The 57,671-nt window shown below is 43.0% G+C and carries 49 protein-coding genes (1 of these 49 running past the window's edge); 14 read left to right on the top strand and 35 right to left on the bottom strand.

What is annotated here, in order from left to right; translation table 11 throughout:
* The 3 genes in view from RM556_RS07470 to RM556_RS07460 are tightly spaced (at most 20 nt apart) and all read right to left on the bottom strand, a layout consistent with a single transcriptional unit that may run on beyond the window.
* A protein-coding gene (locus RM556_RS07470) for a DUF1302 family protein (protein ID WP_311361545.1) crosses the window boundary here: on the bottom strand, window positions 1–1,013 show its 5' portion. It extends 364 nt beyond the left edge of the window; only the first 1,013 of its 1,377 coding nucleotides appear in the window; the start codon lies at window positions 1,011–1,013; its stop codon lies off the left edge, out of view.
* A 1-nt stretch (window position 1,014) separates the two neighbouring features.
* On the bottom strand, window positions 1,015–1,824 hold the full coding sequence (locus RM556_RS07465; RefSeq protein WP_311361544.1) for an outer membrane lipoprotein-sorting protein: 810 nt from the start codon (window positions 1,822–1,824) through the stop codon (window positions 1,015–1,017).
* Window positions 1,825–1,844: 20 nt separating this feature from the next.
* Window positions 1,845–4,379 (bottom strand): MMPL family transporter, encoded by a 2,535-nt coding sequence (locus RM556_RS07460; RefSeq protein WP_311374301.1) that lies wholly within the window; start codon window positions 4,377–4,379, stop codon window positions 1,845–1,847.
* 142 nt (window positions 4,380–4,521) lie between these two features.
* Here RM556_RS07460 and RM556_RS07455 point away from each other — a divergent pair, with 142 nt between their 5' ends.
* Entirely contained in the window at window positions 4,522–5,535 is a 1,014-nt protein-coding gene (locus RM556_RS07455) for a hypothetical protein (protein ID WP_311374300.1), read from the top strand.
* Window position 5,536: 1 nt separating this feature from the next.
* Here the strand turns inward: RM556_RS07455 and RM556_RS07450 are convergent, their stop codons facing one another.
* The 5 genes from RM556_RS07450 to RM556_RS07430 all read right to left on the bottom strand — a co-directional run bounded on the left by RM556_RS07450 (window position 5,537) and on the right by RM556_RS07430 (window position 10,593).
* Window positions 5,537–5,971: a hypothetical protein gene (locus RM556_RS07450; RefSeq protein WP_311361541.1), complete on the bottom strand. Its 435-nt coding sequence runs from the start codon at window positions 5,969–5,971 to the stop codon at window positions 5,537–5,539.
* A 65-nt stretch (window positions 5,972–6,036) separates the two neighbouring features.
* On the bottom strand, window positions 6,037–6,285 hold the full coding sequence (locus tag RM556_RS07445) for a hypothetical protein (protein WP_311361540.1): 249 nt from the start codon (window positions 6,283–6,285) through the stop codon (window positions 6,037–6,039).
* A gap of 12 nt (window positions 6,286–6,297) precedes the next feature.
* A complete protein-coding gene (locus RM556_RS07440) occupies window positions 6,298–6,510 on the bottom strand; it encodes a hypothetical protein (protein WP_311361539.1) in 213 nt (70 codons plus the stop codon).
* Between the two features lie 223 nt (window positions 6,511–6,733).
* On the bottom strand, window positions 6,734–9,778 hold the full coding sequence (locus RM556_RS07435) for a TonB-dependent receptor (RefSeq protein ID WP_311374299.1): 3,045 nt from the start codon (window positions 9,776–9,778) through the stop codon (window positions 6,734–6,736).
* Window positions 9,779–9,951: 173 nt separating this feature from the next.
* The gene (locus tag RM556_RS07430; RefSeq protein ID WP_311361537.1) at window positions 9,952–10,593 is read right to left on the bottom strand and encodes a 2-dehydro-3-deoxy-6-phosphogalactonate aldolase; all 642 of its coding nucleotides are present in this window, start codon (window positions 10,591–10,593) and stop codon (window positions 9,952–9,954) included.
* A gap of 118 nt (window positions 10,594–10,711) precedes the next feature.
* Between RM556_RS07430 and smrA the strand changes: the two genes are divergently transcribed.
* On the top strand, window positions 10,712–11,296 hold the full coding sequence (gene smrA / locus RM556_RS07425; RefSeq protein ID WP_311361536.1) for a DNA endonuclease SmrA: 585 nt from the start codon (window positions 10,712–10,714) through the stop codon (window positions 11,294–11,296).
* 2 nt (window positions 11,297–11,298) lie between these two features.
* Here the strand turns inward: smrA and purL are convergent, their stop codons facing one another.
* Window positions 11,299–15,180 (bottom strand): phosphoribosylformylglycinamidine synthase, encoded by a 3,882-nt coding sequence (gene purL / locus RM556_RS07420; RefSeq protein WP_311374298.1) that lies wholly within the window; start codon window positions 15,178–15,180, stop codon window positions 11,299–11,301.
* A gap of 240 nt (window positions 15,181–15,420) precedes the next feature.
* Between purL and mltF the strand changes: the two genes are divergently transcribed.
* Both mltF and RM556_RS07410 read left to right on the top strand, forming a co-directional pair.
* Window positions 15,421–16,923 carry a membrane-bound lytic murein transglycosylase MltF gene (gene mltF / locus RM556_RS07415; RefSeq protein WP_409220069.1) on the top strand — a complete coding sequence of 501 codons (1,503 nt, stop codon included), beginning with the start codon at window positions 15,421–15,423 and terminating at the stop codon, window positions 16,921–16,923.
* Between the two features lie 360 nt (window positions 16,924–17,283).
* Window positions 17,284–17,436, top strand: a complete 153-nt coding sequence (locus tag RM556_RS07410; protein ID WP_311361534.1) for a hypothetical protein — start codon at window positions 17,284–17,286, stop codon at window positions 17,434–17,436.
* A 137-nt stretch (window positions 17,437–17,573) separates the two neighbouring features.
* On the opposite strand, the gene tadA is transcribed toward RM556_RS07410, so the two are convergent.
* Window positions 17,574–18,074, bottom strand: coding sequence for a tRNA adenosine(34) deaminase TadA (gene tadA, locus RM556_RS07405; RefSeq protein WP_311374297.1), 501 nt, complete (start codon window positions 18,072–18,074; stop codon window positions 17,574–17,576).
* A gap of 459 nt (window positions 18,075–18,533) precedes the next feature.
* Here tadA and RM556_RS07400 point away from each other — a divergent pair, with 459 nt between their 5' ends.
* Together RM556_RS07400 and RM556_RS07395 are read left to right on the top strand one after the other, a co-directional pair.
* Window positions 18,534–18,776 carry a hypothetical protein gene (locus RM556_RS07400; protein WP_311361532.1) on the top strand — a complete coding sequence of 81 codons (243 nt, stop codon included), beginning with the start codon at window positions 18,534–18,536 and terminating at the stop codon, window positions 18,774–18,776.
* Window positions 18,777–19,751, top strand: a complete 975-nt coding sequence (locus tag RM556_RS07395) for a M14 family metallocarboxypeptidase (protein WP_311374296.1) — start codon at window positions 18,777–18,779, stop codon at window positions 19,749–19,751.
* 58 nt (window positions 19,752–19,809) lie between these two features.
* On the opposite strand, the gene ylqF is transcribed toward RM556_RS07395, so the two are convergent.
* Window positions 19,810–20,805, bottom strand: a complete 996-nt coding sequence (gene ylqF / locus RM556_RS07390) for a ribosome biogenesis GTPase YlqF (protein WP_311374295.1) — start codon at window positions 20,803–20,805, stop codon at window positions 19,810–19,812.
* A 101-nt stretch (window positions 20,806–20,906) separates the two neighbouring features.
* The gene (locus RM556_RS07385; protein WP_311374294.1) at window positions 20,907–22,880 is read right to left on the bottom strand and encodes a cation:proton antiporter; all 1,974 of its coding nucleotides are present in this window, start codon (window positions 22,878–22,880) and stop codon (window positions 20,907–20,909) included.
* Window positions 22,881–23,170: 290 nt separating this feature from the next.
* Here RM556_RS07385 and RM556_RS07380 point away from each other — a divergent pair, with 290 nt between their 5' ends.
* On the top strand, window positions 23,171–24,106 hold the full coding sequence (locus RM556_RS07380; protein WP_311361528.1) for a GGDEF domain-containing protein: 936 nt from the start codon (window positions 23,171–23,173) through the stop codon (window positions 24,104–24,106).
* Window positions 24,107–24,147: 41 nt separating this feature from the next.
* On the opposite strand, the gene RM556_RS07375 is transcribed toward RM556_RS07380, so the two are convergent.
* The 21 genes from RM556_RS07375 to rpsB all read right to left on the bottom strand — a co-directional run bounded on the left by RM556_RS07375 (window position 24,148) and on the right by rpsB (window position 45,630).
* Entirely contained in the window at window positions 24,148–24,918 is a 771-nt protein-coding gene (locus RM556_RS07375; protein ID WP_311374293.1) for a M48 family metallopeptidase, read from the bottom strand.
* Window positions 24,896–25,294, bottom strand: coding sequence for a TM2 domain-containing protein (locus RM556_RS07370; RefSeq protein WP_311361526.1), 399 nt, complete (start codon window positions 25,292–25,294; stop codon window positions 24,896–24,898). The genes RM556_RS07375 and RM556_RS07370 overlap by 23 nt, the downstream gene beginning before the upstream one ends.
* Window positions 25,295–25,314: 20 nt before the next feature.
* The gene (yidD, locus tag RM556_RS07365; protein ID WP_311361525.1) at window positions 25,315–25,539 is read right to left on the bottom strand and encodes a membrane protein insertion efficiency factor YidD; all 225 of its coding nucleotides are present in this window, start codon (window positions 25,537–25,539) and stop codon (window positions 25,315–25,317) included.
* Complete coding sequence (locus tag RM556_RS07360) at window positions 25,532–25,756, bottom strand: DUF4177 domain-containing protein (RefSeq protein WP_311361524.1); 225 nt, start codon at window positions 25,754–25,756, stop codon at window positions 25,532–25,534. Before RM556_RS07360 ends, yidD begins: the two co-directional genes overlap by 8 nt.
* Before the next feature lie 132 nt (window positions 25,757–25,888).
* Window positions 25,889–27,271 (bottom strand): tRNA lysidine(34) synthetase TilS, encoded by a 1,383-nt coding sequence (tilS, locus tag RM556_RS07355; RefSeq protein WP_311374292.1) that lies wholly within the window; start codon window positions 27,269–27,271, stop codon window positions 25,889–25,891.
* Window positions 27,272–27,325: 54 nt separating this feature from the next.
* On the bottom strand, window positions 27,326–28,282 hold the full coding sequence (gene accA, locus RM556_RS07350) for an acetyl-CoA carboxylase carboxyl transferase subunit alpha (protein ID WP_311361522.1): 957 nt from the start codon (window positions 28,280–28,282) through the stop codon (window positions 27,326–27,328).
* Window positions 28,283–28,330: 48 nt separating this feature from the next.
* Complete coding sequence (gene dnaE / locus RM556_RS07345; protein WP_409220068.1) at window positions 28,331–31,750, bottom strand: DNA polymerase III subunit alpha; 3,420 nt, start codon at window positions 31,748–31,750, stop codon at window positions 28,331–28,333.
* A gap of 45 nt (window positions 31,751–31,795) precedes the next feature.
* Window positions 31,796–32,440: a ribonuclease HII gene (gene rnhB, locus RM556_RS07340; protein WP_311361520.1), complete on the bottom strand. Its 645-nt coding sequence runs from the start codon at window positions 32,438–32,440 to the stop codon at window positions 31,796–31,798.
* Window positions 32,437–33,582 (bottom strand): lipid-A-disaccharide synthase, encoded by a 1,146-nt coding sequence (lpxB, locus tag RM556_RS07335; protein ID WP_311361519.1) that lies wholly within the window; start codon window positions 33,580–33,582, stop codon window positions 32,437–32,439. Before lpxB ends, rnhB begins: the two co-directional genes overlap by 4 nt.
* A gap of 30 nt (window positions 33,583–33,612) precedes the next feature.
* Window positions 33,613–34,383: an acyl-ACP--UDP-N-acetylglucosamine O-acyltransferase gene (gene lpxA, locus RM556_RS07330; protein WP_311361518.1), complete on the bottom strand. Its 771-nt coding sequence runs from the start codon at window positions 34,381–34,383 to the stop codon at window positions 33,613–33,615.
* A 1-nt stretch (window position 34,384) separates the two neighbouring features.
* The gene (fabZ, locus tag RM556_RS07325) at window positions 34,385–34,831 is read right to left on the bottom strand and encodes a 3-hydroxyacyl-ACP dehydratase FabZ (RefSeq protein ID WP_311361517.1); all 447 of its coding nucleotides are present in this window, start codon (window positions 34,829–34,831) and stop codon (window positions 34,385–34,387) included.
* A 187-nt stretch (window positions 34,832–35,018) separates the two neighbouring features.
* Window positions 35,019–35,537, bottom strand: a complete 519-nt coding sequence (locus RM556_RS07320; protein ID WP_311361516.1) for an OmpH family outer membrane protein — start codon at window positions 35,535–35,537, stop codon at window positions 35,019–35,021.
* A gap of 107 nt (window positions 35,538–35,644) precedes the next feature.
* Window positions 35,645–38,131, bottom strand: a complete 2,487-nt coding sequence (bamA, locus tag RM556_RS07315; RefSeq protein ID WP_311361515.1) for an outer membrane protein assembly factor BamA — start codon at window positions 38,129–38,131, stop codon at window positions 35,645–35,647.
* A 42-nt stretch (window positions 38,132–38,173) separates the two neighbouring features.
* Window positions 38,174–39,526 carry a sigma E protease regulator RseP gene (gene rseP / locus RM556_RS07310; protein ID WP_311361514.1) on the bottom strand — a complete coding sequence of 451 codons (1,353 nt, stop codon included), beginning with the start codon at window positions 39,524–39,526 and terminating at the stop codon, window positions 38,174–38,176.
* Entirely contained in the window at window positions 39,526–40,707 is a 1,182-nt protein-coding gene (gene ispC, locus RM556_RS07305) for a 1-deoxy-D-xylulose-5-phosphate reductoisomerase (RefSeq protein WP_311361513.1), read from the bottom strand. The genes rseP and ispC overlap by 1 nt, the downstream gene beginning before the upstream one ends.
* A gap of 51 nt (window positions 40,708–40,758) precedes the next feature.
* Window positions 40,759–41,622: a phosphatidate cytidylyltransferase gene (locus RM556_RS07300; protein ID WP_311361512.1), complete on the bottom strand. Its 864-nt coding sequence runs from the start codon at window positions 41,620–41,622 to the stop codon at window positions 40,759–40,761.
* Window positions 41,622–42,350, bottom strand: coding sequence for a polyprenyl diphosphate synthase (uppS, locus tag RM556_RS07295; protein ID WP_409220067.1), 729 nt, complete (start codon window positions 42,348–42,350; stop codon window positions 41,622–41,624). Before uppS ends, RM556_RS07300 begins: the two co-directional genes overlap by 1 nt.
* 51 nt (window positions 42,351–42,401) lie before the next feature.
* Window positions 42,402–42,959 carry a ribosome recycling factor gene (gene frr, locus RM556_RS07290; protein WP_311361510.1) on the bottom strand — a complete coding sequence of 186 codons (558 nt, stop codon included), beginning with the start codon at window positions 42,957–42,959 and terminating at the stop codon, window positions 42,402–42,404.
* A 10-nt stretch (window positions 42,960–42,969) separates the two neighbouring features.
* On the bottom strand, window positions 42,970–43,713 hold the full coding sequence (gene pyrH / locus RM556_RS07285; protein ID WP_311361509.1) for a UMP kinase: 744 nt from the start codon (window positions 43,711–43,713) through the stop codon (window positions 42,970–42,972).
* 239 nt (window positions 43,714–43,952) lie between these two features.
* The gene (tsf, locus tag RM556_RS07280; protein WP_311361508.1) at window positions 43,953–44,825 is read right to left on the bottom strand and encodes a translation elongation factor Ts; all 873 of its coding nucleotides are present in this window, start codon (window positions 44,823–44,825) and stop codon (window positions 43,953–43,955) included.
* A 73-nt stretch (window positions 44,826–44,898) separates the two neighbouring features.
* Window positions 44,899–45,630, bottom strand: a complete 732-nt coding sequence (rpsB, locus tag RM556_RS07275; RefSeq protein ID WP_311361507.1) for a 30S ribosomal protein S2 — start codon at window positions 45,628–45,630, stop codon at window positions 44,899–44,901.
* A gap of 454 nt (window positions 45,631–46,084) precedes the next feature.
* Here rpsB and map point away from each other — a divergent pair, with 454 nt between their 5' ends.
* From map to dapD, 3 genes are all read left to right on the top strand, one after another.
* Window positions 46,085–46,876: a type I methionyl aminopeptidase gene (gene map, locus RM556_RS07270; protein WP_311361506.1), complete on the top strand. Its 792-nt coding sequence runs from the start codon at window positions 46,085–46,087 to the stop codon at window positions 46,874–46,876.
* A gap of 73 nt (window positions 46,877–46,949) precedes the next feature.
* The gene (gene glnD / locus RM556_RS07265; RefSeq protein WP_311361505.1) at window positions 46,950–49,583 is read left to right on the top strand and encodes a [protein-PII] uridylyltransferase; all 2,634 of its coding nucleotides are present in this window, start codon (window positions 46,950–46,952) and stop codon (window positions 49,581–49,583) included.
* A complete protein-coding gene (dapD, locus tag RM556_RS07260) occupies window positions 49,580–50,404 on the top strand; it encodes a 2,3,4,5-tetrahydropyridine-2,6-dicarboxylate N-succinyltransferase (protein ID WP_311361504.1) in 825 nt (274 codons plus the stop codon). Before glnD ends, dapD begins: the two co-directional genes overlap by 4 nt.
* A 198-nt stretch (window positions 50,405–50,602) precedes the next feature.
* Here dapD and RM556_RS07255 read toward each other — a convergent pair whose 3' ends face one another.
* On the bottom strand, window positions 50,603–51,052 hold the full coding sequence (locus RM556_RS07255; protein WP_311361503.1) for a flavodoxin domain-containing protein: 450 nt from the start codon (window positions 51,050–51,052) through the stop codon (window positions 50,603–50,605).
* A gap of 150 nt (window positions 51,053–51,202) precedes the next feature.
* The gene (truC, locus tag RM556_RS07250) at window positions 51,203–51,913 is read right to left on the bottom strand and encodes a tRNA pseudouridine(65) synthase TruC (protein WP_311361502.1); all 711 of its coding nucleotides are present in this window, start codon (window positions 51,911–51,913) and stop codon (window positions 51,203–51,205) included.
* A gap of 119 nt (window positions 51,914–52,032) precedes the next feature.
* Here truC and RM556_RS07245 point away from each other — a divergent pair, with 119 nt between their 5' ends.
* The 4 genes from RM556_RS07245 to RM556_RS07230 all read left to right on the top strand — a co-directional run.
* On the top strand, window positions 52,033–53,079 hold the full coding sequence (locus RM556_RS07245) for a DUF3549 family protein (RefSeq protein ID WP_311374290.1): 1,047 nt from the start codon (window positions 52,033–52,035) through the stop codon (window positions 53,077–53,079).
* Window positions 53,079–53,384: a DUF3301 domain-containing protein gene (locus RM556_RS07240; RefSeq protein WP_311361500.1), complete on the top strand. Its 306-nt coding sequence runs from the start codon at window positions 53,079–53,081 to the stop codon at window positions 53,382–53,384. Before RM556_RS07245 ends, RM556_RS07240 begins: the two co-directional genes overlap by 1 nt.
* Before the next feature lie 190 nt (window positions 53,385–53,574).
* Entirely contained in the window at window positions 53,575–55,434 is a 1,860-nt protein-coding gene (locus RM556_RS07235) for a hypothetical protein (protein ID WP_311361499.1), read from the top strand.
* Between the two features lie 26 nt (window positions 55,435–55,460).
* A partial coding sequence (locus RM556_RS07230; RefSeq protein ID WP_311374289.1) for a hypothetical protein occupies window positions 55,461–57,671 on the top strand: 2,211 nt, incomplete at its 3' end.

The raw sequence follows: 57,671 nt of genomic DNA, 5'->3' as shown, positions 1-57,671 counted from the left end.
TATGACAATAAATACCGAGTCTGACTGTTAGGTATCAGTGGATTGCTGCCGTCAGCATCATGCTTTGAATCATAATAAGCAAACTCAGCATTCACTAAACCAGGCCCTAAGGTCGTTATTGCGCTCGCTCCATATACATTTAACGCTGAGAAGCTTGGTAAAAAAGCGTCGTTGAAGCTATTTGGCGACTTATGAAAGCCTTTATAGGCATAAAACGCGAACTCTGTTGCATCGATGCTCTTGTATAAGCGCAATGCGTATTCAGGTGAACTGGGTTGAAGCGCCGATTCGACATCAAAAGCAGGTGCAACTTGTTGACCCGCAAGCGGTGAAAAAAACGAGAAATAATCACCATTGATAAAATTATCTGGCGTAAATTCTGGTGTGACAACAAAATCTACATTGAAGGCGTCGAAGAAACCAGATAGTTTCGCTGAGAGTGATGGTGCTTTTAAATATTCGTCATCGCGACCGGCAAAAAATGATTGAAAGTCTTTAGCAAATAAGTCATTGAGAAACACATAGTCTCCGGTCCCCCAAGTCAGTACTTGTTGTCCAAGCTTGAGATCAAAGCGCTTTCCCCACTCGCCAAGACTAGACAAGTTACCTTGCCACGCTGCTTCCCTCACCTGCAGTCTAAATTCATCCTTAACACCATCATAATAGGCATCGGTGGTGATGGATAGACGAGATTGACTGAGGTCGTAGTCAAACGAAAACTGGACACGAGCATCGGATAAAGTTGTGTCAGTCCCCAATAGACTATCACTTGATACTCGCCTTCCCGCAGCAAGCTCAGCAAAGCCTGTAAATTGATAGGGTTTATCTTCTTCTACTTCCCATTCACCCATATCCCATTCGTCTTCTTGTGCCATCGTATCCTGCTGGTAAGATCTATCCTCCAGCGCTGTGGCATTGGCACTCATCGCCACGAATATCAGACCGAAACTAGGAAGGAGCCTGATATTGGGCCTTCTTTTTTCACTCGAATGAGTCACTTTGAGTCGAATCATATCAGTCTAGCCATTGCCGAGGTGGTGTGCGCAAACTTCTTTCAGTAAACACCTCATCATCTAATCCAATGTTGTACTGAATATTGCGAAATTCCATTAAAGTATAAGCGCCACCGACCAAGTCACTGACTTTTGAGCGCACTACTGTTGGATGACCTTGGATAGTATCTATTTTTACCGCTTCAACCCGACGATAGTTTTGATCATTGTTATCGTAGAAATTAATTAAGATTGGTAATTTCGTTGCTTTATCAATGGTCACTTCGTAATACGCAAATTCCACTGAATCGGCTGCCTTAGGCCGTGCTAACAAAATATAGTGTTCCTCACTTTGTGACTTAAGCTCAAAGTTATCCTCTGAAATTGCACGCCCTGACACGTCTTCATAAAAAAAGTGAGAACCAACAAACGAGGTTCGCTTGTCGCCAGAAGAAATTCGTTTCACCAAGTCAAGCGCCGGCAAGTACAACCACCTGTCGTCTTCTACACTCAAATCTGCCCGTTTCTCTACGCGAAACACGGTGTCTTTTACATCAGATGGTCGGGAAAAAAATACCATCATTTGTTGATCGCCATTGTCTGCTATGTCTCTACGCAAAATAGTAAACTGGCGCATTTGTTTGCGACCTTGTTTATCTACAATCATCATTCGAGCATCTGAACGGCCATCATCGCCAGCGTAATAAGCTGCCTTTTCAGATTCCTTCACGATCGCTGCAATGTCAAGCTCCTGTGCGAAAGAATTGCTGACGCTAGTAGCACCGAGTAACAACAATCCAATAAAACTAACAAAACTTGTTTTCTGCTTCATTTATATTCTCCTCGAATCTACTATTTAAAAACTATTTTCTTTGCCATGGTCATGACTGAAGGCAATATCAATAGCGTGACTAAGGCTGATATCGCCATAATACTGGCTAAAAATACGCCCACGGTAATGTAAGGAACAAGCGGGGCAAACAATAAAGGGGTGAAACCTAAGGCGATGACTAGCGCGTTGCGAGTGATTGCCGTTGCAGGCTCATCAAACATAATTGAAAAAGTGCCTGAAATACTCTGTGTCTGCTTATACGTTTCACGAGCTCGCTCTAAAAAGTGGATTGCAAAGTCGACTGACAGCCCCAAAGTTAGCGCTGATAGTACCGCAATTGGCATATCATAATCTTTACCAATGATGCCAATAAGCCCATAAATAAAGGTGATAGTGATAGTGAGTGGAAGCATTGCTAGCACACCAAAGACGAAAGAACGGAACAAAATAACCATCATAATAAAGACAATAACAAAGGCACTAATCAAGCTATCAAGCATGCCAGCTACCATGTTATCTTGCCAAACTACGTTTATATAAGCCTTGCCTGCCCAACCTAATTCGATGTTTTGTGGTAATGGATTATCCGCCACGTAGTTGTCTACTAAGTCGATAACCTTCGTCATGTCTTGATTATCTCCCGACGTCAATTGCAGCCAAACAAGCGTTTGCTGAAAATCGGGAGTGACAAAGTGCCATAAATCGTTTGGACGATGGCTAGACTGATATTGCAAGAGCGTTTGTGCAACAGCTTGCGATGAATTAGGGATTTGATAGTCTTCTGCCGAGCCAGAACGCAATTCACGATTGACGACTTTTGTTACGTCAGCCAAGGAGTTCGATTTACCCACTAAACCCGATTCTTGCATGTGTGTTTGCAGAGAGCTGATATAAGCAAGTTGTTCTGGTGACTGAAAAGTTTTCGAGCTACTAAGGTTTTTTTCTAAAATAGTGATTAACCCTGAAAGATAGGCATCTTCTTCCTCACTGACATCAGCAAACAACTTATCTTCGCTATCGATAATAAGTTGCTGATACTGCTCACTTGGCGCTTGGTCGCCAAACGCTGTGACTCTTTCCTTGGCCCATGGCAATAGAGATTCAGGTAAATCATTGAATATGATGTCTGAGACAGGCGGTAAAGTATCGCTGGTACTTAGCACGATATAAGCGTCGTAAGTCCCGGCAAAGTTTTCGTTTAGGACTTTATCTGCCACTCTAATTTCATGATTTTGCTTGAACCAACGGACAGGATTGTCATTAATCTGTATTTGATTGATCCCCCAAATCGAGACTGCGAATACCACGGCAAAGCTTGCCACTAAGACAAGCCGATTGTTCAATGCAAAACTGCCGAGAGATTTTGCAAACGATGCTATTTTGCTACCGCCTTGCTGTGAATGCATAACTTCTTGTAACTTATTGAGTGAAGTCTCATTCATCCTTGATAAGTACGCAGGCATGAAGACGATAGTAATAATGAAAGCAAGTAATATCCCGCTGCCTACAAATGCTCCGAAAATTTGTACTGGAGGGATTGGGGTCAACATCAATGAATAAAAGCCTACCGATGAGGTCACAGAGGTATATAACATTGGTGTGAATAAATGCCCGACTACCTCTTCAATAGTGTCGTTTAAACTTTTACCCGGTTTATAACGGTCGCTGAATTCAGATAAAATATGTACAGAATCAACCACTGCGATAGGCATCAAGAATATCGCAATCATTGACGACATAATGTGCACGGTAAAGCCTAAACCAATCAACGCACCCATCGTAATCAAAACAGTTGCCATCGCAACAATCATAGGTGCAATAATTAATGGAATATTGCGAAAGAATAAAAACAGTAGGATAAAAATCGTTAAGCCTGCAAGCGGTGCTGATATCCCCATTTGAATAAACATCTCAAAGCCAAATTGATCTTCAGCCACAGGCAAACCGGTTATATACCAATCGGCGGTGCCATTTAATTGCGAAATTTCACTACGAATTTTTTCAGCAATATTATAACTTTCATTTTTATCGAGTATTGGTACATATATCGCTGCAGCTTTGCCATTTTGCGACGCCAATGTGTCTTGCAGTAACGGCAGGCGAGCAAGATTTTCTTGGATTTTAAGCGCTTCAGCTGTGCTCGCAGGAGGTGATGGCATCATCCATTCGAAACGAATCGTACCAGTCGATGTTTGGCTAATATTATCGACAGTCGATATGGACATTAAATCAGCAGAAACTACACCATCTATTGACATTATTGACTCTGTTATGACAGAAATGTCAGTCAATGATGATTGGGTGAATACCCCATTTGGGTCACTACTATCGACGACGCCAACGACGATAGCATCGTACATTGCAAAGGTGGTTTTAACTTGATTATGAAATACTCTAGCAGGATGCTCTGCATCCAGCATATTCTCTGGATCTGTATCAATTTGTATGCGTGGAATTTGGGCCATAAAACCGAGTGTTAATAGCAGTAAAACAACATACACAATTTTCGGTTTTTGAGTACAAAAATGTACTAGTTTCTTAGCGATAGAATCCATTAATACTAGGTCTCTTTTAACAAGTCTTATAGTGTACATACAAAAACAATGCCAAACAGAAAAATAATACCAACTGAATCAACTTGTGATTCAAACTATATTAGTTATTATGCATCTGCACCAAAGGAAAAGGGTGAAAAGGATGACCAAAGCCAATATTCACAGTATTTTGCCAATGCTCATAATAGTGAGCCTAATTATTATATTCTCAAGTATTGCGATTTGGCTTGTACAATTTGAGCCTAACATTCGCCAACAATCTCATTCGACAAGCCCAAACTCTGAGCTTGAGAATCTAGTCACCATTCCAGAGTCAGATCAATATGAGCCGGTCATGGCAGTCAAAGAGCAAAGTGATGCTAAGCCGCATAATCCTCCCGAGCTCGTTTGGCTCAACCGGCCTTTTTGGCAACTAGACGGCCTGCTTACAGATAAATTACCTGCACTGCAATTGGCTTATCAGAACGGAGATAAGGCAGCAGGCTTCGTTATCGCCGCGTACTTATCAAGGTGTAACAAGGCACCATCGAGCAAAGCAGATCTCGAAGAGAAAGTTGAATTCGCTATTGAAACCGGTGAAGCCGATTTAGCAGAGCGATTAACTCAACGTTACAACTTTTGCCAAGGAGTGCCTGAGGAGATGCGAGAACAGCATCTAACACGCTTTATAACACTCTCGAAAGATGGCTTCACACCGGCGTTGGAGGTGATAGGAAGTATCCCATCAAAGCAATATATGGAGTATATGAAACTAAAAGAGCTACCAAGAGATGAATATATTAGTGCCAGAGATGCGTTTGAAAAATCCAAGTATCAATACCTAACACAAGCAGCAAATCAGGGAAGTATACTGGCCTTACTAAAGTTAAGTGATATGAACGCACATTCTCCCAAACACATTGAAGAAAGCCGAAATAAGGGACATACATCACTATCATTAGCATTAGCTAATGCTTCGGTTGCCAAGCATTTTACCACCAACGATCTCGTTTATGGCAGAGCCGAGTTTATTCAGAGTCGTTTGTATCAGAAAGCCAGTGCTAAAGAGATCTTTTTAGCTGAAAGCCTGTCTGCCAATATGGTCTCCAAAATACAAAAGATTGGTCATGCTTACCCTGCCAGAGAAAAAGACCGTTGGGTGTTTACATTTTATTGATCTAGCGAGCATTAACTTTACGTTGATGTGTTAGTTTCAAGCTAAAATGACGCCTCATCAATAGAGCGAATAGGACTGAAAAAGCTGAACAAGCAAGTCCAATCATCCAAAGAGATAAGTTGTCTCTCGCAAATAAAATACAAACCGCGCATGAAAGCGACATTGCATTAATTGTCATGACGACAAACAATGAGCTATCACTTTGCTGTGTTTTCACCTTTCGGTCATTAATCAGGCGACTAAGAACGTTCAATATAGGCAAGCGCTCTGCTTCAAGCACTATGTTAGCTCCTTTGAAGTACTTGTAAGCATGCGCTGACACATAGCTTGGGACGAGCAACAAACAAAGGCTCAACACAATGTAGGCGTTATTGGCTGCGACAAAAGCGAAATTATAAAATGAGAATACCGCAATATAAATGTATGTTTTCTTCACTTTTCTTCCTTGAATTAGTTTTAATTGAATCGGCCTACAGTGTAGGCCGATAAATTTTAGCAGTGTTAAGAAACACTCCCACCATCGTTTTGAATCTGATCCACGATGCTATCTACACCAAATGCCAAAGCGCCAACCAAGCCGCCGACAACAGCACCAAAGCCAGCTCCAATTGGCCCGCCTACCGCTGCGCCAACAACGGCCCCTGTTCCGGCTCCAGCAGCAGCGCCGGCACCAGCGGCTTCTGCTACATCACCACCAGAAACACCTGCGCCAGATACCTGCGCTAACTCGTATGTCGTTAATTCTTTCATTTTTAGTTCCCTCTAATCTGTGAAAAATTCATAAGCGGCACCAGCAATAGCAGCAACCGCGATAACACCAATGGTGACCGGTGCTGTCACAGTTGCGCCAACAGCTACAGCGACACCAATCGCGCCTGCTGCGTACGACCCACCAGCAACAGCGCCTTGAGCCGCATCTGCTGCATCGCCAGCACCACTAATCAAACCAATTTCAACGTCGTTAATTTCTCTCATTTTTACATCCTTGTTATCTATAGTGACTTAGTTTCGAAGCACCAAGTCCAATAAAGTGATGAACAAAATACTATGTATGTTCACCCTCCCATCTCAAGCTTGAGAGCTCAGTGTGCTATGAATCAATAGATGAAACTACTGGTGTAAAGGATGGTTTTAATGAAAACCATAGGCATAAAAAAAGGCTGCAAGCAGCCTTCATAAATATATGTAACAGAGCCAGTTAGAACCTATAGCTTGCACCAACAAGGATTCTGCGGTCAGTTAGACCTTGGAAGCATAATAAACCTCCTTCATTGACACATGATTGTTCCGCATCACTTTGTGTAATATTAATTCCCTCAAGACCGAAGCTCAGGTTCTCATTTACATCATAGTTAATACTTGCGTTAAGTTGGCCACGAGCTTCATTCACGCGTGGTAAACCAAATTGAAAGGCATCTGTAGCAATGTAGGCAGAGCGCCAGGTATATCGAGCACGTGCTGATATGCCATACTTTTCATAGAACAATGTAAAGTTATAGGCGTTTTTCGATAAGTTCTGCAACTCAACACGGTCTTGAGCGTCTTCCTCTGCAATACCCAGAGCCTCTAAAATGGCGATACCACGACTGTTGAAGCTTCGGAAATCATCACCACTGCTAGCATCTTGATATGTGTAGTTAGCGATTACACCAAAACCAGAAGCCCAACCAAGGTCATCTTCGAAGCCCGCAAGGTCGTATTGAAATGCTAGCTCGATACCTTTTTGTGTGGTGTCTCCATTGCCGTTAAAGGTTGACTGGAAAGGAACACAAATACCTTCACCAGGGCTTGGGTTGTTGATGTTTCTATCGGCGACAGGGTTAAAAATGCCGCCGTCTTCACACGGCGCAGTAATATCGATGTTTAAGACGCCGTCGACCACGTTACCCGGAGGATCTTCAGTAAATGGAATAAATAGGTCTTTACGCTTCTTATAGAAAACGCCTGCACTCAACACACTTGATGGAGCAAAATAGTACTCAACAGCTAAGTCCACAGACCAAATATCTTCTGGCACTAGATTGGGATTTCCCGCTACTACAGGCGCGTTGGCATTGACAGTAAACTGAGTAGAAGTCGACAGATTATCGAAATCAGGGCGGTTAATATCTCGACCTAATGATGCTCTAAGCACGACATCTGAATTGATGTCTGCGACAAGGTTTAAACGTGGAAGTACAAAGTCGTAGTCACCCGTTTCAACTAACTGTTCAAACGAGCCATTGTTTTCAACCAAGCCTATGGACGTGAGTTCAGTAGTGACATAACGCAAACCCACGCTACCACGCAGAATATCGCTTTCAAAGTTTGCTTGGGCATAAAGTGCATGGGTTTCTTCTGATATGTCAAAGAAAGCCGACTCATCTTGCACCAATGCACCTAAGGTTTCACCTGGGTTATTTGGATCGTCTGAGGCCGAAATAATCGCGCTATTTATTGCTTGAGCAACTGCATCTGGATCTGAATAGGATAATCCTGGATTAATAATCAGAAAATCTCGTACAAATAAACGTCTTCCGTCTGCAGCGTTAAAGTTAGGTGAGCCAGGCACCACTATGTTTGAAAATAGACTCGCTCTAGGTCGGTCAAACTCAGAGGATGAGCTTGTTAGGTTTACACGAGAATTATTGAAATCGTTATTAAGCGTTGAAGACTCATTGTAGCGATAGCCAACATCTATCGAGCTTACGAAAGGAATTGCTCCATCAAGAAAATAGGTAAAGTCTGATCTAAAAGCAGTTTCTTCATTTTCAGATAGGTCGCGTACCTGCTGAGCCTGACTCAAAGCATAATTTGCAGGGTCAAGCAATTGCGCTGTCGTTGGAGATGTTGCTAAGCCTTGCGCAATACCAAATTGCAAGGTGCCGCCTCGTAGATCAAACTCTACAGGCGTACCATTATCCACGCTTCCACCTAATACTGGCTGTGCAGAGTTAGGGTTAATAAAATCCAAACGAGTTGCAAAGTTTGGTGTGACTGTATCGGATTGCGAAACTGCATATTCAGCACTGAGTACATATTTGTCATCGGTCCATTCACCACCGATTCGTATCACCGAACTGTCGGTAAGTCTCGCGCCGGTATTTGTCGTCGTCCTGATATTCGGATTCAACCCACTTGCCAAAATAGCATCTGGTAATAAAACACCGGAGGTGACGGCTTGAATCGACGGTATATTGATTATACCGCTAGGCGTATCAATAGAACCGAAGTTTACAGTCTCGAATGAGGTGTTTGTCGTAATATCTACAACGTCAATGTCTGACACACCTGAAAATTGAATCTCTGTGCTCTCTTGTGTACGTTGCTGATCATTCACTAGGGCATCGACATACAGACGCAGCTTGTCGTTTGGCTGCCATTCAAAAGAAGCAGAAAAGTTCGTGGTTTCATAATCAAGAATATCGTAGTCCTGATTGAAGAACTGGATCCTCAAAAAATCAAAATCTTCAGCACTACCAATGATGCGATCACTTGACTCACCGGCTCGACCATCGGCATCGTAGTTTTGATCTGTTGTGACTAAACCGTCTCGGTCAGCTCGCGGCCTAAAAGCGGAAACGTTTTGTTCGGCATAACTCGCGCTGATGACAATACCAAACTCACCATTATCAGTTGACCAATTATCGCCGAAAGTACCCGAGAGTATTGGGGAATAATTATCGTCAACATCCAAGTCACTATTTTGCACCTTGCCACGCACAGCAAAGACGGTGTCGGTTAATTCAAGTGGCCTCAAAGTGCGTAAGTTGATAGTGCCACCAACCGATCCCTCTATAGTTTTCGCTTCGGGTGCTTTGGTAACTTCAACTGAGGAAATGAGCGCTGCCGGCAAGTCTTCAAAACTGATGCCTCCGCGCCCCGAACCTGAGCCAACGGTGGAAACGCCATTAATTTCCACTCGGTTTTCATCTGTACCGCGAATTTGCACCGCCGTACCTACACCCGCTGTTCGGGTGATCTGGATCCCTGTGACATTTTCTAATACTTCAGCCAGATTTTGGTCAGGTAGCTTGCCAATATCATCTGATTGAATAACTTCAACAAGTTTGCTAGAAGCTCTCTTTTCTGCAAGTGCTTTAGTCAACGACGAGCGAATTCCTTTTATCTCGATAACCTCGACATTATTGTCATTGCTTGCCTCTTCCTCTTGTGCCAACGCAAAGCCAGATGCTGACGCCCCGCCAAGCGCAGCAAGCGCTATAGCTAAAGTGGAGAGTTTAAAGTTTTTAGTTGTAGTCACAGTGTCTTCCTTTATTGTTGTGTAGATAAGACGGGCTGGCTGCTCCGATTAAGTGACTAATAAAGCCAAATCTTCACAAACACCACGTTTATTTAACAATAAATTAACACCATCGGACATATTGTCAAGCGGTAAGGCCAATTAATTTATAATAAAATAACTCAATGGGCTAACTAGTTTGATAAACCTCTCCAAACACTAGCAAAGTCCCTCGCCTTTCGCCGAATATCATCATCACTCATACTGGGATGAAATAGTGCTGAGCCTACGCCAAAGCCATTGGCTCCGGCTTCATAGAAAGGCATCATTGACTGCTCCGTGGCCTCAATGCCTCCCACCGGGAAACACTGTGTTTGAGCTGGCAATACAGAACGTAAAGCCTTTAGGCCGCCAGGCTTAAGTACATTGGCAGGGAATAGTTTTAAGCAGTCTGCGCCAGCTTCTATCGCATTAAATGCTTCAGTTGGGGTGAATACACCGCAACACATATAGGCTTGAGCTTGCTTCGCAATGTTGATCACCTGACTATTAAAATTCGGTGATACCACAAGATTTGCCCCGCTATCTACAACAGCCTCAGCTTGCTTGTGCGTAGCTACGGTACCAGCACCTAGCAACAAAAGTTGTTCACTTGGCTCAGCTTGATTCGGCTCTTGCAAATACTTATCGGCAAGCATCTGAATACTGTTCAACGCGTCAGGGCTATTCAAAGGGACTTCAAGCATGTGAAACCCTTCTGATAACAGAATGTCTGCAACAGATAAAATACGCTCTGGTGTTACACCTCGAAGAATTGCGATAAGTGGCAGGGTCATGATAATTTCCGTAAATAAATTCTGGACTAAGCTTGAGATTCTGGCGTATAACCCACAGATACTCAAATCGATTTAGAGTATATCGGCATTAAAGCTAGTCGCAACCAAGGAGTCACTTATGTCACATTCTGTACCTGATGACCTTTCATTCTTCGACGAAATGAGTGATGTAAAACCACTAGCAAGTAGCAATACAATTGCCCTGAATAACAAAAGCCAGGAAACACTTGCTCAAAAGCTAAAGCGTGAGGCATTGATCGCTGAAGTCGAAAAAGACGACAATGGTTTATCGGTAGAGCAAGTCACACCGATTGATCCTCATGACTTTATTGAATACAAACAAGATGGTGTACAGGACGGCGTATATAAAAACTTGCGACTAGGGAAATACCAAATAGATACCTCGCTAAACATCACTCATATGAAGTTAGACGAGGCCAGAATAGCACTCTATAAAACCATTAAAGAGTGTCATGAAAAAGGGGTTCGCACTCTACTATTACAACATGGACTCGGGTTGAAAAGTAAACCCTTCCCTGGTTTCATGAAGAGCTATGTAAACCAATGGCTGCGTCAAATTGACATGGTAATAGCGTTTCACACAGCACAGAAACATCACGGTGGCTTAGCTTCAGTATATGTGCTGCTGAAAAAACATCCCAATCAAAAACTGATTAACCGCGAGCGAAACCGCCGCGGTTAGTTTTAGCCAACAAATACACGCGCGTTTCTAAACATGCGCATCCATGGGCTATCTTCTTTCCAGTCATCTGGTCGCCAGGAATTACTAACCGCCCTAAACACACGTTCAGGGTGAGGCATCATGATCGTACTTCGTCCATCAACCGACGTTAAACCTGTAATGCCCTGTGGGGAACCATTTGGGTTTGCCGGATAGTCGCTGGTCACTCTGCCGTAGTTATTAACATAGCGCAGTGCTATTTGACTGGCATTTTTCAGCGCGGCTATTTGATTGTCAGCTTTAAACTCAGCACGACCCTCGCCATGAGAGACGGCAATGGGCATTCTTGACCCTTGCATACCTGATAAAAGAACCGAAGGCGAATCAGCCACTTCGACCATCGCTACGCGTGCCTCAAATCGTTCAGACTGATTAGTCACGAAATGTGGCCAATGTTCTGTACCAGGAATGAGTGATTTCAGATTGGATAGCATCTGGCAACCGTTACACACACCCAACGAGAAAGTATTATTTCGCTCAAAGAAAGCTTTGAAACTTGCTTTCACTTCTGGATTGAACAAAATTGATTTCGCCCAACCTTCTCCCGCTCCTAAGACGTCACCATAACTAAAGCCACCACAGGCAACCAAGCCAGCAAAGTTATCCAATGAGCGCCCATTTAACATGTCGCTCATATGCACATCGATTGGCGTAAAACCTGCCCGGTGAAAAGCCGCAGCCATTTCAACATGGGAGTTCACACCTTGCTCACGCAAGATAGCGACCTCAGGCTTAGCGCCTGTGTTGATATAGGGGGCGCTCACATCTCGATTGATATCAAAATGTAATAGGCTGTGTAAACCTGGGTCTTCAGAATCGCCTTTGGCTTCGTGCTCTTGGTCAGCACAATCAGGATTATCACGCAGCTTTTGCATTGCATGAGTAGTGCTTGCCCACAATTGACGGTAAGCAGTACGCGTGTTTTTAACTAACAACTCACCATCTTTGCTGACACATATATTGTCAACATCGTTTATTTCACCGACTTTGTGAATACAGCCCTCAAGACCAAACTGCTGGGCTACTGAATGGAATGCTTCGTAATCAGTTTCTCGAACCTGCACTACACCGCCAAGCTCTTCGTTAAATAAAATAGACGCAGCATCGTTACCTAAACCGCTAATATCTAACTCAATCCCTTTTTTACCCGCAAAGGCCATTTCAGCTGCCGTCACAAATAACCCGCCATCAGAACGGTCATGATAAGCAGCAATTAAGCCCTTACTCACAAGCTCTTGCATGAATAAGAAATAGGCTTTTAGTTTGGCAGGATCATCTACGTCTGGCACGTCTTTACCTAATTTTCCGTAAACTTGAGCTAAACACGAACCGCCCATACGATTCTGTTTATTACCCAAATCAATGAGGTACAAGCTAGACTCAGAAGCGGTCTCTCGCAATTCTGGCGTCACCGTTTTGCGTACGTCTTTTACTGCACCGAAAGCGGTAATGACCAGCGATAATGGAGACGTAACCGCCTTATCTTGACCATTGTCTTGCCATGCCGTTTTCATCGACATCGAATCTTTTCCAACAGGAATAGTCAAACCAAGCTCTGGACATAGCTCTTCACCGACCGCCTTCACTGCAGCATATAAACCAGCGTCCTCACCAGGGTGAGTTGAAGCGGACATCCAGTTAGCAGATAATTTAATTCGCTTCATATCACCAATATCAGTACCTGCAATATTGGTTAATGACTCGGCAACCGCGAGTCTGGCCGACGCAGCATGATTAAGCAATGCCACCGGTGTGCGCTCCCCCATACTCATCGCTTCGCCTGAGTAGGTATCGAATGCAGACGTTGTGACAGCGACATCAGACACTGGAACCTGCCATGGACCAACCATTTGGTCTCTGGATACCATACCCGTAACAGAACGGTCACCAATGGTGATCAAAAACGTTTTATCAGCAACCGTTGGTAGTTGAAGCACGCGCTCTATCGCTTCTCTTAAATCAATATTCTGTGTATCGAAAGTGTCGCCATTTGCTGTAGAACTCTCCACATCTTTGCTCATTTTTGGTGGCTTACCTAAAAGCACGTCAAGCGGCATATCAATCGGTTTGTTGCCAAACTTTGCATCACTGAGAGTCAAGTGCTGCTCTCTTGTCGCTTCACCTACAACCGCAAATGGTGCTCTCTCTCTCTTACAAATCGCTTCGAATGTTGCTAGGTTTTCAGGCGCTACAGACATTACATAACGTTCTTGTGATTCATTGCACCATATTTCTAATGGCGACATACCTGGTTCATCATTTGGTACTTCACGCAGTTCGAACACACCGCCGCGCTCACCATCGTTAACGAGTTCAGGGAATGCATTGGATAATCCACCCGCACCAACGTCATGGATGAATTGAATTGGATTCTCGTCACCTAGTTGCCAGCATTTATCAATCACTTCTTGACAGCGTCTTTCCATTTCAGGGTTTTCACGTTGCACAGATGCAAAGTCTAAATCGGCGTTACTTTGTCCAGATGCAACTGAGGATGCTGCGCCGCCGCCCAAACCAATATTCATTGCTGGGCCGCCTAAGGCGATAAGTTTTGCGCCAACCGTTATTTCACCTTTTTGGATGTGGTCCTTTTTAATATTACCTAGTCCGCCTGCGAGCATGATCGGCTTGTGATAACCACGTACTTCTTTCCCATTAAAACTATCAACTGTTTGTTCGAATGTGCGGAAATAACCTAGAATATTTGGGCGTCCAAATTCATTATTGAAAGCGGCACCACCTAGCGGCCCCTCGAGCATAATATCCAGAGCAGTCACTATCCGCTCAGGTTTACCGTAAGCGACTTCCCAAGGTTGTGAGAGACCGGGCAAATTCAAGTTTGAAACAGAGAAACCAACCAAACCTGCTTTTGGTTTTGAACCTCGCCCCGTTGCGCCCTCATCACGAATTTCACCACCCGAGCCAGTCGCTGCGCCTGGAAATGGCGAAATCGCAGTTGGGTGGTTATGCGTTTCAACCTTCATGAGAATATCGATATCTTGTTGATGATAGTTATATTCACCGGTGTTCGCGTTTGGATAAAAACGACCGGCATGCCAACCTTCCATCACAGCAGCGTTGTCTTTATAAGCTGAGTGGACAAAGTCTGTTGACACTTCATAAGTGTTTTTAATCATTTTAAATAATGACTTTTCTTGCTTCTGGCCATCAATCGTCCAATCTGCATTAAAGATTTTATGGCGACAATGTTCGCTATTTGCTTGTGCGAACATATAAAGCTCAATGTCGTTCGGGTTGCGACCCAATTGAGTAAAGCTATCAAACAAATAATCTACTTCGTCTTCCGCTAGTGCTAAGCCTAAAGAGATATTGGCATCAATTAAGGCTTGTTTACCCTGTTCTAGAATGGGAACTGATGTGAAAGGTTTCGCTTCAGTCTGAGCAAACAGGACACTAGCGCTCTCCAAATCATTAAATACAGACTGCGTCATACGGTCATATAATGGTGAAGCTAATGTCGTTATTTCCAATTCGCTTTGCGTCGATACGTAAAATGCAATACCACGCTCTAATCGTTTTATTTTGGTCAAGCCGGCATTTTTGGCAATATCTGTTGCTTTTGAAGCCCAAGGGGAAATGGTACCCGGACGAGGCGTCACAATAACTAAACGACCAGCAAGGTCTAACTTTTCGGAGCTTGGTCCGTAAGTAAGTAATTGTTCCAGAACGCCTAATTCCTCAGCGTCTAATTCACCTTCAACGTCAGCAAAATGAACGTATTGTGCGCTTACATTCTGCACTGGCAGACCAAGATTAGCGTATTGCGCTAATAACTTTTCTTGTTTAAACGATGAAAGAGCAGAAGAACCGCGAAGAATTAACATAGTAGATACCAATTATTAGGGTTGCACGTGTGGTAATGCAACCAAAGGCTAAGGACAGCAATTGGCGCAGAATTATAGAGGAAAATGCGGCACTTGATAAGTGATTAACAGAGGAGAATTTTGCTTTTTTGCAATAACTTACTGGATGCCGCAGTAAAATTTAGTCACAATGGCCTTATGAAGAAATTTAGCTCACCCAGAATACCCTCTAAACCACACCTAAAGTGGTCTTCATATTCTGTGCCTGAATTTCGTAAGATAAATGCGTTCGGCAAATATTGCCTGAGATTATGTATCACTTTTTCAACGCTTCTTTTTATGAGCAGTTGCTCTCAACCGCAGCATGCGTCCTCGCTCAGCAGTATTTTACAGTCTGGCGTACTAAAAGTGGGCTCAGTGTATGGCAGAACAACTTATTATAATGGTTCCACTTCTCCCGAAGGCTTTGAGTATGAACTCGCCCAAGGTTTTGCTGATTACCTTGGTGTACGATTAGAAGTTTACCCTTACTATTCTTATCGTGAACTTCTACCCCAGTTAGAAAACAAACAAGTCGATTTGATTGCTGCCAACGTTACCATGACAGAACAACGCAAAGAGCGTTATCGTTTTGGCCCAGCTTATCAGTCGGTGAATTTCGAACTGGTTTATCGAAAAGGGCGAAACCGCCCTCGTGACATTCAGCAATTAGAGGGTGACCTGACCATTGTGGCAAATGATTTTTATCGCGAACCCTTAAGCGTCTTTACACAAAGCGACGAACTTCCGTTCTGGCAGGAAACCGACGAAAAAGATATTGAAGAACTTTTAGAAATGGTGTCTGAAGACGAGTTAGATTACACCATCTCAGATTCGAATATTTTAGCCGTAGCTAGACGACGGTACCCCAATTTAGGGATCGGTTTTTCAGTAACAGATACCCTGCAAATAGGTTGGCTGTTAAATAAAGATACCGATGACTCATTGCGTGCTGCGCTAATCGAATACTTTGGCTCGCTTCAAGCAAACGGTCAGTTAAGTGCTTTAGAAGACAAATACTTTGGTCACGTAAAGTCCTTTGACTACGTCGATACCCGTGCGTTTATGCGTGCAGTCGATAAAACGCTGCCAACCTACAAAGAACTATTTGAAGCTTATGCTGGTGACAATGACTGGCGTTTATTAGCCGCAATGAGTTACCAAGAAAGTCATTGGGATCCGAAAGCAAAATCACCCACCGGTGTTCGCGGCCTAATGATGTTGACCTTAGCGACAGCGAAAGACATGAAAGTAAAATCGAGACTGGATCCTGAGCAAAGTATCAGTGGCGGAGCTCGCTATTTAAGCAGTCTACTCCGACGCATACCCGCTAGGATTCAATCACCTGATCGCATATGGATGGCACTTGCTGCTTATAACGTCGGATTGGGGCATTTAGAAGACGCTCGAAAAATCACAGAAAGACAGGGCTATAACCCTGACCTCTGGGTAGATGTGAAGAAGCACTTACCCTTACTTCGCCAGAAAAAATTCTATAAATCTACACGCTATGGTTATGCTCGCGGTGATGAGGCAGTTAACTATGTTGACAACATCCGTCGTTACTATGATACTCTAGTGTGGTTAGAGGATCAGACGCAATTGCCAGAGATCGCACCAGAATTGCCACCTGAAATCAATTCACCACCGTCAAGCCAGAAAACTGAGAGTGAAAGCGACGCTCAATCTCAAACAGATTCAGATAGTTCAACTTCGTCCAATTGATAAACGTCAAAAGAGATTCTTTGGCGCTCTGTTGAAAATCGCGAGCGCATCCTCATTCATATAAGCTTAATTATATGGTCACAAAATTGTCACCAACTTGGACTATAACTTGCTTATATCTTTCGAGTATTCGTCGCAACAACCAAGTCACAACGACCAATATGAGAGACGAGCTATTTGTGGCAAGAAACAAATAGTCTGGAAATAGAATTGAACAGGCAAATGACATTATTTGGAAATAAATGAAACTTATTAACGCCTAGTGCGTTCTAATAGCACGAATTTAAAAGAATTTTTAAAACATAAAAGAAAACTACTGAAGTCGTCGGAACTTCAGACAAGACAGAAAAGAGGTACAATATGAAAAGAAACAAAAGCTTTAGCTCAGGTAGAAGATTAAGAGCAAGTAACCAACGTAGAATGCTATTAAAGAGAATGCATCAGAAAGTCATGCAACGTCGTAAACAATTTGCCATCACCGAGCTTGCTGAACAATGGAGTGAAGCCTGCTAACCCTAGCGCCCACTTACTCTCATTCAAAGTACTCTCATTCAAAGATATTCGGCACTGCTAACATTAGTGCCCTTGCCGCCAGTAAACTCAATGCCAATGGCTACCTGAAACGTAGTCAAGTTGGCACATAGGCCACCTCACTCACCTAGATGTTTTTGCTGCTTTTTTTGGGCTCTTCTACGCTTGAAGAAAGCAGATATCTGCGCACTACACTCGGCTTGTAAACAACCACCTTCGACCAACACTTGATGATTTAAACCTGCATGATTAGTGATATCCATAACACTACCGCTTGCTCCTGTTTTCATATCATAAGTGCCAAAAACAAGGCGCTTAATCCTGCCATGCACTAAAGCCCCGGCACACATCGGACACGGCTCCAGCGTTACATACAAGGTAGCATCAAGCACACGATAGTTATTCACATTTACTGCGGCTTCGCGTAGGGCTATCATTTCAGCATGCGCACTTGGATCATTTAATGAAATGGACTGGTTATAACCCTCACCGATAATGATACCGTCCAAGACAATCACCGCCCCTACTGGGACTTCGTCGATAGCTTCTGCTTTTTCGGCAAGCTCAATTGCTCTAGCCATAAACACTTCGTCTTGTTTTAATGCTTGAATTTCGCTCATAAGCCCTTGATATAAATATAATAATGTTAGTTTTGTGAGATGAATTTGAAGCTCAGCGCTGATTATAGCGAATTACTCGGTGTTGTAATAATAAAACGTATAATAAGAGCTATTACGAAACGCACAATATATCGTTTAACATCCTATGCCTTAGTTTGTACATCTAACTCCTTTTTGGTCAATTTAACCAATAAACCCAATAGAAACGAACCACTGAAAATATAAGCCATTGTTATTACTTAACTTTTCTTTTGGCAAAACTTTTGCTTGCTAAGATTTGAAAACACACAAAAGACGAAATTGAGACAAAGAATAAAAAGATATGCGAGCTATTACTGCTTTCGCTTGTCAGCCATATTTTGGAATGTTAGTTTTGCTAAACATTCTTGTTGGTACAATTTCGCGTGGCGCGCTTTTTAGCTAGCGCGGTATACTTTGACTATTTTAAGGAGAAACAAGATGAACTTAACGGCTATTATTATTGTTGCCATTTGTGTCGGTGGTATAACGAGTATTATCTCAACCCTATCCGACAGAAAGAAAAAAGAAGCCAGCGCGCTCAGCAAGAAAGAAAAAAATGAATTGCTCAGTCAAATTGAGGTGATGAGCGAGCGAATCGCTACCCTAGAGCGTATTGTGACTGACGAAAAATACTCATTGAACAAAGAATTTGAAAACTTAAGAAAGGATCCTGCCGCTTAAATGACTGATGCATACCCTGAATACTCGATTGGCACGCCTGGTAAACCTTGGACAGAGAAAGATAAGCAAGCTTGGTTAGATCAACAATACCAAAAGCGTTCTTACTTTGATGAGGTCGCTGACCCCTTAAACCAACTGAGAAGTGAAGGCTTAATTTATGAGTTAATAAACTACGGTACTCTTCACTATCAATCGTTGAGCTTAAGTGACGGAGCAAACCAAGGAAGTGCCTATGCTGATTATCCATTGTATTGCGCTGTTATCGGTGAGCATCAAGCTGGACTACCCAATATTTTAGTCACCGGCGGTGTTCATGGTTATGAAACCAGTGGGGTGCAAGGTGCAATTGCTTTTATTCGCGATGCTGCCTCAGCGTACAAAGGAAAAGCAAATATCATTGTCTTGCCATGCCTAAGCCCTTGGGGATATGAAACGATTAATCGTTGGAACCCTTTTGCACTAGATCCTAATCGCTCCTTTATTGAAAATAGTCCAAGCCAGGAAGCAAAACTGGCTATGGCGTGCGTTGCAGCTTTAGAACTTCCACTCAGTATGCACATTGACTTGCACGAAACTACCGACTCTGACAATACAGAATTTCGTCCGGCGTTAGCAGCACGTGATGCCATTGAACAAAAGGTGTGGGACATTCCTGATGGTTTTTACACTGTCGGAGATACAAGTCGACCCAAGCCTGACTTTCAACGCGCTATCATAAAGGCTGTTGAGTCAGTTACCCACATTGCTTTAGCAGATAAAGACAATAAAATTATTGGGGCTGATGTAGAACAGCATGGTGTGATTAATTATGACAAAAAGTCATTACACTTATGTGGTGGTTTTACAGATGCGCCTTACGTTAGCACAACTGAAGTTTATCCTGACAGTCCAAACGCTAACGACGAAATATGTGCGAAAGCGCAGGTCGCAGCCATTACTGGGGCAATCGAGCACGTGTTGAGCCAGTTGTCTTAGTATCTATCAACAACCACGCCCTGCTCTAACACACCATTGCGCGACTGATTAACTGTCATTACGTTTTTCGTCGCGCTCTATTTTCCATTCGTTTTTCTTCACGCTTTTCTTTTTTATCTTTTTTATCTGGCGTCAGCGAGCCATCCTTGAAACGCTGCTTTCGTTTTTCTTTGTCTGCGAGCTTTTTGGCGGCTACCTCTGCCATCTCTCGTTTTTCTTCAATCAGCATCTCAGGCGTTTCTAGGGTAATACGGCCCAGTTTTCCCGACCTCAACTCATTGATAAGTACTTCACAAATCTTATGCAAATTAACACGACCACCTGCCATCAACGCGCCGCGCTTCGATGCCGCCATCTCTAAGAACGCTAGTTCGGTGTCTGGCACAAAATCGAGGCGGTAGCGGTCTTGCATCAAATCAGGATAAGCTTTTATCAAATAGTCTGCCGCATAAAAGCCTACGTCATCGTATTCCATTGCAGTGTCTTTGACGGCACCCGATGCTGCTAAGCGATAACCGGTATTCGGATTTTCGAGCTTCGGCCAAAGTACACCCGGTGTATCAAATAAAACGATGCCGCTCCCAAGATTGATACGTTGTTGATTTTTGGTTACCGCAGGCTCGTTGCCGGTTTTCGCGATAACACGATCAGCCAAGATATTGATCAGCGTCGACTTTCCTACATTTGGTATGCCCATAATCATGGCATTGATCGTTTTTACCGATGCATCTTTTTGAGCACAGGTTTTGCGGATTAACTCGATTATTTGCTTGGTTTTAGCTGTATTATCTGTAGAGGTTGTAAATGTTTTGACGCCTCTTTCAGACTCCAAATGAGCCTGCCACCTAGCGGTGATCTCGGGATCAGCAAGGTCTGACTTATTGAGTATTTTCAGAACGGGCTTATCTCCCCTAATCTTTGCAACTTCAGGGTTTTCGCTAGAATATGGAATTCGTGCATCTAACACTTCAATGAGAATATCAACCTGGCTTAAGGCCTCTTTAATCTCTTTAAGCGCCTTGTGCATGTGCCCTGGGAACCAATGAACCGCCACGGAAAATCTCCTCACTAATGAATAATGGGCGTAGTTTACTTTATTTGAATAGGATTATTGGAAAATTTTGCATCATATGGCCGATTTATAAAACATCGCGCTTATTTGCCATATAACAAATAATGCTCAATTCGCTCAACCCGTCTTGGCTTCCCAGAAATAACCAATACGTCATTCGCTACGATCAGCGTGTCGGCTTCCGGTGATTCAATCTCGTTATTATTGCGCCGAAGTCCTGTCACTTTGACGCGTCGACGCTCAATATCTAGTTCACTGAGTGTTTTATTCACCGCATAAGCATCGCTGCCAATCGCGACCGCATGCATGAATTCAAGTTTGTCTTTTGTACCGTAAGTGATTTCGGTAGTTTCACCTGGAAAAAAGCCATGCATATGCTGATAGCCTTTCTTCCGTTCATTGCGCACACGCTTTAGAATGCGTGACATCGGGACTCCTGCGCTATGCAAGACTTGAGACACAAGCATTAAGCTACCTTCTTGTATTTCAGGAACGACCTGAAGTACGCCTGCGGCATAAAAATCTTCAGACTGATAATCTTTTCGCGTTCTAACGACTATGGGTAGGCCCGCTTTCAAATCGGTAATAACATTCACGACTTTCAGCGCTTTGTCGTGTTGATCGAAAGTAATTAACGCAAGTTGCGCCTTAGCTATACCCGCAGATTTTAGTAAGTCTCGTTGGCAAGCATCACCAAACATGACACTTTCGCCCGCAGAACGGCTTTCATGCACTCTAACAGGGTCAAAGTCGATAGCAATGTACTTAATACCTTCTAACTTCAGCATTCTAGCGACAGACTGCCCCACCCGACCAAAGCCCAAAATTAAGACATGATTTGATAAACTCTCAGAACTGATGTTCGGTTGTACTTGTTGAGCATGAACAAGTGCATCGTTAGGGGCAATCCAGTTCGCGAACCTACCACTTTGAGTAATCAGCCAAGGCGTAATAGCCATACTTAGCAGTCCAATACTGATGACCATAGAAGACTGTTCACTGGTAATCACGCCGTTTTGTGCCGCTAAAGCCGCAATAACAAAGCTAAACTCCCCAAGTTGCGCTAGCTTCATACCTGCTGCCCAAGCATCTTGTTTGTTACTCTTGAATAGAATAGCGCTAAACCATACAACCACCGTCTTTAATACAACGAGTACAACCAAGCCAACAATGACCCAATGAAATTGACTAATGAAAACATTCAGCTCTAACTTCATCCCGACAGTAATGAAAAATAGACCCATTAGAATATCTCTGAATGGTCTTATATCTGCTTCGAGTTGATGACGGTATTGCGACTCACTGAGCATCATGCCAGCAAGGAAAGCACCTAGCGCCATTGACAAACCAAACGCATAGGTCGTCCCAGCAGCTAACAATGCAACTAATATCGTCGTTAACACAAATAACTCGTCCGTGCGGGTCCGAGCAACTTCATTAAACAGTTTTGGTAATAACCAACGCCCCATCGACAGCAGCAATACAACGACGACAACACCTTTAAATAAAGCCAGAAGCATGGCCGCGCCGATACTTTGTTCAGCGCTTTCAGCCAGTAGAGGAATGACGATTAAAAAAGGGACAACGGCTAAGTCCTGAAATAGCAATATACTGACTGCCATTTGCGAGCGTGGCGTATTTAATCGTCCCGCATCATCAATTTGTTTAATGACAATTGCGGTAGAAGAAAGAGCAACCATGCCACCGATAATGATCGCAGTGCTGAGTGTTTGCCCAAAGAGGAGTGCGATAGCAGCAAACAGCACTGTCGTGATCAACATCTGTCCTGCTCCCACCCCAAATACAAGATTGCGCATGGCGACAAGCTTAGGTAGTGAAAACTCCAGCCCCAAGGAAAATAGCAAGAATACAATACCAACCTCAGCCAAGAGATGCATTTGTTCAGGATCTGAATACATTGAAAGGACCTGAGGGCCAGCCACTACCCCAACGGCTAGATAGGCCAAGATAGCGGGCAAATTGATGCGCTTAAAGCTCCATACCAAAAGTACTGACAAAGCCAACAGCGCAATGACATTAATAAACGTCGAATCCAAATGAGTTTCCTTTAACAATCAAACTGTACTGTGGCTTTTCAGCTGAAAAAAAACAGCACATTTAAAAATAGGCACAAAGTTTGCTTTACTCTACTTAAGTATGATTAGCACAGTAGTTAAAACGGCATATCGCGGCTTACAGAGCAAGCATCATAGATATTGGCACAAAAAACATACCCAATATAGCGATTAAATCAATCTATCCGTCAATAAGCTGACGAAAGTTTGAAAAAACACTGTGTATTGATCATGAAGTATTCATATTTAAAGAGATCTATTTGGAGTAAACAATGGATATCCTTGCAGTAAAAGACACTAATGGAACTAAGGATAGTCCAGCGATAGAAACGCGCGCCGTAAAGACCTTCGAGTTTGATGGCGAAAGAGAAAGTCCTATGTTATCTACCATTGAATCGTCGAATATAATGCGCACTATGTTGCAGTCAATTGACTTGAATGAGTTAGTTGATAGCTATTTTGATTTATTAAAAACAAAATTACCGTGCACAGCGATAAAAATTAGCTTTGCCAATCAAGTATTGTCTTTTGGCAAAAGCACGAATACCGCTCGTAGTATGAAGATATCTCTCGACTACGGCCATCCTTTCGGTGCTCCTCAGCATGCACAACTCGCATATGTATTTTCCAAGGTTTTGTCGCCCGTTCAGCGCAAACTTTTGTCTGAAGTACACGCAATCTATGCAATGGGTTTAAAGCATGCTTTGGAGTACTACCGAATTAAACAGTTAGCAACGAAAGACATGTTGACGGGCTTATATAATCGCTCTCACTTCAATGATTCTATTCAAAAGCTAATGAGTATGAGCTTGCGAAGCGAGCAAGGCTTCGGTTTATTAATTCTGGATTTGGATAACTTTAAACAAGTAAATGACAAATATGGCCACCAACGTGGTGACGATGTCCTTATTGAGTTTGCAGACTTATTACAATCTTGCTTACGTGAATCTGATCATGCCTTCCGCTTTGGTGGTGACGAGTTTTGTTGCTTGCTGCTAGATAGCGATGGTGCCGCGAACAAACGTGTTGCGAAACGAATTCAACAAGCCATTAAAAAGAACCCAATGTTATCTCATCTTGATGTGTCTAGTAGTGTGGGGGCAACAACCTTCCGCCCAGACGATACGCAAGACAGTTTATTTAAACGTGCAGATATGGCTCTGATTGATGCGAAAGGCTTGGGTAAAAACTTGTTTAAAGCAGCCTAAGGCTGCTATTGCGGAGCAGCAAGTGCGTGGCAAATACTTGCCTACATAGCGAGTTTGATTTGCCGTATTTGCTCAATACGTTGAGGTAAATCAGGGTGACTGCTTAGCCATGTAATGCTCATTTGGTCATTGTCCGCATCGCCACTGATGCTGCTTAGGATTTCTTCCAATGACATTGGGTCCTTCGCCCCTTGCAATAAGGCATTGACGGCAAATGCGTCAGCTTCTAGTTCCGCATCTCTACTATATTTCAGGTCAGTGCCGAACACTGCGCCTTGAACTAAAATCTCCCCCATTGCGCCTACATCGCCGAACAGTACACTCAACGATACACTTAGCAACGATGACTTGATAAGACCTTCCAAGCCATGGTTTTCCTCTACATGTGCTATCTCATGCAATAACACAGCTGCGATTTGTTCGTCATTAGCAGCAAGTTCAATGAGTCTATCTGTCAGCACGATTGTGCCATTTGGCAGGGCCATTGCATTTGCAATACCGTCCCATGCTCGAAACACGAGTTGGTAGGCGCGTCCGGATTGAGCATTCTCCGCGACTAAGCTTGAAAATAAATGCCTTAATCTATCTTGCGTTTCTTTCGGAATGTCGGAAGGTGAAAACCCCTCCTCGTCCAAACCTTCTAGGGTCATCTCATCCAAAAACTCAACAATGCTTGGTGGCACTTTCTTCGCGAGCTCAGTAGATACATAAGGAACAATCACAAATACCGTTTGATAAGCCAATACTGCAATGACTACAACGATACTGAGGCTAATGTATAGCCAGTTCTTAGCGTCTTGGTTCGAATTCAATATGGCTACTCTGATCGTAAACTTCTGCCAAAGCTTGTTTCATTACATTGTTATTATATTCATAAACAATTTGCTGGCTTCTAAATAGCTGGGGAAGCTCAATCAACACAACGAGTATAATGATGAAAATACCGATTGTTGATATGGTCGCTAGACCAATAAGCATGACGACAAGGTTAAGTAGGCCACGTCCAGTTTTACCTAAATAAAAGTGATGAATACCTGCTGGTAAAAACCAATTTAGTACTGCATAGGTATCTGGATCTTTCACTAATTTTTGTTCAATTTGGTAGTAAAGCTTCTTATCTTCAGGATGCAACTCTGCCACATTGTTGCGTAGACTATTTTCTTCTGCTTTGAGTTCTTCCATGTTCATGAGTAGTGGCCTAATAGTAATTATTTTAAAGGATCTGGCTTGATACAAATACAGTCTGGATCTGAGCACCGTCTAATGCGTTGCCAACCTAATTTGGTGCCCTTCATCACCCCATATTTCGATATTGCTTGATGCGTATATTCGGAACAAGTGGGGGTGAAGTTGCATTCAATACGAAACAATTGCTTCGAGCCCCCCATTCGCTGATACCAGCGAATGGCACTCAAAGCAGCTTGCTTAAGCATTCGAACGACCTAAAGTTAAGATCACTGCCTCTCTACTCCAGAAAAGCATGAAACGCTTGTTTTCAACAACTTGGAAAACCAACTGCCAACCGTCAGCGGCTTCAGCATTTAAAGTTGATTCAAGTTTTTTTAAGGGTAAGCCACTTGAGCCTAAGAAAATTGTACCGCAACCGCCTTCAACAACGTGAATCACTTTATATTCATCGTACTTTATCATTTACATCTTCCTTTTTGATTGTCGTTTTGTTTAGTGTAAACAAACTGAGACAGTCTATGTTACCCATATATGGCAAGATTATTCAATCGAAAATTATGTTCTAATTTTCAATGATGTAGCGACAGGAGAGCTTTATAAAAGGATAGCCGCTATATCTCCGTCAAATTCGACAATCGGCACACCTAGTCGCTGCCATTCTGGCACTTTGGCTTCTTTCATCCATGCTTTCAGCGTTTTACTCGGACGTTGAGCATTTGGTTTAAAGCGGCGAGATAAGTCGCCATAACTCACTGTTAATTTGGTACTTGTCACAGGTAACTCAAGGTGCCAGGTTTGTGAATCACTGCCAGTTCGTGCAAAGGAAAGGTAAGCAATCATCAAGGTGTTTTCCTGAATCGAAAAGCGTAGATCCCCCACTTGTTTATCTTCTTTTTTTAAGTCTATAACGGACAAATGCAGTGTGGGTAGCGCTTGCTCAATGATCTCATGATTAGCAATCATGAGTAGTATCATGCGATCACGTCTGCATTGATGCGTTTTTAACAGCACTTTTCCATTTTTATCTTCATTGGCTTGTGCTAATTTCAGGATCTCTGTCACTTGCATTGCGCTAGGGCTTTGACTCAAAAAACGAGATAACCAAAGGCGCAGCACTTCTCTTTGCATCGCAATAGGTAAGACCAATAGGGCTCGACATTGCAGTCCTCCCTCTTCACTCAACACATTTGAAAGAGCCTCAGCTGCCATTGCTTCGACTAGTTCAGTTTGACTCGCACAGTGCTGAGCGCTGCGCGCAATCGTATGAGTAATTTGAGGCCACTTCTCTGTTAGTAAAGGCATCAGCTTTTGGCGCAAAAAATTACGGTCGTATGAGATATCCTGATTTGATTCATCCTCTACCCATTCTAAACCTGCAGCCTGTGCATAATCTAAAATATGGGATTTCGACACACCATTGTTTAGCCAAGGACGAGCGTACTGTACTGAGTTAAGTGAATTCTGAGCGGTCTCCGAGGTATTTACAGTAAGTCCATCACCTGACAGAGTGAAGGTCTCAGCCATTGCGCTGAGCCCCTTTGGTCCTGCCCCGCGCTTCAGTTGAAGCAATACCGTTTCAGCCTGATCATCTTCATGTTGCGCAAGGAGCACTGTCGTTCCAGGCTTCGCGAGTTGATTAATTGCCGCGTAACGTGCGTCACGAGCAAGTGACTCTAAACTTTTTCGAGGCTGCTTCTGAACGTTCACATGCGCAGTTTGCAATGAAACCGATAAGTCATTACAAAGCTTTGTACAGAAATCTAACCAATCATCGGCATTGGCACTGATACCATGATGAATATGAATTGCGGCTATGTTTATCTGCGGGTTTGTTTGTTTTAATTTGCAGCAGGCGTATAGCAAGACGACAGAATCAACACCACCACTTAGGGCGACAGTGATATCTTGTGGTTTATGGTGAAGTTTGCCGAATAGAAAGTCAGCAAGGACGCTTTCGATATGACTCAAAGAAGACATGGCGTTTAGCTCCCTAGCCTACTTGAGTCATATTCGATGTCATAGAAGGATCGTTTAACAATACCCGAACGACATTAATCGTTCGTAGCGTTCTTCTAAAAGCGTTTCTGTTGGCAAAGTCTGAAGTTGTGCCAATTGTTGCTTGAGCACTGCTTTCAAATTAGCCGCCATACCATCATGATCGCGATGCGCTGCACCTAGAGGCTCTTCGACAATGGTATTGATTAGACCCAACTCTTTAATTTGTGGTGCGGTTACACCCATTGCTTCAGCAGCAACAGACGCTTTGTCGGCACTCTTCCATAAAATCGAAGCGCAGCCTTCTGGCGAGATAACCGAGTAAGTACTGTATTGCAACATATTTACTCTATCACCAACACCAATAGCCAAAGCACCTCCAGAACCACCTTCACCAATAACAGTACAGATAATCGGTACAGTCAACTCGGCCATCACTTTTAGGTTCATCGCAATTGCTTCGCTTTGTCCACGCTCTTCAGCGCCGACACCAGGATAGGCACCTGGGGTGTCAATGAAAGTAATAATGGGTAATTTAAAGCGCTCGGCCATGCGCATAAGACGCAAGGCTTTACGGTAGCCTTCTGGCTTTGGCATACCAAAATTTCGTTTGATCTTTTCTTGTGTATCTCGGCCTTTTTGATGACCAATAACCATGACAGGTACATCATCAAGCTTCGCCAAGCCGCCAATAATTGCTTTGTCGTCTGCATAAGCTCGGTCACCCGCTAGCTCGTCAAACTCATTCAACATTTTATTGATATAATCTTGGGTATAAGGGCGCATTGGATGACGAGCAATTTGAGAAATTTGCCAAGCCCCTAGGTTAGAAAAGATTTTCTTTGTCTGTTCTGCACATTTTTCTTTCAGTTTTCCAATCGCCTCTTCAATGCTCACATCGAATTCGCCGCCTTGGTTAACAATGCGCAACTCTTCTATTTTGGCTTCTAGCTCTGCAATCGGCTTTTCGAAATCCAAAAAATGTCCTGTCATGTTTTATCCTAACACCTTATAAAGCATTGCCTAATGGCTACAATACTTTTAATTAAATTCTAAGTTAACGCGTTCACTGCCCAGTACATGGCGCAGTTCAACTAGTAATTGTTCATCTGGTTCAATGTACCATTGCGCATTTGCTGCAATGGTTACCTCTGCATCTTCATGTTCTACATGAATGTGCAAAGGACACGTCCCATTTTTGTAATCTTGCATAATACCTTGCACTTTAGCGACTGTTGACAAAGTACACAACTTTTCTGGGATACTAATTTTCAATTGTTTGACGTATTTTGCTCGCGCTTGAACAATCGTTAACACTTCTTTAGCGTTTATTGTATTGCCACCGGAAAATTCATCAAAGCTGACCTGTCCTTTAACCCACAATAAATTGTCTGAAACAAGCACCGATTCGTACTGCTCATACATATCGGGGTAAAACCTGACATCCATTCTGGCTGATTTATCGTCTAATGTCACAATTCCCCATCGGCGACCTTTTTTATTAGTCATGACTCTCACGCCTAATACAAGGCCTACCGTGCTAACAAACTGGTCACGATTCGTTGGCGTTAAATCTGCTAGGCGGCCATCTGAGTATTGTCTAATCTCTTTTATATACTGATTGATCGGGTGACCGGTTAAATATAGTCCAAGGGTTTCTTTTTCACCATCTAACCAGACTTTCTCGGACCATTCAGGCACATTAGCAAAGGCATTGCTTACATCTTCATCGGATTCAATCTGCACCCCGAATAAATCGGCTTGCCCAGCCAACTCTGCTTTTGCGTGTTGAGATGCTGCGTCAAGCGCATCTTTAATACTGGCCATTAAAGCCGCACGATGTGGACCTAAGTTGTCCATTGCGCCACTGAGTACTAATTTTTCAAGCACCCTTTTGTTGACTCGCTTAACATCCACTTTCGCACAAAAATCAAACAGGTCCTTAAATTGACCTTGTTGTTCTCTTGCTTCGATAATTGCTTCGACAGGGCCTTCACCTACCCCTTTAATCGCGCCAATACCATACACAATCTGACCTTCAGCATTTACCGTAAATTTATACTGACCTGCATTCAAATCTGGCGGCAGAATATCTAGCCCCATGCGACCACATTCGTCGACCAAAGTCACAATTTTATCGGTGTTATCCATATCCGCTGACATTACAGCAGCCATGAACTCTGCGGGATAGTGTGCTTTCAACCAAAGCGTTTGGTAGGACACCAGTGCATAAGCAGCAGAGTGTGATTTGTTAAAGCCATAACCGGCAAACTTCTCAACCAAGTCGAAGATTTTAATAGAAAGGTCGGGATCAATGCCATTGTCTGCAGCACCTTGTTCAAATGAGGCTCGCTGTTTTGCCATTTCTTCCGGCTTTTTCTTACCCATCGCACGACGCAACAAATCAGCACCACCGAGCGAATAGCCAGACATAACCTGAGCAATCTGCATCACCTGTTCTTGATACAAAATAATGCCATACGTAGGCTCTAAGATTTCCTGTAGACATTCGTGCTGATATTCAGCGTCAGGATAAGAAATAGCTTCTCGGCCATGTTTTCTGTCGATGAAGTTGTCTACCATGCCTGATTGCAATGGACCAGGGCGGAACAAAGCAACTAAAGCAATAATATCTTCAAAACAATCTGGCTTCAGGCGGTTAATCAGATCTTTCATCCCCCTGGATTCAAGCTGGAAAACCGCTGTTGTCTCGGCGTTTTGCAATACTCTAAAACTCTTCGCATCGACAAGAGGAATTTGGGTAATATCGATATCTTTGCCCTGTACCTCTTTTACCATATCAATAGCCCATTGAATGATAGTCAATGTGCGCAGGCCCAAGAAATCAAACTTCACCAAGCCGGCAGTTTCAACATCGTTTTTATCAAATTGGGTAACTGGGTTTGAACCTGTATCGTCACAGTATAAGGGCGAAAAATCTGTGATAGTGGTGGGTGAAATAACCACACCACCAGCGTGTTTACCTGCATTTCGGGTCACGCCCTCAAGTATTCGAGCAGTATCTATCAGGTCTTTAACTTCTTCATCGGCATCATATAACTCGGGCAAGCGAGGTTCTACAGCAAAGGCTTTCTCGAGCGTCATGCCAGGATCGGGTGGCACGAGTTTAGAGATTCGATCAACAAAGCCATAGGGATGCCCTAAGACGCGACCGACATCACGAATAACCGCTTTAGCCGCCATCGTTCCAAAAGTAATAATTTGTGATACTGCATCTCGTCCATAAATATCAGCAACATGATCGATCACCTCATCACGACGGTCCATACAGAAATCGATATCAAAATCAGGCATAGATACCCGTTCAGGGTTTAAGAATCGCTCAAAAAGAAGGTCGAACTCTAATGGGTCAAGATCTGTGATATCGAGTGCATAAGCCACTAAGGAGCCAGCACCAGAGCCACGGCCAGGCCCGACCGGGATATTGTTGTCTTTACTCCATTGGATAAACTCCATGACGATCAAGAAATACCCAGGAAAACCCATCTGGTTGATTACTTTCAATTCTATTTCTAAACGCTCATCATACTCAGGGCGCTTTTCTTTGCGTTCGTCTTCATCAGGGAACAGCTTCAATAAACGCCGTTCTAAACCTTCACGAGACACCTTCACTAGGAAGTCTTCAGTCGTCATATCGCCAGTTGGAAACTGCGGCAAGAAGTACTCACCTAAAGTCAGTTCAACGTTGCAACGCTTGGCTATCTCGATCGTATTCTCAATAGCCGACGGTATATCACTAAACAACGCAACCATTTCGTCTGCACTGCGCAAATACTGTTGGTCACTGTGCCTCTTAGGACGTCGTTTATCTTCTAATGTATAACCTTCACTAATACAAACGCGCACTTCGTGTGGCTCATAACCCTCAGGATCGTTAAAACACACTTCGTTAGTGGCAACCACCGGCAAGTCATGCTGCTCAGCCCACTCTACAGCACGATGGATATAATCCTCTTCGCCATCGCGGCCTGTTCGAATCAATTCAATATAATAATGATCGGGAAAGTGCTTCTGGAAAAATGCCGTAATATTCTCAGCTATTGCTGTATTATTCTTAGTAAGAGCAATACCAAGATCGCCCGCGAGCGCTCCTGACAGAACAATTATCCCTTCAGCATGCTCAGCTAACCACTCTTCTCGAACCACTACTTTGTACTGTACATGGCCTTGCTTGTATGCCTTAGAAATGATTTCAGTAATGTTTTTGTAACCTTCAAGGCTTCTCGCCAACAAAGTTAAACGGGTTATTTCATCTGGGAATTGAGAAGATAGCAACCAGATATCGCAACCAATAATCGGCTTAATACCTTCCGCAAATGCAGTGGAATAAAACTTTACCAGACCACACATGTTCATTTGGTCAGTGATGGCTACCGCAGGCATATTTAAGGCCTTGGTTTTTGCTAGGATCGGTTTTACTTTATTCAAACCGTCTTGCATTGAAAAGTCACTGTGAACTCTTAAGTGTACAAAGGGTGCTGACACTTATTTTACCTCATCCTGTAATTCGCCTTGCCAACGTAAAAGCACGTTTTGCACAGGCTTGAAACTTGTTCTGTAACATGACAATGGGCCATGTTCATCTAATGCGGCTAAATGCGCTTTGGTCGGATAGCCTTTGTGGGCCGCAAAACCATAGTTCGGATAGCGCTGATCTAATGCAATCATCTCTTCATCTCGCGCAACTTTGGCAATAATAGATGCTGCAGATATTTGCGGAAAAAGCGCATCGCCTTTTATTACTGCATCGCAAGAATAAGACCAGTTAGGGCAACGATTACCGTCGACTAGCACATGCTCGGGTTGCACATGCAGACCCGCTACGGCACGTTCCATTGCAAGCATCGTGGCATGCAGAATATTAAGTTGATCTATCTCTTCAACTTCTGCCCTTCCGATACTCCATGATAACGCGTTTTGTTTAATTAGTGCGGATAATTCAGTACGTTTTTTTTCGCTGAGCTTTTTGGAATCAGCTAGGCCGATAATGGGCTTACTAGGGTCTAAAATCACCGCCGCTGTAACAACGGCACCCACCAAGGGACCGCGTCCGACTTCGTCTACGCCTGCAATGAATTTATAGGGTGCCAAAGATGTTTGCAGAGCAGCTAAATCTTGCTGTTTTTTCATACTTCTATCAGGTCCGCAATCGCTTTCGCCGCCTGCTCATCAGCATGTAATTGCAGGTTGCGGTGTAAGTCTGTAAATCGGGCTATGAGTGCACTGTTGTCTGATTTCAATAAGGCCGAAATATATGAGGCCATATTTTCAGGATTCACATCTTCTTGTAACAACTCGGTAACCAGTTCTTCATTCGCGAGGATATTAGGTAAAGAAAAGTAATCTGGCTTATATAAACGCTTCATGATCATATGCGTTAGCTTCGACATCTTGTACGCGACTAACATTGGCTTTTTACACAACATGGCCTCTAAAGTCGCAGTGCCTGACGCAAGTAATACCGCATTTGAAGCTATCATGACGTCACGAGCAGAGGAGCTTGTGACAATAGATTCCATCTTCGTATCTAAGGAAACGAGTAAGTCTTTTATCTGTCTCTCTCTGGCCTCATTGGCTGCAGGAATCATTACCTTAAGCTCTGGTATATCTTGCTTAACAAGGGCTGCCGTAGCCATAAAATCAGGAAGAAGGCTATCCACTTCTCTCGCTCGACTACCAGGAAGAATAGCTAGGACTTGATCTTCTGAACTGAGGCCAAATTGCTCTCGCATAACTTGTTGGTTTGGCTCCAAGGCAATGCTGTCTGCCATGGTATGTCCAACATATTGGTAAGGCACTTGATATTTCTTATAGATATCCGCTTCAAAAGGGAAAATACCAAGCACAAGATGCGTGGCTTTCGCTATTTTATGAATACGCTTCTCGCGCCAAGCCCAAACGGTTGGACTGACGTAGTGAACTGTTTTAATGCCCTTTTGTTTTAGTTTGGTTTCCACGCCTAGATTAAAGTCTGGCGCATCCACGCCAATGTAAATATCAGGCGGATTATCGATAAAGTGTTGGGTCACTGTTTTTCTGATATGCAATAAACGAGGAAGGTGCTTTAAAACTTCGACAAGCCCCATGACTGACAGTTCTTCCATGTCGAAAAGAGAGTGCAAACCAAGCGCTTTTAGGTTTTTACCGCCGATACCTTCAAAAATAGCATCTGGATATCGTTTTTGTAACTGCGCCATAAAACCAGCAGCAAGCGTATCGCCAGAGGGCTCGCCTGCCACAATCCCAATTTTGAGCGGTTTTTGTGTTGTCATTGGTTTACTAGACCTGCAAGTAATTGCTATTTAACGCACGATCCCGCGTTTTGAACTGGCAACAAAATCAGCCAATATCTTCACTTCTGCGTGAGTCTCTGCCATCTCGTTGAGTAAAGGTAATGCTTGGTCTGTGGTATTTCCATTTCGATAAATAACTTTGTAGGCGCGTTTTATCGCCATAATGCTATCTGAAGTGAAGCCTCTGCGTCGCAAGCCTTCGCTATTAATACCTTGGGGAATGTGCTTAATGCCGCTAACCATGACATACGGAGGAACATCTTTTAACACAATTGCGCCGCCGCCAGTAAAAGCGTGAGACCCGATGTGACAAAATTGGTGAACTGCTGTCATGCCGCCCAGAATCACTTGATTGCCGACGTGAACGTGGCCAGCTACAGTGCAGTTATTGGCAAAAATGTTGTCGTCACCTACCATGCAATCATGTGCAAGGTGAGTATTCACCATCAACAAGTTTCTGTTGCCTATTTTGGTGATACTTTGATCTTGCGTCGTACCGCGGTGGATAGTGCAAGATTCACGAAATACGTTATCGTCACCAATTTCTAGGTAGGTTGTTTCACCAGCATATTTTTTATCTTGGCAATCTTCACCGATAGAGCAAAACTGAAAGAACACGTTATTGCGACCGATTTTGGTATCGCCCTTTACAACAACATGGGATGTAAGGACACAATTGTCACCAATTTCGACATTTTCGCCTATGTAGCAAAACGGTCCAATTTGTACGTTCTTTCCGATTTTTGCAGATTCAGCTATCACTGATGAAGAATGGATCATATTACATATCTCTCATTGCACACATAAATTCAGAACTACACACTTCCTTGCCGTCTACTGTGGCAAGACCTGAAAACTTCCAGATACCTCGGCGTTCCTTGATGAGCTCAACTGTGTATTCAAGTTTGTCACCAGGTTCCACTGGGCGTTTGAAACGTGCCTTATCGATGCCTGCGTACAAATACAACTGGTCGCTATTGCCCATGGTTTTAAAACCAAGTACACCAGCAGCTTGAGCCAATCCCTCTAATATCATAACACCCGGGAAAATTGGTTGACCTGGGAAGTGCCCCATAAAACAAGGTTCGTTAAAGGTAATGTTTTTGTAGCCTTTAATCGATTTACCTAGTTCATAGTCTGTAATGCGATCAACAAGTAAAAATGGATACCTGTGAGGTAATAATTCCATAATTTCTTTTATATCGATGGTGTTGAGTGAGTTAGCCAAAATTTCTCCTTTACCGCAAAAAGGCATTTTTCGCCTCCATGCTGTCACTTTGTTGTATTGCCTGTCAAATAAGGCTTCATAAGATACGCTTTTAACCGACAAAAACAAATCAGACCAACACATTGGTTGGCCTGATAGGATGCAGTTTATTCGATTTGGTGAAAAACCAAGCGAATTACAGTCAGTATTACTGAGCTTTGTTAACTTGCTCTAGTACTTGCTCAGAAATATCAAACTCTGGCTTCACGAAAGGAGTCGTTCCGCGGTTAAGAACAACATCATATTCGCCGTCTGCAGCAATTTTATTAACAGCTTGCATTACCAAGCCGAACAATTTTCTTTGCTCTTCTTGTTCGCGACGTTGCATGTCTTGCTGTAATGGACCTGTCTTTTCTTGCAAGGTTTTTTGAAGCGCGATTATTTGATCTTCTAATGCTTTCTTCTCAGCGTCGCTCATCGTTGCGCTTTCGCGTTGAAACTTTTGCAACAAGAAGTTGTATTCTTCAGTTTGGCTATTCACTTCTTGGATCTGGTCTTTAAACTCACCAGTCACAAGTTGAGCTATTTCAGCATATTGAGGAAGTGAACGCACAATACCTTGTACATCAACAACACCGATCTTTTGTTCAGCAGCCTGAGCAGCAGTCGTTAACAATGCAGTGCTTAACATCGCACCAGCGATAAGTGTTTTAGTAAATGTTTTCAATGGAAACTCCTTAAGTCTGTTCCGTTTTCTTGCTGAACGTCTTAGCGCTCAGTTCTTATAATAGGGTTAAAATTTTGTTGTTAATATAATACTACTTTCAAAGCGCTTTAGAAAGTTGAGCCTATGTTGAAAGTAAAGAATTTAGGGTTGTCACCGTCTCGTGAATTAATTTCTTTCGAGAAACTAAACACTAACGGCCCCATCGGTGAAATCCATTGTACAGATAAACCTGCTGAACTTCTAAACTGCGTCCAATCGCTATAGTCACCCAGGGCTAGCGGTTGGCCTTCACCTGTGCGAGCAGTGAACTCTAAATCTTTATACAAATCGTAATCAAATTCAGTATCCCACACGTTACCTATATCAAAGAAAAATGATGTTCGTACTGAACTATCAAATTCAGTCTCGATGAACGGCGTCGGTACAATTAACTCTAAGCCACCGATTGCCATTGCGTTACCACCTAAACTGCGCGATGAAACAATAATGTTATCTTGGTCTGGGCCACCGAAAATAGGTGTACCTGAGGGAGTTTGACCAATAACGCTAGTGAACCTTTGTACACCACGCGGACCAACAGTATTGTCTTCAAAACCACGCAAGGTATCTGCACCACCGGCTGTGAAGTTTTCTGTAAACGGAAGAATTTGTTCTGTACCGTTTTTATCACCATAACCATTACCGTAGCCTAAACGAAGTCTTGCTAGTAATGACCAACGTTGATTTCGGCTAAGTGGAAAATAAAACTTGGTATCGGCGATTAGTTTGAAGTAGTTTACGTCTGAATTAGGCGTTGTAACGCTGATAGATGCTCTTTGAGAAGAACCATCAGTCGGGAACAAACCTCTATTCAAAGTAGAACGAGTCCAACTAGCAGAGGCCAAGAAGCTCTCGTACTTTATTGCCGAGTCTGGGTCATCAATACTTCTGAATTGGTCATAGAAGCGAGAAGTCTGTTCAAAACTCGTATTATCACTTGATAACTCGACGTTTGCGTAAGTTAGACCGAAACTGATTCGGTTTACTTCGTTAATAGGATAGCCAATATTAGCACCAATCTGATAACGCGTACTGTCGTACTGAACAACACCAAAGTCACCACCATCAAACTTACTGTAACCAAGTGAACCACCTAGACTAATACCGTCAATGGTGAAGTATGGGTCTGTGTAGCTTAGCTGAGCTGATTGTTGGTAAGAAACCGTATTTAAGTTAAGCGCGATACGTTTACCTGTACCCAAGAAGTTGTCTTGCTGAATACCAGCTTGTAGGCTCAATTTCGTGTTGTCACCGTAACCAATACCCGCTTGGAATGAACCTGATGCTTGTTCTTTTACTTTGAAGTCAACATCCACTTTATCGTCTTCACCTGGTACACGCGTTGTTTCAAATTCAACCGTTTCCATGTACGTAAGACGCGACAAAGATGCTTTCGAGCTCTCTAACAAAGGATCAGACAACCATGTTCCTTCCAACTGGCTTACGTTCTGACGTAATACTTCGTCAGACGTAATCACGTTACCTTCGAAGTTAATTCTGCGCACATAGATGCGCTTACCTGGGTCGACAGATAAGGCCAACTTTACTGTTTTGTCTTCGTCGTTAATGTCTGGAATTGTTGTTACTGTAGGGTAAGCGTATCCAAAGCGGCCCAGATACTTGCTAATGAACTCTTCTGTATAAGTCACCGTTGCTTGGTTGTATAGTTCACCGGTACGCAGCGGTAATACTTGACTTAGGAAGTTTTCGAAGCCGAGCAGGTCACCCACTAACTCCACTTCTGATACAGTATATTGCTCACCCTCGTTCACATTCATACCAATGTAAATACCATCTTTTTCAGGCGTCATCGATACCTGAGTTGAAGTGACTGCGAATCGCAAGTAACCGCGGTCTTTGTAGTAGCTAGTGAGATTTTCTAAATCACCCGCTAAGGTTTGTTGCTGATAACGTGTTTCAGACGTGAAGTCCCACCAAGGTGTATCAAACTTGAGTTCCATGATGTTGAATAATTCTTCATCATTAAAGATTTCATTACCAACGATATTGATTTGTTTAATTTTGGCGGCATCGCCTTCTTCGAACAATAACTTCAAATCAACACGATTACGTGGCAATGGAGTCACAATTGCCGACACGTCAGCATTGTATTTACCAATACTATAGAAGAAGTCTTTCAAACCGTTTTCAATCGAGGTAAGCACGGTTCTGTCAAGCGGCTCACCAATACGGATATTTGAACCTTCAAGGCTATCAGTCAATTGCTCGTCTTTAATATCGTCATTACCTTCGAATACAATATTACTGATAGTAGGTCGTTCAGCGACACGAACGATTAACACACCACCGTCACGCAGAATTTCGACTTTTTCAAAGTGAGTAGATGAATATAGTGAGCGAATTAATTGACTAACTCGGAAAGCGTTTAGCTCGTCACCGACTTGCACCGGTAGGTAAGTTAACGCTGCACCTAATGCAACACGTTGCAAACCTTCTACACGAATATCTTCAACAACAAATTCGGATTTACTTTGTGCAAATGATAAGGACGTAAATGCCATTAGGGCGACTAAAACTAACTGTTTACACTTCATTAACTGATATTCTTCCAAAACACGTTTTTTATAAAACTATTATTATGTAATGCGATTGATGTCGTTGAAAATGGCAGTAACCATTAGCAAGATTAACAACACGCCGCCTATCCTAAAACCTATTTCCTGAACTGACTCTGGGACAGGCTTGCCGGTAATCCATTCCACTGTAAAATACATTAAATGCCCGCCGTCGAGCATGGGTAATGGTAACAAATTTATAATGCCTAGATTAACACTGATCAGGGCTAAAAACCCTAAAAAAGCAATAATTCCATAACTTGCACTGATTCCAGCGCCCTGTGCAATAGAAATCGGGCCACTCAAATTTTTAACCGCAACATCTCCGGTCACAAATTTGCCTAACATTTGCACAGTTAAGGTCATTAAACGCCAAGTTTCTTTACTTCCATTGACTAAAGCCTCAAAAGGTCCAGATTGATAATTGAAGTAATGCGTCTCTGGGTAAGTCTCTTGACTTGGATAAATCCCTATAGACCCCGTTTTACCGTCTGGCGTATCACGTTCACCCAACACTAAATCAACGGTTCTAAGCTCTCCGTCTCGCAAGAACTCAACCGTCACTGCTTGATTAGCTTTCGCCGCAACGTAGTCCTGTATTTGTCCCCAATCTTCAATAAGAGTTCCATTTAGTTTCATTATTTCATCATTTTGTTGCAATCCCGCTTTCTGTGCGGGGCTATCAGGCACTAAATCTGAAATAACTTTCAACAACTTTGGACGGTAGACTTCAAAGCCGATGGACTCAAAAATGGATTGTTGGTCTGGATCATAATCCCAATTTGGCATTTTCATCTGATAACTGGCTGTTTTGCCCGTCGGTTTGATGACAGTGAAGGGAATGATGTCATCGCCAATATGCGACATCAGCTCAATATTAACTGACTTCCATGTGAGCGTCTCTTGCCCATCAATTTCGATAAAACGGTCGCCCTCTTCGGCACCTGTCGCCGCAATATAAGAATTAGCTTTTATCTCTCCAATGAAAGGTTTTGGTGTGTCTTGCCCAATCATAAACACCAACATGCTGATTAAAATTGCGAATAAAAAGTTAATGCCCGGCCCTGCGGCTACAATCGCAAAACGTTTCCAAACCGCTTGATGATCGAAGGATACAGCTCTGTCTTCTTCGCTAACGTCGTCAACACGACCGTCTAACATGCGCACGTAGCCACCTAACGGAATTGCCGCAATGACAAACTCCATGCCAGTGGATGTCACTTTTTTATAAATTGGCTTACCGAAACCGATGGAAAAACGCAGCACTTTTACACCGCACTTTCGGGCCACAATAAAGTGTCCCCATTCATGCACGGCAACTAACAAGCCTAGCGCAACAATAAACGCGCCTAAATTTCGAATAATTTCAAACACTACAAAAGTTTTCCTAAGATTGTATTGGCTATTCGTCTAGCCAAGCTATCATGTTCTATGACTTGAGCAATAGAGTCGAGTTCAATATATTCAAGCTGTTGCAGAGTTTCTTGGTTAATTCTAGCGATATCTAAGAAAGAAATCTTAGCATCTAAAAAGGCCTGCACTGCGACTTCATTTGCTGCGTTCAATACCGTCGTTGATGACTGACCTTGTTTACACGCGTCAATCGCTAAGTACAAATTAGGGTAACGTTGCTTTTCAGGCTTTGTGAAACTGAAATCGGCTAAGCTTGCAAAGTCTAGCGGCTCAACGCCAGACTCGATTCTTTCTGGAAAACTCAAACCGTAAGCGATCGGTGTGCGCATATCTGGGTTACCCAACTGTGCAATAACAGAACCATCAACATACTGCACCATGGAATGAATGGTGCTTTGTGGATGGATAACCACCTCGATATCACTTTCCTTCAAACCAAATAGCCACTTGGCCTCTATAAACTCCAATCCCTTATTCATCATTGATGCTGAATCAACTGAGATTTTGCGTCCCATTGTCCAATTTGGGTGAGCGCAGGCCTGATCAGGAGTGATGGACTCAAAAGTATCTAAATCTTTGGTTCTAAAAGGGCCGCCTGAGCCAGTTAACAATATTTTGGATATACCACTACGTTGTAGTTCTGCATATTCAAAATTAGCAGGTAAGCATTGGAAAATAGCATTATGCTCGCTATCAATCGGCAGTAGCTCAGCTTTATGCTCGCGCACTGCATTCATAAATAGTTCACCGGACATGACCAATGACTCTTTATTCGCTAACAACACACGTTTACCAGCTTTAACCGCTGCTAATGTTGGAAGTAAGCCTGCTGCACCTACGATAGCGGACATCACGGTATCAACTTCTGGCGCTGAGCTGACTTGCTCGAGTGCCTTGGCTCCAACTAAAATTTCAGAATGACAATTCGCCTCTGACATGAGGTCTTTTAATGCGGCATAGCTGCTTTCATTTGAAATAACAATATATCTAGCAGAACACGCGACTGCGGATGTCACTAGCAAGGGTAAATTGGCGTGTCCACTGATAGCGAACACACGAAAATCATGGGGATGTCTGGCGATCACATCCAGTGTATTTTGACCGATGGAACCAGTCGCACCAAGGACGGTAATAGTTTTCACAATAGCGACTCAGTACCTAATCCGTGTTTGATAGAAAAGCATGTACACAACCTAGGCCATCCAAACGACATAACAAAACGCGAATACTGGGAACGCTGCTGTAAGGCTATCAATGCGGTCCATGATACCACCATGACCAGGTAAGAGCTTGCCACTGTCTTTAATGCCAGCACAACGTTTAAACATACTTTCGTTTAAGTCCCCTAATGCAGAAACAGCTACGGTAATAACACCAATAACGATATGCAAGCCAATGCGTGAAGCTTCAAACTGATAGTGCAAGGCAGCAAATGCGATAATCGCTAAAGAAGCCATTACACCGCCAAGCAGGCCTTCAATACTTTTACCAGGGGAAACGTTAGGGCGTAATTTATGTTTACCAAATTTGACCCCTACGAAGAATGCACCGATGTCGGCAGCCCAAACAATACCAAGCACATAGAAAATGAGTGAAGCACCATAAAATGGATCGACTTCGTATAAATTCGTTCTGAGACTGATAACCGCTACCCATGTTGGGATGAGGGTAAGAATACCAAATGCTGCTCGGATGGGCACATTCTCTGTCCATGCTGAGCTATACTTTGGGTAAGTTAAAATCATACCTAAAGACACCGCCCACCAAACAGCAGCAATGCCCAATATAAACTTGTAAATACCGTTAAGTTCGCCTTGGTACCAGACTTGTTGGCCGTCGACAGCGAAAATGAGAATCGCGCAAATGAGCAGAATAAGGGTCATGAAAGTGGCTTTGGCAACTCTGCCATTGATGCCTGACATATTCGCCCATTCATAAGCGCCAAGTGCTACCACACCTGCAATGACTACTTTAAAGTGCTCCACTGGCAAAAATAGTATTGCGCAAATGGCTAAAGGGGCAAGTATGAGTGCAGTTATTATTCTTTGTTTTAACATTAACCCTGACCTTGATTTGCAGGGCTTACCTGCTCTCCAGTTTGTCCAAAGCGTCTTTGTCTCTGACAAAAATCAAAAACAGCTTCTTCAAACTTGCTTTCATTGAAATCGGGCCAAAGTGTCTCACAAAAATAGAACTCTGCATATGCGCATTGCCACAATAAGAAGTTGCTAACCCGATGGTCACCACCGGTACGGATCATCAAATCTAGAGGAGGAAGATCTGACATGCAGGTATACTGATGAAAGCGTTCCTCATCAATATCTTCAATATTGACCTTGCTTTCAGCGATATCCTCAGCCAACATCTTGGCAGCATTAACGATATCCCAACGACCACCATAGTTAGCGGCGATATTCAGGGTTAGGGATGAATTATTCTCTGTGAGAGTTTCTGCTTTACGGATTTTAGTGACTAGTTTTTCATCAAAGGCTGATAAATCACCGACCACTCTCAAGCGAATATTATTCTTATTCAGCTTTTTAACTTCACTCGATAATACGAGATTGAAAAGCTGCATCAGTATTTTCACTTCGTCTTTCGGACGCTTCCAGTTTTCGCTACTGAAGGCAAACAACGTGAGTGCTTTGATGCCATGTTTACGAGCATAGCGAACAGAACTGCGTACCGCTTCTACGCCCGCCTTATGGCCAAAAGTGCGCAACTTTCCTTGTTGTTGAGCCCAACGACCGTTGCCATCCATAATAATCGCAACGTGTTGAGGCATTGCATCTTCGGGGATAGAAGATGCATGCGAGGCACTATCAGAACTCAAATTTTATACTTCCATTAGTTCTTTTTCTTTATCCGCTAAGATACTGTCAATTTTCTTAATAAAATCGTTAGTAAGCGTCTGAATGTTTTCTTCAGAAGCGCGGCTTTGGTCTTCACTGATTTCTTTTTCTTTCAACAGCTCTTTGATGTCACTGTTTGCATCACGACGCACATTTCGAACAGAGACTCGACCCTGTTCTGCTTCGCCTCGAACCACTTTGATGAGGTCTTTTCGACGCTCTTCAGTTAGCGGTGGCATTGGGATGCGAATCGTTGTGCCAGCGCTCATTGGGTTCAGGCCCAAATCAGATTGCATAATTGCTTTTTCAACAGCTTGGATAATGCTTTTATCGAAGACTGAAAGCGCGAGCGTTCTATTGTCTTCTGCAACGACGTTAGCAACCTGCTTCAAAGGGGTATTAGAACCGTAGTATGGCACCATAATATTGTCGAGTAGACTCGGGTGAGCACGACCAGTTCTAATTTTGCTTAGTTGGCCTTTCAAAGCAACAATGCTTTTTTCCATGCGTTGACTTGCGTCTAATTCAATTTCATCGATCACGACAGAATCCTTATTTTTCTATTTTTTCTGGATGACAAATAATTGTACCTTCATCCTCGCCTAAAACAACTCGCTTCAAACAACCCGGCTTATTCATATTGAACACACGAATTGGAATGTTGTGGTCACGTGCAAGTGTAAATGCGGAAAGGTCCATTACTTTTAATTCTTTTTCTAGCACTTCTTGATAACTAATGCGTTTCAAAAGCACTGCATCTGGGTTTTTAACTGGGTCTTCGCTGAAAACGCCATCAACTTTTGTTGCTTTAAGTACCGCATCAGCTTCAATTTCAATACCGCGTAAACAAGCCGCTGAATCGGTAGTGAAGAAAGGGTTGCCCGTACCTGCTGAGAATATCACAACTCGGCCGGATTTGAGAAAACTAATGGCGTCTGCCCAGTTGTATGGGTCACAAACACCATTTAATGGAATAGCAGACATCAATCGAGCATTAACGAACGCTCTATGTAGTGCATCACGCATAGCCAAACCATTCATCACAGTAGCAAGCATACCCATGTGATCACCAACAACGCGGTTCATACCGGCTTTTGCAAGTCCTTCACCACGAAACAAGTTACCACCGCCGATCACAAGGCCAACTTCCACACCAAGCTCTACTAGTTCTTTAATTTCAAGAGCCATACGGTCAAGCACTTTGGCGTCAATACCAAAATTCTCTTCGCCCATTAGGGCCTCACCGCTTAGTTTTAACAATATGCGTCGATACGCGGACTTTGGTGTAATACTCATTGTTTATCCTTTCAGTGTGACGTAATCAAAATGTGGCATTTTACAACTCTAAAGCACTCACGGCCTGCTGCCTTTGAGCCTTTGAGCCTTTGAGCCTTTGAGCCTTTTTAATAATGCTTTGAGGGAAGAACACTAAAAGCATTATTAAAAACAAACTCATTTGTTCATAAAAAAGCACCTCAATTGAGGTGCTTCGTAGTTTATCCGAGAATCGGTGATTGCAAAAGCAATCGAAGCACTTATTTCTTAGCTGCTTCCATTTGCGCAGCAACTTCTGCAGCAAAATCTTCTTCTTTCTTCTCGATACCTTCACCCACTTCAAAACGGATGAAGTTAATAACGTCTGCGCCTTTAGATTTCAAAAGAGCTTCAACGCTTTGTGAAGGATCTTTGATGAAAGGCTGACCTGTTAGGCTGATTTCGCCAGTGAATTTCTTCATGCGGCCAGAAACCATTTTCTCAGCGATGTCAGCTGGCTTACCAGACTGAACAGCGATGTCGAGTTGAATTTCTTTTTCTTTCTCAACAACTTCAGCAGGAACATCAGTTGGCTTAACAAACTGAGGGCTTGCCGCTGCAACGTGCATAGCAATGTCTTTTGCTAGCTCTTCGTCACCACCTTCCAAAATTGCGATGACACCGATGCGACCACCGTGTACGTAGGCACCAAGATTTGAGCCTTCAACATTCACAACACGACGAGCACTGATGTTTTCACCAATTTTAGCAACTAGGTTGTCACGAACAGTCGCTACTGTAGAACCCTCTAACTCAGCCGCATTTAGTGCGTCCATGTCATTAATGTTATTTGCTGCTGCTACGTCAATTAATTTGTTACCAAAAGCAAGGAAACCTTCGTCACGTGCAACGAAATCAGTTTCACAGTTAACTTCCATCATAGTAGCTTTGCCACCTTCGACTTTAGTTAAGATAACGCCTTCAGCTGCAATACGACCTGCTTTTTTAGCCGCTTTTGCTTGACCTGATTTGCGCATATTTTCAATCGCTAGCTCGATATCACCATCGGTTTCAACCAATGCTTTTTTGCAATCTAGCATGCCAGCGCCAGTGCGCTCGCGTAATTCTTTAACCAGTGCTGCAGTCACTGCCATTTTCTTGTCCTCAAAAATATAAATATTTAGAAAAGGGGGCAATCGCCCCCTTTGATTTGCTAAGTTTTATTACTTACTCTGCGGCTTCTACGAAGTCGTCTTTTTCAGCTGCAACAGCAACGTCTTGATTACGACCTTCATTGATCGCATCAGCAGCGGCAGTTGTGTAAAGCTGAACTGCACGGATAGCATCATCATTACCAGGAATGATGTAATCTACGCCGTCAGGGTTTGAGTTAGTATCAACTACACCCACAACTGGAATACCCAAGTTGCGAGCTTCAGTTACAGCAATGTGCTCATGATCAGCATCAATAACAAAGATCACGTCTGGAAGACCGCCCATGTTTTTGATACCACCTAAGCTACCTTCTAGCTTAGTCATTTCGCGCTGAAGCATAAGAACTTCTTTCTTAGTTAGCTTGTCGAAAGTACCGTCAGATGCTTGAGCTTCTAAATCTTTAAGACGCTTGATTGATTGACGAACTGTTTTCCAGTTAGTCAACATTCCGCCCAACCAACGCTTGTTTACGTAGAATTGACCAGATTTTTCAGCAGCTTCTTTTACCGCTTCGCTTGCTGCACGCTTAGTACCAACAAACAAAACTTTACCTTTCTTATTAGAAACGCTTGAAAGATAGTTCAAGGCTTCATTAAATAAAGGAACAGTTTTTTCTAAGTTGATGATGTGAACTCTGTTACGAGCACCAAAAATGAATTGAGCCATTTTTGGGTTCCAGTAGCGAGTTTGGTGACCGAAGTGTACGCCAGCTTGTAGCATGTCACGCATTGATACGTTTGCCATTATATATTTTCCTATTTAGGGGTTAGGCCTCCATATACCCCTTTTCTCGATCCAAAGCCTTGAATAATCAATGCTTTAGACACCCCGAGAGCAGTGTCGGTATATGTGTGTTTTAAGTTAATTTATACTGTATTACAGAGACACGTTTTTCAACATTCTCAAACAGCGCGCGCTTTATACCATTTTACCGCTATCCAATCAACTTTTTCGAACAGAAAACTCCTATATCTCACCCATCCATGGGACGCTTGGCAATCGGCATCCTGCCGATTGATAGCCCATTGATAACCCAACATCCCAAAAGCACTAACAGCCTACAGCCTTTACCTAAATAAAAGACGCTTCAAGCCCATCCACAGTGAAAATTTATTAGATATATAAAAGTGGGCATAGTGTCGAAACTTCTATCTTGGTATACTTGTGCGCGTAGCGGAATTCATAAACGAGGTTTGTCTTGGCTGGAACAATTAAAACACCAGAAGAAATGGAAAAAATGCGTGTCGCGGGTAAGCTCGCTTCAGAGGTCCTGATGATGATAGGACAGCATGTAAAGAAAGGAGTCACCACAGGTGAACTGGATAAGATCTGTCACGATTATATCGTGAATGAGCAGAAAGCTATCCCTGCGCCTTTGAACTATGGTAATCCCCCGTTTCCAAAATCCATATGTACATCGGTTAATCACGTGATTTGTCACGGCATTCCTGGTGATAAGAAGCTAAAAGATGGCGACATTGTCAATATTGATGTGACCGTTATTAAAGATGGTTATCATGGCGACACATCGAAAATGTTTGTCGTTGGCAAACCATCTATCCTTGCTGAACGCTTAATTAAAGTGACACAAGAGTGTCTGTACAACGCAATTAAAATTGTTAAACCTGGTATTCGTCTAGGTGACATCGGTCATGCTTGTCAGGTACACGCTGAATCACATAATTATTCAATCGTGCGTGAGTATTGCGGTCACGGTATCGGTGCCGTTTTCCACGAAGATCCACAGATTGTTCACTATGGTAAACCAGGTACTGGCGATGTAATCGAGGCAGGCATGTGTTTTACTATAGAGCCGATGGTAAATGCGGGAAAACGTCATTCAAAAATACTGCCTGATAACTGGACAGTAGTAACCAAAGATAGAAGCTTAAGTGCACAATGGGAGCATACCCTACTGGTTACTGAAACAGGCGTTGAAATCCTGACTTTACGAGAAGAAGAAAATATACCAAGAGTGATTAATCACTAAGCAATACTGGACACCTAACATTGCACTGACGACAGAATCAGTACTGGAAAATTGGAATAAATAAGGAGTCCTCGTGCCTATACAAGCACAAATTGCTGATTTGCAGAAAATCACCGATGTTAACGATATCGGTGCGTTCAAAGCTGCGGTACAAAAGAATTATGAGTGGTTAGAGGCATCATTTAACGAAGCTTTGGTAGACCACTTGGTTGTTGCGCGCGCTGATTTTACCGATGCGCTTCTTTGTCATGCTTGGCAATTGTTAGGCTTGAACAAAGAAAGTAAGCTGGCTTTGTGTGCTGTCGGTGGCTATGGTCGTGGGCAACTACAGCCATATTCAGATATCGATTTACTGATCCTCAGTGAGAAACAAATCAGTAAACCGGTAGAAGAAAAAATCGGGTCGTTTATCACCCTGCTCTGGGATATCAAACTAGAGATTGGTCAATCCGTTCGTACCGTAAAAGAAACAGTTCAGTTGGCCAAATCTGACATTACCATTGCGACCAATCTCGTCGAAGCAAGAATCTTATGCGGTTGTGATGCGACATTCACACAGCTTATCGACAAAGTGAATACCCAAAAAGTATGGTCGAGTAAGGATTTCTTCCTCGCCAAGCTAGAAGAGCAACAAACCAGACATCGTAAGTTCAACGACACATCTTATAATCTCGAACCCAATATCAAAGAGAATCCTGGGTGTTTACGAGATATCCAATCGATTGGCTGGGTAGCGAAAAAGCACTTTCAAGAATACGATGGGATGACCCTAATCGGACATGGCTATTTCACAGAAATCGAGCATGCTGAGCTTATCGAGTGTCGGTCTCACCTTTGGAAAATTCGTTTTGCCTTGCACTTAATAGCAGGCCGAAGCGAAAACAGGCTTTTGTTCGACTATCAGACCGATATCGCTCAATTGCTCGGTTATGGCGAAGGTAAGTCATCAGTAGAACAAATGATGAAGGCCTTCTTTAGGATCGTGAGGCGGGTTTCTGAGCTCAATAGCATGCTTCTCTTGCGTTTCAAGGACGATGTTCTGGGTCAAAAAACTAAAAATGAAATTCAACTGAATGACAAGTTTGCGCTCAAAGATGGCTTAATTTCTCCTATACACGCAGATACCTTCTTCAAACCTGCAGATATTCTCGACTTCCTAAATCTCTTTTGTCATCACGACAATATTGAAGGACTAGATGCTGACTGTATCAGACAAGTTCGCAACGCACGTCGTAAATTCCAAGACCAGTATTATCATGAGATACATGAGTGCAGAGAGCGCTTCGTTAATCTGATGAAACAACCGTCGTTTTTTGGCCTCGGTTGGGACACCATGTATAAGTACGGTATTTTACAATCGTATCTACCGGAGTGGGACAAAATTGTTGGTATGATGCAATTCGACTTGTTCCATGCCTACACAGTTGATGAACACACCCACCGACTGGTAAAGCACGTTTGTCGATACTTCGTGAGCGAAAAGGCCTTCCCCCGGTGCCATCGTATCGTCAAGAACCTTGATAAGCCTGAAATCATTTTTATTGCTGCTATCTTTCACGATATCGCAAAAGGCAGAGGCGGTGATCATTCGACCTTAGGCGCGGTAGACGTAATGAGGTTTTGTGAGCAGCATGATATACCCAAAGACGATGCCCAGATTATTGCATGGTTGGTCGAAAACCACCTATTAATGTCGGTTGTTGCGCAGCGACGAGATATTTATGATCCCGATGTGATCAACCAATTCGCTACAACAGTGAAAAGCCATGATCAATTAAATCTGCTTTACGCACTCACCTTAGCTGACATTAGAGCAACAAATGACAACCTGTGGAACGATTGGAAAGCGTCACTACTAAGGGAGCTATATTTGCTCACTCAACAAGCGTTCGACAATGGTCTAGAGTGTCAAATCACCCTAGATCAGCGGATTGCAGCGCATAAAACTGCAGCAGCAACTATCCTACAATCTAAGGGTATAGATGAGGAAAAAGCAGCAGTTTTTTGGGACCAAATGAAGAAAGACTATTTCGCTCGTTTCAAGCCAAATCAAATTGCGTGGCACACAGAAACGATCGTGGGAGCGGGCTCTCTTGCGCCTGAGGAGATTATTGTTAGTGCCAGTAATAAGACCTCAAAAGCAGGTACTGAGTTACTGATATACTGTAGCGACCGCCCTGCACTATTCGCACAAATTGCTTCTGTATTAGACAGCAGAAATTGCTCTATCCACGACGCTCAAATAGCAGTCACTGATAAGGGCAATGTGTTCGACAGTATGATCATATTGGATCAAGACGCCCAGCGCATTAGCTCTGAGTCTCACGTAAACAATTTAGTTGATGCAGTACGCTCGCAGTTGATGAAGCCGGGACGCTCTCACGCCAACAAGCGTAAGATGTCTCGCCAAATGAAGCAATTAGATGTAAAAACGAAAGTACGCTTTTATTCTTCCACCGAAGACGCCACTTTGGTAGAGCTTGAAGCATTAGATGCGCCAGGCTTATTAGCCAAAATTGGCCACTTATTTGTTGACCTCAACTTAACCTTGAAACTCGCAAAAATCACGACCATAGGTGAACGAGCGGAAGATGTTTTTATCGTTTCAAATGAGGAAGGCAAAGCGCTAAGCCAAGACCAAGAAATTATTCTTAAAAAACAATTAACTTTAAAATTAGACCAACCAGAAGTGAATCCAGCAATATGAACAAACTACAAACAATTATCGAAAACGCATTTGATACTCGCGATAGCTTTACAGCAGAAACTGTCAGCGCTGAAGTTAGACAAGCAGTAACTGATAGCGTTGAACTACTCAACTCTGGTGAAGCACGTGTTGCTGAAAAAGTAGATGGAAAATGGCAAGTAAACGACTGGTTGAAGAAAGCAGTATTGTTGTACTTTAAACTGCATGACAACGTGCTAGTAGAAGGTGCAGAAACTAATTATTACGACAAAGTACCGCTTAAATTTACTGACTACACAGCAGCGAGATTTGCGAAAGAAGGCATGCGCGTCGTTCCACCAGCGGCGGTTCGCACCGGATCTTATATTGGTCGCAACGTTGTCGTCATGCCATCATACGTAAACATTGGTGCCTACGTGGATGACGGTACAATGGTAGACACGTGGGTAACAGTCGGCTCGTGCGCACAAATAGGTAAGAACGTGCATTTATCAGGTGGTGTTGGCATCGGCGGCGTACTTGAACCCCTTCAAGCTAACCCAACGATTATAGAAGATAACTGCTTCATCGGTGCACGCTCTGAAATTGTAGAAGGTGTTGTGGTTGAAGAAGGCGCTGTCATTTCTATGGGTGTTTACATCAGTCAAAGTACTCGTATCTACGATAGAGAAACCGGTGAAATCACTTATGGACGTGTGCCTGCAGGTGCAGTTGTTGTGTCAGGTAGTTTACCAAGCAAATGTGGTACACACAGCCTTTACGCAGCAATCATCGTGAAACGAGTTGATGCTAAAACTAGAGCGAAAGTGGGTATCAACGACATTTTGCGCGGCGCTGAATAACTAACTAAAAAGGGGTCAGAGTTAATTTCTTTCCTCTCTTCTAGATCTAAACAGGCCCTCACTAATATAAACACGCTTTACGGCATCCTGCCCGCTCCCAAACGGCATCCATGCCGTTTGAAGGTTTATATTAGTGAGGGCCTGCTCAGATCAAGAGAGGAAAGAAATTAACTCTGACCCCTTTTTTGCTATGTCTGCTTAGTCCGCTAGTTTAGACGCTAAACCTTCGAGCCATGGCACAACATCGTCTTCTGCAGCTAAGGTTTCAATGGCGTCTACTTCCAACATGTCGGCGACGGGTTTGCCTTGAAGCTCCAATAAGAGTTCTTGGAATTGACGACCACCGCCACAAAAACTATCGCCATAACTACTATCACCAAGCGCGGCAACAGCGAATGGTTTGTTATTCATCAGAGGGAACTCTGTACGCAAATCGCTATAAAACATCTCTAAGTTTGGAGGAACATCACCTTGTCCTGTAGTAGAAGTGATTACAACAACAGCATCAGCATCTGCAAAATCGGATGTTTCCGGATCCGAGAACACTTCAGCCTCAATCCCTTTTCCTTCAAACATGCTAAGTGCTTCTTCAGCCACATGTTGTGCATTACCATAAACTGAACCAGCAAAAATGCTTATCCTGCGCATACTTCAACTCTCCTCGACTTTATTCGTGTTTTTTTCAATTACAGACCTCAATATCGGGATTATTACTCTTCCGACCAAGGCATTGCAAAGTTATAAGGGATAATGGGGACAAATTGTTCAAATTCATCATTTATTTTAGTGAATGTTTGTTTACGGCTTAAAACGGTTAACTAGCGCTTGCATACTATCTTCAAACTCCGTTGCCACTAACATTGGCCTATTCTCGATAGGATGCAAAAAGGCCAATTTAGTCGCGCACAATGCTAGGTTTGAAAACTGAAGATGCTCGCGAGCAAATCTATTTTGCTTACCGTCACCATGTGTTGTGTCGCCAATAATGGGGTGCCGGATGTGGGCCATGTGGCGTCTTAGTTGATGTTTTCTTCCCGTTTTTGGTGTCAGCTTCACCAAAGAAAACCGAGCTTGCTCATAGCGTCCGACGGGTTCATTTACTGTCAGCTCAGCAAGTTTCACCATATCCGTCACCGCTTCTTGAGCAGGTTTATCCTTCTTTGCTTGTTTATCAGCGATTTTATCTAGCTTTTCTTTCAGAGCGTAATCAATATGCACCGTCTCTGGTGCAAATCCTCTAACGACGGCATGATATTCCTTTTCAATCGTATGCGCTTCGAACTGTTTAGCCAATTGAGTGGCAACTTCAGATGATAGCGCGAACAACAAAACGCCTGACGTAGGTTTGTCCAGCCGATGCACTGGGTATACATATTGCCCTATTTGATCCCGCAATAACTTCATCAAGAATACTGTTTCGTGACGGTCAATCATACTCTTGTGTACCAGCATATTAGCTGGCTTATGCACAACGACAATATGTTCATCTTGGAATAAAATGTTCAGCAAAAGTGTCTGTTTCCGTAATTGATTTTTATTTACCTTTCATACATTGGTACAAGCTAGATATCTTGATACAATGCGCGCGCTGAAAGTATGCTATCCGCCCATTTTAAAGTAGATGAACTATGACTGCACAGACAATTAACACCATAAGTGAATTTTTACTTCAAGCAGGTACAGAGTATCGCGTTTATGATATGGGTCGTGGCATCGAAAAATTAGATAACCAAACCTTTGTCGACCTTGAAAATAATTTGATGCCCGTGCCTTGTCCTCGCGCTGGTCAGGCTTGGTTTGGCGTGGTTTTCTGGAACAAGCAACTAAGCCATGAACAATACATATGGTTTGTGAAGATTCCAATCGACGAACGTTCATTATTATCACAAGCTGCGCGCAATCAGTTTTTAGAAGCTGTTGTCACCGCCTTAGGAAATAACCTAGAAAGGACCAAGGAAACAGGTGCCCAACTTCCTGATAACCCATATATTTTTACGCCATCACAACAACAACTCGCAGATTTTAATGCGCTAATCCGTAAAGAACTTTTACTATCTGCTCGTTTAGGCCTAAGTAAAGCTGTCGCCTACCTAAAAGCGCCCTCAGTTTTGCCGTGGGAAGAGCTTGCCTTGCAAGATATTGCAGACTTAGCAGTGCATATTGAACGCAAAGATATTGAACAAGCCCTACATAATAATTTAGATAAACTACCTTTCCAGGTCCTTACTGCACTTTGCAGTAGTTTTGAGAATATTCGCATTGATGCAGCATTGACTGACAGGCTCATTCAACTATTTGAGAATGCGGAGTTTGCTGAAATACAACACATGGTGCTACGAGGTCTAAAAAACAGTATTGCAAGGGATCTTGTCAAACAGTTCTTACATGAACTGATCGCCCAAGGCGAACCTGATGTGGAATGCTTAGTGATAATTGCTGGGCGACACTTTAGGCAACTCTCAGATGACAGCCTGTTAGTCGATTATTTAGTAAAGGTTATTGAAAGCGATCCTGCCCTTCAGTTATTCAGAGGGATATATACGGATTTAGTGCAGGTTCCCGAAACACGCTTTGCCTTGCTTAGCCTTATGCGTAGAAATGATCTACCAGAACCATTAGCGCAAGCCATAGCCACGCTATATGAAAACGCGAGTATGCTGAAGAGTGCAAGTTAATGACCTTAAGCTCCTTAGTTATCTTGCTCAGTATTTCTTGGATAGCCTTCCAGTTTTGGCGCTTACGAGGTATGGCTGAGTTCAGTATGGCTCATGCAAAACGTTACTGTGACCAACATGACCTTCAGTTCCTATCATTAGCGAGGCGTTCTACACGCATTTCAACATTCAGAGGGAAGCTAGACTGGAAAGTCGTTTATCAACTGGAATTCAGTAGTAATCATGAAGACGCGTACATCGGTACGATGACCAGTTTTGGAAACCGAGTAATCGAAATGAACCTACCTGTTTATAAGATTGATTAAGACTCGATTTACACATCACTTCAACGCAATACATTCAACGATACAAAAACATAATTTCAAGAAAAACCTTTAATTTCCTATAGCTTACAACAAAAGTGCAAATTTTTGCGACGTTTGTACAATATTTTTTATCGCTGTATCAGGTAGTGTAGGAGAATGATTTCAGTAAATTTCAGCTAAGGAAAAATCAATGAAATTCAATCGCCTACTTGTCACTGCCTGTGTCACAATCGCTCTTTCTGCCTGCCAAACGACTGACAACACAAGTTCTGCGTTTTTGAGTGATGAGTACTCTCAAAAGTCCTCTCAACAAATAACGTTTACCAAAAACCTCAGTGAGTATATCGCTAATCAAAACGTAGATTCAGTTACCCGGCAGATTACAGCCAAAGGCGTGAACTATCTCGAGCGCGGCGATTACACTAAAGCGTCCGAGTATTTTAACTCAGCGCTCCGTTTGGATTTGACAAATTCGTACGTTCAATTCATGAATGCAATTACCTATCATTTACAAGCCATTCAGGGAGATGCGGAGAAATTTGAGCTAGCCGAGCAGGGTTACAATATGGCCTTAAGATTTGATGAGTCAAATTGGTTGGCAAAGTATTACCTGGGGTTATCACAATTAGATAAGCGCAATTTCAAGCAAGCGCAGAAGCACTTAATGGAAGCGGCAATGATGAACAATGCCGATCCTGAAATACTATATGACTTGGCCAGAAGTGCGTACTATGCGCAAGACCCTGTTATTGCGCATAGTGCAATTGAAAAATTAATCAAGGAATTCCCCGAAGAAGCGAATACTCCACGAACGTTGCGCGCAGCAGCCATCACTAACGCAGCATTGGGCCAGGACAAAACCGCGCAGGTTTATTTGTCTGATTATCGCAAGTACTCCAGTGATATTCATGCAAGTCAGCTAAGCAACAGGTTATCTTCATGGGACCAGGTTTACACTGCGCAATCCTCTGACTATCGAGGTTCTGGTCTCACCAAAGTTGCTCAACAAGATACGCTTATACCTGGAGCATCACCTAGCCGTAAGGCAAAAATGAATGAAAACAATGAAGGCTTTGATAGTGACATGGTTGTTGTGGATGTTGTTATTATACGTACACAAGAGGATGTCAGCACAACCAAAGGTTTTAACATATTATCTGGACTGCAACTTCAGTTTGGTGACCCTCTTTCCAACACACCAGGGTTTGCTTACGACAGGCTCAAAACGTTTGGTGATTCAGGTTCCGACTCAAGCGCAATTACGCAGCTAATTTCTATGCCAAGTGTGAATTATTCATTGAATATATTTAACACCTTAGCTGGTCGCAATGAAATATTAGCTCGCCCTTCTCTAGTGGCTCTACAAGGAAAAACTTCGGAGTTCTTTTCAGGTGTAGATGTTGTAGCAGCAGCCGTATCTGGAGGAGATGGCTCAGCCGTTTCAATCAGTAAAGAAATTGGTGTGAAGCTAGCAGTAAAGCCCGAGTTCTTAGAGGGTGATAGAGTCCGTTTAGAAGTTGAAGCGGAACGTACCTTCTTAACTACACCCAGTAGCTCAGTAGTTTTTGAATTTAGGTTAGACACATCGAAAACGACAGTGAATGCCAATGTTGTAATGAAATTTGGGGAAACCTTGGTGCTCAGTGGATTATCAGAAGAGGAAAGTGAAGAATCAAGAGATAGCGTGCCTTTCCTTGGCGATATTCCCGGCCTTCAATACTTCTTTGCCAAACAAGGTACGAGAGAATTTAGAAAATCAGTCATCATTCTACTCACACCTAGAAGAACCCACTATGTTAATAGAGATGAAGGCGACATATTAGCTGCGCAGGCCCAGTTGAGTGACTTTGAGCAAACAGTGCGGGCATATGAAAATCGTTTCCAAAACTACTTTATGCCCAGGTCTACTATCTCAGATGTCTTAACCATGGCCAATAAAAACCGCTTATTTACCGACTTTAAAACAGGCGATTTTGAACTGGAAAGTTGGCACCGCAGAGATACGCACAGCGACAGATTGAAGCACGCCTTAGACTTTTTATTTTATTAGAATAACAGTACAGAAGTAGTCCAATTATGTTGTTTTCTGTTCGCTCATTACATCTACTAGCCTGCATTAGCATGCTATGTTGGATTAGCAGTGCTCAATCCCAAAGCTTAAATGTGAACGTTGAATGGCGAAACGCCAATGTCGAGGCTAAGGTCATTGCGAGTAATGAACTTGGCGATCTTTTTTATATCGATCTAGAAGACCAGCTTGTAAAACTTTCACATTTTGATTTACAAAAATCAATCATGCCCGGCGAGTATATTGATGTTCATGTCGACAACCAAAACCGTATTTGGGCCGTTAAGAAAACAGGAGAATTAGGCTACTTTATGTCTCAATCATGGACAAAAGTAGCGGATGGCGCGAACACAGTTTATTCCGGAAGTGACGGTAACGTAGTTGTTACTACAAACCAATCTACTGTGGCGATAAGTAGAAATGATGGAAGTACGTGGGAAAACTTAGGTGAGCAAGCGAGAGCCGCAATAATAAGACCCAATGGCGATGTATGGTCAGTTTCAACGTCAGGAGTGCTTAGCCAATATATTGATGGGGCGTGGTATGGCTTGGCAGAAAATGCACTAAATATAGGCCTCTCATCAGATGGACTGGTTCAACTTATTGATAATAACGGTAGAGTATCAAACTGGTCCCCTGACTCAGCAGCATGGCTGCCAGTTTCTGATCTTACCGATATAAGAGCAATTGTTTATTCAAATGGGAACTCCGCTTGGAAACTCACTAGCGGTAATGCTGTTTTCGGAAGGAATATTAGCGGTTTAGCTGAAGATGTATCTATCAGCGAGGGGGGCGACGGTGATGGAAGCACAGATCCCGCTGAGATTGTAGATGAAACCAACATTCAATTTTTACCGTCGGTTGGCACAGCTCAAGACATTACTGTCGGAAGCGATGGTTCTATCTATATACTGAATGGCGATGAAAGCGTAGCAAGGTGGTCCAATTTACAAAATAATTTTTACGCTTTAGGGCGCCAATTTTCAGATATAGCTGCTTTGCCAAATGGTGAATTGATTGGCATTAATGAGTTCAAGCAGTTTGTTGTATCGTCCTTCGGTGAATGGCAATCGCTAACGAGCATTGGTAACTTAGAAAGCGTTAGCGCTAACAATAATAGCGGACTCGGCGTAAGTACAAGCAGCAAGCAATTGTACTACTTTAATAGTGCTTCAAGTACTCCACAAATACTCGCTGGCTCAGGTAGTCACCTTCAAATTTCTCATGATCAACAGCAATACTGGTATTTATCAAATAGTCAGCTTATTCAATGCAACTTCGACGGTAATTGTAATGCAATAGCACCAAATATTGTTGACTTTGCTTATGGCCCCGGTGGCAGTTTATTTATTGTAGACTCTGCTGGCATGCTAAAGCGACGTGCGAGTCAATCGAGTACGTTTCAAATTATAAGAACTGAAAACACGAGAAGAGTAGCGCTTGGTCCCAATGACCAACCTTGGATTATCGATGAAAATAACCAAGTATTACCAAGCACATTTTTTCAGAGAGATGAAAGTCAAGACCAAGTCCCAAATGACCAAAACCCGGGCTTAGAATTACTGGTTTCGAGCACCGAATTAGCGCTAACTAGAACGATAGGTTCTGATACTTGCGATTTTTTCTTTGGTGAAATCGACATTAGTCTATTGAACGGAAACGAGTTGGCTATAGATTCAGTGAACCTAAGTACTGAGTTAAACGAACTGGTCGCAGTGGATGTTCTCAATGGAGAAAACTCTGCAAAGAAAACAATTCGATTGAGAGGTAATTGCTTACAAGCGAGTGTTGGTGATATTAGTGGTAAGCTGACCTTTATAGCAAAGAATGTTAGCTCTGGCGAAATAGAAGAAGTCAATATAGCACTGTCACTTCAAACCAATATTATTCCATTAATCATCAATGCTATTCCAGAACAAGTCATTTTAAATCATCAGCTTGTAGTTGATTCCTGTCCTTCAACAGCGAGTACTGTACTTGTTTCGACTAACACCGGTTTCCCGTTTACCATCAATAATATAAGCATCGACGATACACTTGTCGGGCTCCTGGATATTAGTATTGAAAACTCTCAAAGCGGTAATCAACAAACCTTATCTATCGCCTTTAACTGTTCAGAACTTAGTGTAGGAAACAAATTAGGGGAAATAAGCCTAATAGTAAACGATGAGGTTACAACACTCACCAGTGAGCTTGTTATTCCCATTACCCTCACCGTC

Source organism: Alteromonas sp. W364 (assembly GCF_031846205.1).
GTDB classification, from domain to species: Bacteria; Pseudomonadota; Gammaproteobacteria; order Enterobacterales; family Alteromonadaceae; genus Glaciecola; species Glaciecola blandensis.
This window is presented reverse-complemented; position numbering and strand designations above follow the sequence as displayed.

Coding starts and splice junctions, on each gene's coding strand:
- RM556_RS07465 (WP_311361544.1), bottom strand. CDS start 1,824: ATGAAGCAGAAAACAAGTTTTGTTAGTTTTATTGGATTGTTGTTACTC.
- RM556_RS07460 (WP_311374301.1), bottom strand. CDS start 4,379: ATGGATTCTATCGCTAAGAAACTAGTACATTTTTGTACTCAAAAACCG.
- RM556_RS07455 (WP_311374300.1), top strand. CDS start 4,522: ATGACCAAAGCCAATATTCACAGTATTTTGCCAATGCTCATAATAGTG.
- RM556_RS07445 (WP_311361540.1), bottom strand. CDS start 6,285: ATGAAAGAATTAACGACATACGAGTTAGCGCAGGTATCTGGCGCAGGT.
- RM556_RS07440 (WP_311361539.1), bottom strand. CDS start 6,510: ATGAGAGAAATTAACGACGTTGAAATTGGTTTGATTAGTGGTGCTGGC.
- RM556_RS07430 (WP_311361537.1), bottom strand. CDS start 10,593: ATGACCCTGCCACTTATCGCAATTCTTCGAGGTGTAACACCAGAGCGT.
- smrA (WP_311361536.1), top strand. CDS start 10,712: ATGTCACATTCTGTACCTGATGACCTTTCATTCTTCGACGAAATGAGT.
- purL (WP_311374298.1), bottom strand. CDS start 15,180: ATGTTAATTCTTCGCGGTTCTTCTGCTCTTTCATCGTTTAAACAAGAA.
- RM556_RS07410 (WP_311361534.1), top strand. CDS start 17,284: ATGAAAAGAAACAAAAGCTTTAGCTCAGGTAGAAGATTAAGAGCAAGT.
- tadA (WP_311374297.1), bottom strand. CDS start 18,074: ATGAGCGAAATTCAAGCATTAAAACAAGACGAAGTGTTTATGGCTAGA.
- RM556_RS07400 (WP_311361532.1), top strand. CDS start 18,534: ATGAACTTAACGGCTATTATTATTGTTGCCATTTGTGTCGGTGGTATA.
- RM556_RS07395 (WP_311374296.1), top strand. CDS start 18,777: ATGACTGATGCATACCCTGAATACTCGATTGGCACGCCTGGTAAACCT.
- RM556_RS07380 (WP_311361528.1), top strand. CDS start 23,171: ATGGATATCCTTGCAGTAAAAGACACTAATGGAACTAAGGATAGTCCA.
- RM556_RS07370 (WP_311361526.1), bottom strand. CDS start 25,294: ATGAACATGGAAGAACTCAAAGCAGAAGAAAATAGTCTACGCAACAAT.
- yidD (WP_311361525.1), bottom strand. CDS start 25,539: ATGCTTAAGCAAGCTGCTTTGAGTGCCATTCGCTGGTATCAGCGAATG.
- RM556_RS07360 (WP_311361524.1), bottom strand. CDS start 25,756: ATGATAAAGTACGATGAATATAAAGTGATTCACGTTGTTGAAGGCGGT.
- tilS (WP_311374292.1), bottom strand. CDS start 27,271: ATGTCTTCTTTGAGTCATATCGAAAGCGTCCTTGCTGACTTTCTATTC.
- accA (WP_311361522.1), bottom strand. CDS start 28,282: ATGACAGGACATTTTTTGGATTTCGAAAAGCCGATTGCAGAGCTAGAA.
- dnaE (WP_409220068.1), bottom strand. CDS start 31,750: ATGCAAGACGGTTTGAATAAAGTAAAACCGATCCTAGCAAAAACCAAG.
- rnhB (WP_311361520.1), bottom strand. CDS start 32,440: ATGAAAAAACAGCAAGATTTAGCTGCTCTGCAAACATCTTTGGCACCC.
- lpxB (WP_311361519.1), bottom strand. CDS start 33,582: ATGACAACACAAAAACCGCTCAAAATTGGGATTGTGGCAGGCGAGCCC.
- lpxA (WP_311361518.1), bottom strand. CDS start 34,383: ATGATCCATTCTTCATCAGTGATAGCTGAATCTGCAAAAATCGGAAAG.
- bamA (WP_311361515.1), bottom strand. CDS start 38,131: ATGAAGTGTAAACAGTTAGTTTTAGTCGCCCTAATGGCATTTACGTCC.
- RM556_RS07300 (WP_311361512.1), bottom strand. CDS start 41,622: ATGTTAAAACAAAGAATAATAACTGCACTCATACTTGCCCCTTTAGCC.
- uppS (WP_409220067.1), bottom strand. CDS start 42,350: ATGCCTCAACACGTTGCGATTATTATGGATGGCAACGGTCGTTGGGCT.
- pyrH (WP_311361509.1), bottom strand. CDS start 43,713: ATGAGTATTACACCAAAGTCCGCGTATCGACGCATATTGTTAAAACTA.
- tsf (WP_311361508.1), bottom strand. CDS start 44,825: ATGGCAGTGACTGCAGCACTGGTTAAAGAATTACGCGAGCGCACTGGC.
- rpsB (WP_311361507.1), bottom strand. CDS start 45,630: ATGGCAAACGTATCAATGCGTGACATGCTACAAGCTGGCGTACACTTC.
- dapD (WP_311361504.1), top strand. CDS start 49,580: ATGAACAAACTACAAACAATTATCGAAAACGCATTTGATACTCGCGAT.
- RM556_RS07255 (WP_311361503.1), bottom strand. CDS start 51,052: ATGCGCAGGATAAGCATTTTTGCTGGTTCAGTTTATGGTAATGCACAA.
- RM556_RS07245 (WP_311374290.1), top strand. CDS start 52,033: ATGACTGCACAGACAATTAACACCATAAGTGAATTTTTACTTCAAGCA.
- RM556_RS07240 (WP_311361500.1), top strand. CDS start 53,079: ATGACCTTAAGCTCCTTAGTTATCTTGCTCAGTATTTCTTGGATAGCC.
- RM556_RS07235 (WP_311361499.1), top strand. CDS start 53,575: ATGAAATTCAATCGCCTACTTGTCACTGCCTGTGTCACAATCGCTCTT.